The sequence below is a fragment of the Pseudomonas sp. 382 genome, assembly GCF_002759075.1.
Classification (GTDB): domain Bacteria; phylum Pseudomonadota; class Gammaproteobacteria; order Pseudomonadales; family Pseudomonadaceae; genus Aquipseudomonas; species Aquipseudomonas vlassakiae.
In genome coordinates this window covers 335,375-392,385 of record NZ_PEMX01000002.1, presented here as the reverse complement: position 1 = coordinate 392,385, position 57,011 = coordinate 335,375, and the positions used below count along the sequence as shown (strand labels likewise).

The following is a 57,011-nucleotide window of genomic DNA, read 5'->3' as shown; positions in this document are numbered from 1 at the left end:
CTACCGTACGGAAACCGTTGCTGCCATCCAAATAGGCAGTGATTGCTGTGAGCTTGAACTGCTCAGTGTACTTGGCCATGAATCCCCCAAGGGTTGGATTGGTGTCCAACTTCTTGGGGGCAGTCCAGGTACCGCACAGCTTTTAAATCCTGTGCATACCTGTGGGAGCGGGCTTGCCCGCGAAGCAGGCGACGCGGTTACTCGATGAACGAAACCACACCACCTTCCAGCGACTTCACCCGGGCCAGCGATTCGACGCGGTAGCCCTGGCTATCCAGCTCGGCGCGGCCGCCCTGGAACGACTTCTCGATGACGATGCCCAGGCCGGCAACGGTGGCTCCGGCCTGCTTGATGATCGAGATCAGCGCTTGCGATGCCTTGCCGTTGGCCAGGAAGTCGTCGATCACCAGCACGCGGTCGCTGCTGTTGAGGTGGCGCGGCGAGATGGCCACGGTGTTCTCGGTCTGCTTGGTGAAGGAATACACCGAGGCGGTCAGCAGGTTCTCGGTCAGGGTCAGCGACTGGTGCTTGCGCGCGAAGATCACCGGTACGCCCAGCTTCAGGCCGGTCATCACCGCCGGGGCAATGCCCGAGGCTTCGATGGTGACGATCTTGGTCACGCCGGCATCGGCGAACAGGCGGGCGAACTCGTCACCGATCAGCTGCATCAGCGCCGGATCGATCTGGTGGTTGAGAAACGCGTCGACTTTGAGAACCTGATCGGAAAGCACGATGCCTTCTTCGCGAATCTTCTGATGCAGTGCTTCCACTGTGTATTCCTCGATGTAACAAAGGTGGCCGCTGGAAGCGGCAGATTTAAAGGATAAGGGTTGATCAGCGTTTGAGCATTGCCCGGATGTCGGCAAGGGCATTGTTGCCGCGTGCGGCCTTGACCTCGACCGGTGCATCGTCCAGGCCTTCCCAGGCCAGGTCGTCGGGCGGTAGTTCGTCGAGGAACCGGCTGGGTGTGCAGTCGATGATTTCGCCGTACTGCTTGCGCTTTGCGGCGAAGGTGAAGGCCAGGGTCTGGCGCGCGCGGGTGATGCCCACGTAGGCCAGGCGGCGTTCCTCTTCGATGGTGTCGGCCTCGATGCTGGAGCGGTGGGGAAGGATCTCTTCCTCCATGCCCATGATGAACACGTAAGGGAACTCCAGACCCTTGGAAGCATGCAGGGTCATCATCTGTACACCTTCGGCGTTTTCTTCCTCTTCCTGCTGGCGCTCGAGCATGTCGCGCAGCACCAGCTTGCCGATGGCGTCCTCGATGGTCATGTCACCCTCTTCGTCCTTCTCGAGGGTGTTCTTCAGCGCTTCGACCAGGAACCAGACGTTGCTGATGCGGAACTCCGCTGCCTTGTCGCTGGCGGTCTGCTGGCGAATCCAGTTCTCGTAGTCGATGTCGCGGATCATCTCGTGCAGCGCGGCGATCGGGTCTTCCAGGGCGACCTTGTGGCGCACCCCGTCGAGCCAGTGCTTGAAGCGTTGCAGGCGCTCGGTGTAGCGCGCATCCAGGTGCTCACCCAGGCCCAGCTCCTCGCTGGCAGCGTACATCGAAATGCCGCGCTCGGTGGCGTAGTTGCCGAGCTTTTCCAGGGTGGTCGAGCCGATTTCCCGGCGCGGTACGTTGATCACCCGCAGGTAGGCGTTGTCGTCATCCGGGTTCACCAGCAGGCGCAGGTAGGCCATGAGGTCCTTGACCTCCTGGCGGCCGAAGAAGCTGTTGCCGCCCGACAGGCGATACGGCACCTGGTGGTGCTGCAACTTCAGTTCGATCAGTTTGGCCTGGTAGTTACCGCGGTAGAGGATCGCGAAGTCGCTGTACGGGCGGTTGGTGCGCAGGTGCAGGGTGAGGATCTCCATGGCCACGCGCTCGGCCTCGGCTTCCTCGTTCTTGCAGCGGATCACACGGATCTCGTCGCCTACGCCCATCTCGCTCCACAGCTGCTTTTCGAAAGCATGCGGGTTGTTGGCGATCAGCACGTTGGCACAGCGCAGGATGCGGCTGGTGGAGCGGTAGTTCTGTTCGAGCATGACGATCTTCAAGGAGGGGTAGTCCTCCTTGAGCAGCATCAGATTTTCTGGGCGGGCGCCACGCCAGGCATAGATCGACTGGTCATCATCGCCCACCACGGTGAACTGGTTGCGCATGCCGATCAGCATCTTCACCAGCAGGTACTGGCTGGCGTTGGTGTCCTGGTATTCGTCCACCAGCAGGTAGCGCACGCGGTTCTGCCAGCGTTCGAGCACGTCGGGGTGCTCCTGGAACAGCTTGACCGGCAGCAGGATCAGGTCGTCGAAGTCCACCGCGTTGAACGCCTTGAGCGTGCGCTGGTAGTGGGTGTAGACGATGGCGGCGGTCTGCTCGCGCGGGTTGCGCGCCTTCTCAAGGGCTTCGGCGGGCAGGATCAGGTCGTTTTTCCAGGCACCGATCATGTTCTTGATCTCGTCGATGCCGTCGTCGCCGGAGTATTCCTTCTGCATGATGTCCGACAGCAGCGCCTTGATGTCGGATTCATCGAAGATCGAGAAGCCCGGCTTGTAGCCCAGGCGCTCGTGCTCCTTGCGGATGATGTTCAGGCCCAGGTTGTGGAAGGTACACACCGTCAGGCCCCGGCCTTCCCCCGGACGCAGCAGGGTGGCGACCCGCTCCTTCATCTCGCGGGCGGCCTTGTTGGTGAAGGTCATCGCCACGATGTACTGGGCACGGATGCCGCAGTTCTGGATGAGATGGGCAATCTTGCGCGTGATCACGCTGGTCTTGCCCGAGCCAGCACCGGCGAGCACCAATAGAGGGCCGCCGACGTAGTCACGGGCTTCCTGTTGCCGGGGATTGAGTCGGGACATGCTAGAAACCGGGGGTCGCCAGAAAATAGCCGCGCATTCTAACAGGCATGGGCCACTTGTGGCGCGACCGTCTGACGTTTGAGTCAGACTTTTGTTCGAGGATAAACATTAGTGAAACTAATGCTATTCACCGGAAAAATCGTAATTGCCGGTTTGCCGACTTTCGCGCAGGATGCACGTCAAAATGCGACGGGAGGCACTGTGGGCAAAGGATATGTCTAAAAGTGAAAATCATTTTCATTTATGCAGTAGCATGTCCGATATCCAACGCTACACCTTTCGAGTCTTAAGGAGCCCGCTTGTCCACGCCTGTCGAACCTTTGCGTTTGCTGCTGTTGGCTGATGAGCCGGAATGGGCCGCCTTGTTACGCGAATGCCTGCTGCCGCTGGACGGAAGCGCAGTACTGCTGACTGCGCCGAACTGGGCGGCAGTCGATACCCTTTTCAGCGCAGACCGCCAGGCGGTGGTGCTGGCCACGCCGGCGTTGCAGCCCGCACCCGGGCGCTGCGAACTGCCGACCATCCTGTTGCTCGACCACGAACCAGACACATCGCCAACGGGTGTCAGCGACTGGCTGGTACGTGACCAGCTGAACGTCGATGCCCTGCGCCGCTCGCTGCGCCATGTGCGCGAGCGCGGTGTGCTGGTGGCGACGTTGCAGCGCCTGGCCGAGCAGGACCCGCTGACCGGCATCGCCAACCGCCAGGGTTTCCAGGCCCTGCTGACCACGCGCCTGGCGGAGAACGAAGGCCGCGGCGTGGCCCTCGGCCACCTGGACCTGGACAACTTCCGCCATGTCAACGACGCCCTTGGCCATCAGTGCGGCGACCGTCTGATACTGCAGGTGGTCGCGCGCCTCAAGCAGCAACTGGAGGCCGGCGACCAGCTGGCGCGCCTGGGCAGCGATGAATTTGCCCTGCTGATCGACACGCGCCGCGATGCCAACCGCGCCGAATGGATCGCCGAGCGTATCGTCGAGGCGCTGGCCGAACCCTACTGGATCGACGGCGAAAGCCTGCTGCTTGGCTGCAGCCTGGGCCTGGCCCACGCCCGCGCCCAGGGCGGCCCTGACCCGCTGATGTGGCATGCGCACATCGCCATGCGCCAGGCCAAAAGTAGCCAGGGCTGCACCTTCCACGTATTCAATGAACGCATCAACCGCAATGCGCGCAGCCTGGCCGACCTGGAAAGCGAGCTGCGCCGGGCGCTGCGTCGCGACGAACTGGAGCTGCACTACCAGCCGCGGCTGAACCTGGCCGATGGCCGCATCGTCGGCCTGGAGGCCCTGGTGCGCTGGCGCCATGCCGAGCGCGGCCTGCTGCCGCCGAGCGAGTTCGTGCCGCTGGCCGAGCAGAGCGGGTTGATCGTGCCGTTGGGCTACTGGGTGATTTCCCGTGCACTGCGCGATATGCAGGCGCTGCGCGAACAGGGGCTTGCGCCGCTGCACATGGCGGTGAACCTGAGCTTCCGCCAGTTCCAGGACAGCCAGTTGCTGGCCACCCTGAGCCGGTTGATCATCGAGCACAGTGTGGATGCGCGCTGGCTGGAGTTCGAACTGACCGAAACGGCAGTGATGCGCCGCAACGAGCTGGTGCGCCAGACCATGGATGCCCTGGGTCGCCTGGGTGTGCGCTTCTCGCTGGATGACTTTGGTACCGGCTTCTCGTCCTTCGTGCACCTGAACAGCCTGCCGATCACCTTGCTCAAGGTCGACCGCAGCTTCGTTGCCGAGATGGAGATGCGCGAAGAGAACCGCAAGCTGGTGCATGCCATGATCAACCTGGCGCACAACCTCAACCTGGAGGTGGTAGCCGAAGGTGTGGAAAGCCCGGAACAGATGGCCTTGCTGCGCGGGTTTGGCTGTGACCAGGTGCAAGGGTTTCTGGTCAGCAAGCCGCTGCCGGTAGGAGAACTGATCGATTATCTGCAGGAAAGTGCTCGGCCGCAGTTGGTGTGCCTATAAGACCGCAGGGGAGGGCTTTGCCCTCCTTTCGCGACACAAGGCCGCTCCTACAGGGAATCGCGTTCTTCTGTAGGAGCGGCCTCGTGTCGCGAAAGGGCTGCAAAGCAGCCCCGGCAGTCACGCAGATACTGCAGCTTTTTCAGGATGAGCTTTTTTCCCCAGCAACCGCTTCATCCGCCACTCAAAGCCAATGGTCAGCGCCACCGCCGCGCAGGCCAGCCCCAACGCCAGCCCCCACCATACCCCTACGGCCCCGCCGCCCAGGGTAAAGGTGAGCAGCCAGGCGCTCGGCGCCCCCACCAGCCAGTAGCAGCACAGCCCGATCAGGAAGGTGGTCTTGGCGTCCTTCAAGCCACGTATCGAGCCCATGGCTATGGTCTGCATACCATCGAACAGCTCAAACCATGCCGCCACCATCAGCAACTGCACCGCCAGCTGATAGATCGCGGCGAAGCCGGGGTCGCTGCGGTCGATGAACAGCCCCACCAATGCCTCCGGCATCAGCAGGAACAACGCTGCAAAGGCAAACATGATGGTTGCGCCGAAGCCGATCCCCACCCGCCCGGCGCTGCGTGCGGCCAACAGATTGCCGGCGCCGTAGTACAGGCCCACGCGCATGGTTACCGCATAGGACAGCCCGGTCGGCACCATGAACGCCGTGGAGACGATCTGCAGGGCAATCTGGTGTGCCGCCAGTTGCGTGCTGCCTAGCACGCCCATGCACAGTGCGGCGAAGGCGAACAGCCCGACTTCCACCATGTAGGTGCCGCCAATCGGCAGGCCCAGCCGCCACAGCTCGCGCAGGGCCGGCAGCGAAGGGCGCGACAGCCCTTTGCGCAGCGGATAGGCGGCATAGGCTGGGTGCCAGCGGATGTACAGCGCCAGCGCGATGGCCATGCCCATCGACACCACGGCCGTGACCAGGCCGATACCCATCAGGCCCAGCTTCGGCAGGCCGAACATGCCTTCGATCAGGGCGATGTTGAACAGGTAGTTGAGCACCGTGCCGACCAGGCTGATGACCATTACCGGGGTCGAGCGCCCAAGCGCGCTGGTGAAGCCGCGCAGGGCCATGAAGGTCAGGTAGCCGGGCAGGGCCAGTGGCAGCAGGGTGAGGAACTCGGCTGCCGAATTTACGTTCTCCGGCTGCTGGCCGAACAGCAGCAATACCGGTTTCAGGTTCCACAACACCAGCGCTGCCACCAGTGCCAGGCCCCAGGCGAGCCATAGGCCGTTCTGCGCCAGGCGCGTGGCGCCCTCGATGTCGTTGGCACCCTTGCGAATCGCCACCAGGGTGCCGACTGCGGCGATCACGCCCAGGCAGAAGATCGACACGAACGAATAGCTCGCCGCGCCCAGCCCGCCACCGGCCAGGGCCTGCGGGCTGATGCGAGCCATCATCAAGGTGTCGGTGAGCACCATCAGCATGTGCGCCAACTGCGAGGCGATCAGCGGCCCGGCCAGGCGCAGCAAAGCCTTGAGTTCTGTGGTGGGCGCGACGTACATGGGTGAGGTCCTTGTGCCTGATGCTGTGAGCGAGGGACGATTCTGAGGCTTCGGTCAACTTTGCACAAAAGGATAAATGCGATGGTTGGCATGAGTTGAACTCATGCATATATGATTCAGTGCATTCCATTCCCGCCCCCGTATGACAGGTGCCCCATGTCCCGCCAGCTGCCTCCCCTGTATGCACTGCGCGCATTCGAAGCGGCTGCGCGGCTGAGCTCGTTCACCCGTGCCGGTGAAGAGCTGTCGATTACCCAGAGCGCGGTGAGCCGGCATATTCGCACCCTCGAGGAGCATTTCGCCTGTCGGCTGTTCGTGCGCAATGGTCGCAGCCTGCAACTGACCGAGGCGGCCCGGGTGCTGCTGCCCGGCGTGCGTGAAGGCTTTGCTGCGCTGGAGCGGGCCTGCGATACCTTGCGTGGGGAAGACGACATCCTGCGCATGAAGGCGCCGTCGACCCTGACCATGCGCTGGCTGCTGGCGCGGCTGAGCCGCTTCCGGCACCTGCAACCTGGCAACGAGGTGCAACTGACCAGCGCCTGGATGGATGTCGACCATGTCGACTTCAACCAGGAACCGTTCGATTGCGCGGTGCTGCTCAGTGACGGGGTGTTCCCGGCGGACTGGGAAGTACGTCGGTTGTTTTCCGAGCTGTTGATCCCGGTAGGGGCACCGGACCTGTTGAAGGAAGGGCCGTGGGACGAGCGGCGGTTGGCGGGTATCGAGCTGCTGCACCCGACCCCCGACAAGCGTGACTGGCGCGAATGGCTGGAGCGCATGGGGCTCAGCGACAAGGTCTCACTCAAGGGCGGACAGGTGTTCGATACCCTGGAGCTGGGCATGATCGCGGCGGCGCGAGGTTACGGCATCTCGATGGGCGACTTGCTGATGGTCGCCGAGGATGTGGCCCAGGGACGCTTGAGTTTGCCTTGGCCGACGGCGGTGCCCAGCGGCATGGACTACTACTTGGTGTGGCCGCGGACCCGGCCAGGCGGGGAGCGGTTGCGGCGGTTGAGCGTGTTTTTGCAGGAAGAGGCGGCGGCAGTTGACTTGCCTGTGGTGGAAATCCTGCCAGCCCTTTGACTGCCTGTGCCGGCCTCTTCGCGGGCACGCCCGCTCCCACAAGTACAGCACATGCCTCAGGCCGGTGGTGATCCTGTGGGAGCGGGCGTGCCCGCGAAGAGGCCGGTACAGGCGAAAGAAAACGTTTGCGAATACCCCGGCCCGACACTCAAGTATTCCACAGCGACGCCGATCTATTGGCACCAGCGTCCCGGAAGAGGATGCGCTTCCCGTCGATAAGATGCGGGTGGCCAGCGTGATCAGGACGATCCCGGCCTCTTGCCAGGAGCTCTCTTAAAATGTCTCAACCGCGTGCCCGAATTGCCTCGCAGCTCGGTGTCGCCCTCGCCATCGTGCTGGCGTTGGTGATTTCCGGCAGTACCCTGTTCGCCCTGCGTGCGCTGGATGACGCCAACCTCGCCACCCGCCAGGCCCACCTGGCCAGCGAGGCGCGACTGCTGGCCGACCAGCTCGATACCTTCCACGGGTCGCTCAAGGACAACACCCAGCGCCTGAGTGGCCTGTTCGAGCGCCGTTTCGCCTCGGGCCTGTCGCTGCACCCTGGCGAAACCGTGCAGGTCGCCGGTCAAAGCACGCCCGCCCTGTACCTGGGTGACCAGCTGCTGAACAACGACTTCCAGGTGGTCGACGAATTCCAGCAGATGACTGCCGGCATCGCGACCCTGTTCGTGCGCAGCGGTGATGACTTCGTGCGCATCAGCACCAACCTGAAGAAACAGGACGGCACCCGCGCCATCGGTACCCAGCTCGACCGACAGCACCCCGCCTACAGCAAGCTGCTGGCCGGGCAGATGTACGTCGGCCGCGCCGTGCTGTTCGAGCGCAACTACATGACCCGCTACGTACCCGTCAGCGACAGCAGCGGCCGGGTGATTGCGGTGCTGTTCGTCGGCTTCGACTACACCGACGCACAGAACGCCCAGTTCGCCAACCTCAAGCGCTTCCGCATCGGGACAACCGGTTCGTTGGCCATTCGCGATGACCAGGGCCAATGGCTGGTGCCGCCGGCCAACGCCGACCAGGACCTGTTCAGTGCCAGCGCGCCGTTCGCCGAGGGCCCCTGGACCGTGGTGGCGAGCATGCCCAAGGCGGAAATCCGCGAGGTGACCTGGAGCGTTGGCCTGCGTCTTGCCATCGGCAGCCTGCTGGCGATGCTGCTGGCCGTGGCCGCCACCCTTTGGCTGCTGCGCCGCAAGCTGCGCCCGCTGGATGACCTGGTGCGTCAGGCCGAGGCACTGGGTGCCGGCGACCTGAATGCGCGCCTGAGTGTGACCAGCCATGACGAGATCGGCCAGCTGGCCCGCAGCTTCAACCAGATGGGCGAGGCGCTGGCGACCATGGTCGAGCACATTCGCAGTGCTTCCGAGCAGGTCAGTAGTCGTGCGCGTTCGCTGTCCGGGTTGTCTACCGGTGCCTGTGAAGGCATGGACCAGCAGTCCGGCGAGATCACCAGCATGGCCGGTGCGGTGGAGGAATTCAGCGCGACGTCGATGAACATCGCCGACAACATGGCGGGTACCGAGCGTATGGCCCGTGACAACGCCCAGCAGACCCGCATCGGCCGCAGTGCCATGGACGAAGCGTCGAGTTCGCTGCGCCAGATTGCCGAAGCGCTGGGTGGCACCGCCACTGTCATGGACAGCCTGGGCGCTCGTTCGCAGGAGATCGGCGGTATCATAAGCGTGATCACCGCGATTGCCGAACAGACCAATCTGCTGGCTTTGAACGCCGCCATCGAGGCTGCCCGTGCCGGTGAACAGGGCCGTGGATTTGCCGTGGTCGCGGATGAGGTGCGTGGGCTGGCCGCGCGCACGCGTCAGGCAACCGATGAGATTTCCGGGATGATCACCAGTATCCAGCAGCAGACCGGGCACGCCATCCATACCCTGGAGCAGGGTAACCTGCTGATGCAGGAAGGGCTGGCGCGCAACGACAAGGTCGCCGAAGCGCTGGCGCGGATTGATGAGCAGAGCCGCACCGCGGGTGAGCAGTTTGCCGTGATCAGCACGGCGACTCAGGAGCAGAGCAGCACGGCCACCGTGCTTAGCCGCAACCTGCAGAGCATTGCCCAGGCCAACAGCGAGCAGCGCGATGTGGCCAATGAGCTGGCCTTGACCGCGCGCGAGCTGGAAGGGTTGGCGGCGCAACTGCGTCAGGAAGTGGACCGCTTCCGCTGAACCGCAGGGGGCCGCTGTGCGGCCCTTTCGCGACACAAGGCCGCTCCTACAGGAACGCGCGTTGCTTTTGTAGGAGCGGCCTTGTGTCGCGAAAGGGGCGCAAAGCGCCCCCGGCAAGCCTGAGGCTTACAGTGAACCCAGGTTCAGCGCTTGGGCGCAGGCCTGCAGCGAGCGCCGCTCGCTCTGCGCATACAGCGCCAGTTCATCCTGCACCTGCAGCCCCAGCGCCGCTTCGAAAGCCTCGCGATTGGCATTGCTGCCATACTCGGCCTGGCCCTCATCCCCCAGGTTCGACTGGAAGATCCCCGCCGCACTCACCGGCAGGAAGTCCTCGTACACCAGTGCCTCGTAGTGCACATGGCCGGCCGCGATCAGACCTTCCAGGGTGGTCGGGCGATCCGCCTGCTCCCGCGCGGCCAGGCCCTGCTCGGTCGCGAAGTAGCGGAAATAAGCCAGCCCCTGCTCACGCATCTGCGCCAGGTCATCCGGGAATGCAGCGAAGCTTTCCTGCAACAGCGCCATGTAGCGCTCGGCATTGGCCTCGGCTGGCGCTCCTCCCAAGGCGGCGCGGGTGGCATCGAGCAGCGTGTCGTACAGCTGGCGGCCCTTCGGCGTCAGTGCCGCGCCGCGCTGTTCGATTTCGCCGAAACGTGCGGTGTGGCTACCCTGGTGGTCGCTGAATGCAACCTTCTCCTGCAGCGCCTTGAAGCTGGTCTGGCGCAGCAGGATCGGGTGGCGGCGAGTGGGTGGCCCTTCGACCACGGCTTTCGGCGGGATGCCCTTGGCCGGCATGCCGGCCTGGATCGCGTCGATGTCCAGGGTGCGTGGGGTCAGGTGGTTGATGTGCGGGCCTTTGAAGGCCACCACGTCGGCAATCAGGCGGTGCTGGTCATGCAACTGCTGATACTGCGCGGCCGTGACCGTGGCGTCCTGGTGCCAGCGGAAGGTGTGCAAGGCTTCACGAACGAACTCGCCGGCATCGGTCTCGTTCAGGCCGCCATCGCGCTCGCATCGGGCAATCAGTTCCAGTACCCGGGGGGTGAATATCTGACGCTTGGCCAGGATGCCCTGAGCCAGTTCGCGCAGCGGCAGGTTGTCGATCAGCTCCAGGCGCAGCAGCGAGGTGAACACGCGGAACGGGCTGACATGCAGCGACTGCTCATGCACAGCGCGGAACGCGGTGGAGTGCACCGGCACGCCAGCTGAGCTGAGGTCGTAATAGCCGACCGGCGCCATGCCCATCACTGCGAACAGCCGGGCGATGGTGGCCAGCTCTTCGGCGGTTCCGACGCGGATGGCGCCGTGGCGCTCATGGTCCAGGCGTTCGATTTCGCCGGTCCAGCGCAAGGCCTCGGCCAGCTTGGGCCGCTCGGCCAAGACCCGCTGGTTGATTTCGCTCACCAGCTCCAGCAGCGTGCCGTACAGCGGCACTTCCTGTTTGTACATGAGTGACATGGCGGCAGAGAACTGCGCGCGGATGCTGTCGGGGCTGACGAAATCGTGGGCGGGCATCGCTAGCTTCCTGGTTAGGTTCGGACGCTTACATGAAAGCTGGGAATGCACTTGGCTCACAAGCGAAAAAAAGTGAGTCAGTCATTCCATTTTTGATCGACCTCCATGGCCCTTTCGCGGCTAAAGCCGCTCCCACAGGTACTGCACAGGATTCAGACTTTGCGCAGTACCCTGTGGGAGCGGCTTTAGCCGCGAAGAGGCCCTCAAGCCTGAAGCTGCTCGCGAATCCATTCCACCAGAGCCCGTACCTTTGGCACCTCCGCCGCATGCTCGGCATACGCCAGGTAATGCTTGCCAGTACTGCGCATCGCATGATTCCACGCAATGACCAGGCTGCCCTCGGCCAGCTCTTTGGCCACCAGGTATTGCGGCACCAACGCTACCCCGCACCCGGCCTGCGCCGCACTCAGCGCCATATAGAACGTATCGAAGCGCGGCCCGTGGTAGGCGCTGACGCTGTGCAACCCCAGCTCCAGGAACCATTCATGCCAGGCCTCGGGCCGCGACGTACTCTGCAACAGCACCAGGTCGGCCAGTTCACCGGCATCGCTCAATGCACGGCCGCCCAGCAGCTCCGGCGCGCACACCGGCACCACCTGTTCACCGAACAGCTCCACGCAAGTGGCCCCCGGCCAAGTGCCCTGGCCATAGAAGAACACCACATCCGCCGAGCCCTGCAGCAAGGCAAACGGTTCCATCTCGTTGCGGATGTCGAGGTGGATGTTCGCGTGCCGTTTGCCGAAGCCTTTGAGGTGCGGGATCAGCCAGCGCACGCCAAAACTGGGTTGAGTGGCTACTTTCAATATCTCGGTCTGCTCGCCGTAGGTGAGCACGTAGCGGCTGGACATGTCGACCTGGGTAAGGATCTTGTTGACCTCGGCCAGGTACAGGCTGCCCGCAGGCGTGAGTTGCAGGCGCCTGCGGATACGCAGGAACAAGTGGTGGCGCAGCATCTCTTCGAGCTGCGCCACCTGCTTGCTGACCGCGCTCTGGGTCAGGTGCAGCTCTTCGGCGGCGCGGGTAAAGCTCAGGTGACGGGCTGCAGCTTCGAAGCACTGCAGGGCGGTCATGGAGGGCACCAGGCGTTTGGACATAGCGTTCTCTGCGGCTCAAATCATTACCTGACGGAATGATATGCGGAATAAAGGTCGTTTGTTGCACCGGTGTGATCGGATTAATACTGATCCACATCATTTTTCCACCCCATCACCCGATGTAGGAGAAGCACAAATGGTTGCTGGATTGCTCGAGCGCCTCGGCGTTGCCGCCGAGGCTTACACCCAGGGCGACTACCCTGTTCACACGCCGATCGACGGCAGCCAGATCGCCTCGGTGAAACTGCTTGGCAAGGCCGAGACCGTCGCCCGCATCGATCAGGCCCAGAGCGCCTTCGAAGCCTGGCGCAGCGTGCCGGCCCCTCGGCGTGGCGAGCTGGTGCGCCTGTTCGGTGAAGTGCTGCGTGAGCACAAGGCCGACCTCGGCGAGCTGGTCTCGATCGAAGCTGGCAAGATCACCCAGGAAGGCCTGGGCGAAGTACAGGAAATGATCGATATCTGCGACTTCGCCGTCGGCCTGTCGCGCCAGCTGTATGGCCTGACCATCGCTTCCGAGCGCCCAGGCCACCACATGCGTGAAACCTGGCACCCGCTGGGCGTGGTTGGCGTGATCAGCGCTTTCAACTTCCCGGTTGCGGTATGGGCCTGGAACACCGCGCTGGCCCTGGTGGCTGGTAACTCGGTGGTGTGGAAGCCGTCCGAGAAGACCCCGCTGACCGCCCTGGCTTGCCAGGCGCTGTTCGAAAAAGCCCTGAAAGCCTTTGGTGACGCCCCGGCTGGCCTGGCACAACTGGTGATTGGGGGCCGTGAAGCTGGCGAAGCCATGGTCGACGACCCACGCGTACCGCTGGTCAGCGCCACCGGCAGCACCCGCATGGGTCGTGAAGTGGGCCCACGTGTTGCCGCCCGCTTCGGTCGCAGCATCCTCGAGCTGGGTGGCAACAACGCCATGATCCTGGCCCCGAGCGCCGACCTCGACCTGGCCGTGCGCGGCATACTGTTCTCCGCTGTCGGCACCGCCGGCCAGCGCTGCACGACCCTGCGTCGCCTGATCGTGCACCGTTCGATCAAGGACGAAGTGGTAGCCCGCGTCAAAGCTGCCTACGGCAAAGTGCGCATCGGCGACCCACGCAAGGACAACCTGGTTGGCCCGCTGATCGACAAGCAGTCGTTCGACGCCATGCAGGGTGCACTGGCCAAGGCCCGTGACGAAGGTGGGCAGGTGTTTGGTGGCGAACGCCAGCTGGCCGAGCAGTACCCGAATGCCTACTACGTGTCGCCGGCCATTGCTGAAATGCCGGCCCAGAGCGACGTGGTGCGCCATGAAACCTTCGCGCCGATCCTCTATGTGCTGGCCTACGACGACTTCGAAGAGGCCCTGCGCCTGAACAACGAAGTGCCACAAGGCCTGTCGTCGTGCATTTTCACCACTGACATTCGCGAAGCCGAGCGCTTCCAGAGTGCTTCGGGCAGTGACTGCGGCATCGCCAACGTCAACATCGGCACCAGCGGCGCCGAGATCGGCGGCGCGTTCGGTGGCGAGAAGGAAACTGGCGGTGGTCGTGAGTCTGGTTCCGATGCGTGGAAAGGCTACATGCGCCGCCAGACCAACACCGTGAACTACTCGCGCGAGCTGCCGCTGGCACAGGGTATCGTGTTCGACTGATGGATTGATGCTGCATGGCCGGGGGCTTCGCCCCCGGTTCGCGGGCTCGCCCGCTCCCACAGGGACCTCACAGCTGTCGGAATCTGTGAGGTCCCTGTGGGAGCGGGCGAGCCCGCGAATGGGCTGCAAAGCAGCCCCAAACAAGAACAAATTGCTGGAGCCGGGCCATGTCCGAACTGCGTCAACAATGCTTGTGGGAACACGTCAGCCAACCGACCGTCGCCAGCCAGGCCCTGGCCGGCGAGCACAAGGCCGATGTCTGCGTGATCGGCGGCGGCATCACCGGCCTGTCGGCGGCCATCCACCTGCTCGAACAGGGCAAGTCGGTGATCCTGCTGGAGGCCTGGAAGATCGGCCACGGCGGCTCTGGCCGCAACGTCGGCCTGGTCAACGCCGGCACCTGGATCCGCCCGGACGACGTCGAGGCAACCCTCGGCCAGAAGCAGGGCAGTCGCCTGAACAAGGTGCTAGGTGAGGCTCCGGCTGAAGTGTTCGCCATGATCGAACGCCTCGGCATCGACTGCCAGGCCCGGCACAAAGGCACGCTGCACATGGCCCACAACGCTACCGGCATCGCTGACCTTGAGGCCCGCCACGAGCAATGGCGCCGCCGTGGTGCCGACGTCGAGCTGCTGACCGGCGCCCAGTGCCAGGAATACTGTGGTACCGACAAGATTTCCGCCGCGCTGCTCGACCATCGCGCCGGCACCATCAACCCGATGGGCTATACCCAGGGCCTGGCCGCCGCCGTGGCGCGACTGGGCGGCAAGCTGTTCCAGCAGTCCTCGGTCGAAGGCCTCGAGCGCGATGGCGATGCCTGGCGGGTGAAGACCGCACGCGGCTCGGTACGCGCCGATAAAGTGGTGATTTCCACGGGCGCCTACACCGAAGGCGACTGGAGCAACCTGCAGAAGCAGTTCTTCCGTGGCTACTACTACCAGGTGGCGTCCAAGCCGCTGCACGGTGCGGCAGCTGACAAGGTGCTGCCGCACGGCCAGGGCTCCTGGGACACCCGCACCGTGCTCAGCAGCATCCGCCGTGACGATCAGGGCCGCCTGTTACTGGGCAGCCTCGGCCGGGTCGACAACAAGCCGGCCTGGTTCGTGCGCAGCTGGGCCGACCGGATCCAGAGCCATTACTACCCGGAACTGGGCAAGGTCGAGTGGGAAATGCACTGGACCGGCTGCATCGACTTCACCCCGGATCACCTGATGCGGTTGTTCGAGCCGGCGCCGGGGCTGGTGGCGGTGACGGGCTATAACGGCCGCGGCAACACCACCGGGACCGTGATTGGCCGGGCGTTTGCCGAATTTCTGCTGAAGGGGGAGGCGGACAGCTTGCCGATTCCGTTCTCGCCAATGACCGGGGTGAGCGCGCCTTCGCTGCGCACCGCGTTCTATGAGTCCGGCTTCTCGCTGTACCACGCGGGGCAATGCCTGAGAGTGGTGTTGTAAGCACTGGCCTCTTCGCGGGCATGCCCGCTCCCACAGGTACTGCACAGGATTCAGACCTTGCGCGATCCCTGTGGGAGCGGGCGAGCCCGCGAAAGGGCCGGCACAGGCTTACTTGTGCAACCAGCTCAAGAAGCCACCCTTCTTGATCGAAACCGGCTTCTGCAGCAGCAGCGACTCCCGGCTCTGGCGCCGGAACCGTTGCAACTTGCTCAGCGCCATCTGTACTTCCCCGCGCTGCACCAGGCAGCTCTTCACCTGTTCCTTCTCGATGCGGTACAGCACGCAGCTGGTCAGGGTTCGGAACTCGGCAAACGATTTATCTTCATCGATGATTCCCTCGATCCCCAACACCTCACCTGGCCCCATGCGGCCGGCCTCCAGCAGCTTGTCACCATCGCGCACCGACGCTGAAACCACGCCGCTGCCAATTACCAGCAAATGATCGGACTGCTCGCCCACCTCCAGAATCACCTGGTCAGCCAGGTACTCCACAGCGGTCATGCGCTGGCTCAGGGCATCCCGCTCTTCGTCAGTCAGCGAGCGGAACACCCGCACCTCGTCCAGCACCTCGCGCTGGCGGCTGCGCGGAGGCATCGCCAGGTCGACGTTCCACATCACCCCGCTGGCTTCCAGATGGCGGTGCGCAAGGTCGAACAGCTGGTTACGGGCATCGGTCTTGCCGGCCATGTCGGCTATGAAACCACTGGCCTCGTACTCCACCGACTCCAAGGTCGAGGCCTTCACCGTGACCTTGGGCTTGGGTGAGGCGAGGATTGCGCTGGTGCCCTGCAGGGCTTTTTCCAGCGCATCGAAAACCCGCTTGGGGCGTACCTTGGCCGGCACCACCACACAGATCGACACCCCGTTCACATCGGCCGGGCGGCTATGGTTGAGCAGCCGCGCCTTGGCCGCCACCGAGTTGGGGATCACCGCCAGGCTGCCACTGCCGGTGAGCAAGCGCGTGGCGCGCCAGTCGATATCCAGCACCTTGCCCTCGGTGCCGTCGATGGAGATCGAATCGCCAATCTGATAGGGCCGCGTGGTGTTCAGCACGATGCCGCTGAACACGTCGGCCAGAGTGCTTTGCAGCGCCAGGCCGATGACGATGGCCATCACCCCGGAAGTGGCCAGCAGGCCCTTCACCGGTAGTTGCAGCACATAGCCCGCCGCCGCGACCACGGCCGCGAGGAAGATCAGCGCCCCCAGCACATCCTGCAGCAGGCGCCCGCCGTGGCTGCCACGGGCGACCAGCAGCAAGCCGAACACTACCGTCACCGTGCGTGCGCCAAACAGCCACCAGCCGATGGCCAGTACCGTGGCGATGAGGTTGCGCGAGACGTCGTCGGGCCACGGCGGCGGTTGCAGCGGGCTCATGCCAGCGGCCACCAGCACCGCGCTGAACAGCAGGAAGATCACTAGACGCGTACCGATGCGCCAGGCCCGGCGCTGGATCGGGATCAACTGCCAGAGCACGAGGTCGAGCAGAATCAGGGCGGTGCCGAGCAACAACGGGGACGACTGGATGAACGCCAGCATGGAGGTCTCGGAGGGTGAGAAAAGGGCTGTGCGTAGTAATAGAGCAGCTTGGTCGGGCAAGCAATGAGGCCAGCAAAGCCACTGCCACTTGATCGTTCTTTAAATGGAACGCTAAAGCCAAAAAACACTATCTACCGCGTCAAAGGTGTTGGTTTTAATCTTCTCCCATCAACGCGAAACACCCAACTTACTGAACATCAAAACCCTTAGGAGCTACCACCATGACCAACTTCAAATACAACCGCCTGAACAAAGACGACGCCGCCGTTCTGCTGGTCGACCACCAGGCTGGCCTGCTGTCCCTGGTCCGCGACATTGAACCGGACGCGTTCAAGAACAACGTCCTGGCCCTGGCCGACCTGGCCAAGTTCTTCAACCTGCCGACCATCCTCACCACCAGCTTCGAGCAAGGCCCCAACGGCCCGCTGGTGCCGGAGCTGAAAGCACTGTTCCCGGACGCGCCGTACATCGCCCGCCCAGGCCAGATCAACGCCTGGGACAATGAAGACTTCGTCAAGGCGGTGAAGGCCACTGGCAAGAAACAGCTGATCATTGCCGGCGTGGTGACTGAAGTCTGTGTAGCCTTCCCGGCGCTGGCTGCGCTGGAAGAAGAGTTCGACGTGTTCGTCGTCACCGACGCTTCCGGCACCTTCAACGCCATGACCCGCGATGCCGCCCATGACCGCATGAGCCGGGCCGGTGCGCAACTGATGACCTGGTTCGGCGTGGCCTGTGAGCTGCACCGCGACTGGCGCAACGACATCGAAGGCCTGGCCGCGCTGTGCTCCAACCACATCCCGGACTACCGCAACCTGATGACCAGCTACAACGCCTTCAACGCCAGCAAGTAAGCCGCTTTCCCGGGCACCGCCAGGCGGTGCCCGGCAAGGGCAGCACACCCATCCAATCCTCCGCCCGTCCGCCGTTGCAAAGTGGATGCGGGCAAGCTCATCCCAAGGAACGCCGATGAACACCGCACTCCAAGACAACCGCAACGTGGTGACCCTGGTCATCCAGCACAAGGCCCGTGCCGAGTCGCTGGCGGCCTACGAAGCGTGGCTCAAGCGCACCGTCAGTGCCGCCCGCAGGCAGCCGGGGCACCTGGACGTCAACGTAATCCGCCCTGACGAAGGCGGGCTGCACTTCACTACCGTGGTGCGCTTCGCCGACGCAGGTCTGCTGCAGGCCTGGGTCAACTCGGCCGAACGTCAGGCGCTGGTCAACGAAGTGTTGCCGTTGCTCGACGGCGGTGACCAAACCCAGGTGCACGACGATCCAGAGTTCTGGTTCACCCCGCCGAGCGTCAACGCGGCGCAACCGCCGCGCTGGAAGCAGGCGCTGCTGACTTACCTGGTGATCTGCCCGATGACCATGGTCGTTCCGCAGCTGCTGGCGCCGTTTTTCGCGCGTTTCCCGCAGCTCGGCGGCCCGATCAGCGGCAACCTGATCGGCAACCTGTTCGTCATCCTGCCCGTGGTGTTCTACATCATGCCTTGGGTAACCCGCCGCTGCGCCACCTGGCTGCGCGGTTGAGCCAACGCCTTCATCGACGCTTTCAACTGCAGACTTTCAAGGAGATACCGACATGACCACTCTCGTTACCCGCGACGGCACTTCGATCTATTACAAGGACTGGGGCAGCGGCAAACCGGTGCTGTTCAGCCACGGCTGGCCACTGGACGCCGACATGTGGGACTCGCAGATGGAGTTCCTGGCCAGCCGCGGTTACCGCGCGATCGCTTTCGACCGCCGTGGCTTCGGCCGTTCGAGCCAGCCGTGGACCGGCTACGACTACGACACCTTCGCCGACGACATCGCCCAGCTGATCGAACACCTCGACCTGCGTGAAGTGACCCTGGTGGGCTTCTCGATGGGTGGCGGTGATGTCAGCCGCTACATTGCCCGCCACGGCAGCGAGCGGGTAGCGGGCCTGGTGTTGTTGGGTGCGGTGACGCCGGTGTTCGGCAAGCGTGATGACAACCCGGAAGGCGTCGACCTGTCGGTATTCGAAGGTATCGTTGCTGGCCTGCGTGCTGACCGTGCGCAGTTCATTGCCGATTTTGCCACGCCGTTCTACGGCCTGAACCATGGCCAGCAGGTGTCCCAGGGCGTGCAGACTCAGACGCTGAACATTGCGCTGATGGCTTCGATCAAGGGCACCCTGGATTGCGTGACCGCATTTTCGCAGACCGACTTCCGCCCGGACATGGCCAAGATCGATGTGCCAACCCTGGTGATCCATGGCGATGACGACCAGATCGTGCCGTTCGAAGCCACCGGCAAGCGGGCCGCGGAGCTGATTCGCGGGGCTGAGCTGAAGGTGTATGCCGGTGCGCCGCACGGGTTCGCGGTGACCCATGCCCAGCAACTGAACGAGGACTTGCTGGCGTTCCTGCAGAAGTAATTGTGCAAGGCATTCGCGGGTGAACCCGCTCCCACGGGGAAAGCAGTAACCGGGGGAGCGGGTTCACCCGCGAAGAGGCCGGCCATGGCTGCATAAAACCTGAACAGGGCTAACCTTCTAGCTCACCGCACATCCATCCAAGCCCTGACCCTGTATCAGCCGGCATGCTCTGCAGTTGCGCCTGCCGCCGCCGCACCCAGACGGAGAAGCCCATGTCCCAGGACCGCAACGACAAGACCCGTCGCCAGTTCCTCACCACCAGCACCGTGCTAGGTGCCGCCGGCGCCCTCTGGTCCGCATTGCCCTTTACCGGCCAAGCCGGTTCCGCCCACGCATCCACCCAAGGAGGTTCCATGACCGCCGACCTGATTCTGTTCAACGGCAAACTGCACACCGTTGATCGCGAAAAGCCCACCGCCACTGCCGTTGCCATCAAGGATGGCCGCTTCATCGCCGTGGGCAACGACGCCGAGGCCATGGCCCACAAGGGCAGCGCCACGCAGATCATCGACCTCAAGCAGCGCACGGTCATCCCCGGCCTTAACGACTCGCACCTGCACCTGATCCGGGGTGGCCTGAACTACAACCTGGAACTGCGCTGGGAAGGCGTGCCGTCGGTGGCCGATGCCTTGCGCATGCTCAAGGACCAGGCCGCGCGTACACCGACGCCGCAATGGGTGCGCGTGGTCGGTGGCTGGAACGAATTCCAGTTCGCCGAAAAACGCATGCCGACGCTGGAGGAAATCAACCAGGCCGCCCCGGACACCCCGGTATTCCTGCTGCACCTGTACGATCGTGCGCTGCTCAACCGCGCCGCGCTCAAGGCTGTCGGTTACGACAAGACCACGCCAAACCCCCCGGGTGGCGAGATCCAGCGCGACAAGTTCGGCAACCCGACCGGCATGCTCATCGCCCGCCCCAACGCGATGATCCTCTACGCTACCCTGGCCAAGGGGCCGAAGCTGCCACTGGAGTACCAGATCAACTCCACCCGCCAGTTCATGCGCGAGCTGAACCGCCTGGGGCTGACCAGTGCGATCGACGCCGGTGGCGGTTATCAGAACTTCCCCGACGACTATTCGGTGATCCAGGAGCTGGCCGACAACAATCAGCTGACCGTTCGCATCGCCTACAACCTGTTCACCCAGAAGCCCAAGGAAGAGCTGGACGACTTCCGCAAATGGACCTCCAGCGTCAAGCTGCACAGCGGCACCGACTTCCTGCGCCACAACGGCGCTGGCGAGATGCTGGTGTTCTCCGCCGCCGACTTCGAGGACTTCCTCGAGCCGCGCCCGGACCTGCCGCAGACCATGGAAGAAGAGCTGGAACCGGTGGTGCGCCACTTGGTCGAGCAGCGCTGGCCGTTCCGCCTGCACGCGACCTACAACGAATCGATCACGCGCATGCTCGACGTGTTCGAGAAGGTCAATCGTGACATCCCGTTCAACGGCCTGCCGTGGTTCTTCGACCACGCCGAAACCATCACTGCGCAAAACATCGAGCGCGTGCGTGCGCTGGGCGGCGGCATCGCCATCCAGGACCGCATGGCCTTCCAGGGCGAGTACTTCGTCGACCGTTACGGCGCCAAGGCTGCCGAGCAGACCCCGCCGATCAAACGCATGCTCGAGATGGGCGTGCCGGTGGGTGCCGGTACCGACGCCACCCGCGTGTCCAGCTACAACCCGTGGACTTCGCTGTATTGGCTGGTCAGTGGCAAAACGGTTGGCGGTATGGAGTTGTACAAGGAAGGCCTGGACCGCGAAACCGCACTGCAGCTGTTCACCCAGGGCAGTGCCTGGTTCTCCAGCGAGCAGGGCAAGAAGGGCCAGATCAAGGTGGGCCAGCTGGCCGACCTGGCGGCACTGTCGCTGGACTTCTTCAGTGTCGATGAGGAAGCGATCAAGGGCATCGAGTCGGTGCTGACCGTGGTTGATGGCAAGGTGGTGTACGGCGCGGCCGAATTCGACAAGCTCGGCCCGCCGCAAGTGCCGGTGCTGCCAGAATGGTCGCCGGTGACCAAAGTCCCAGGGCACTGGCGTGCAGGCACGCCGTCGCTGGCGGCAGCCGTGCATCAGTGCTCGGGGCCGTGTGGGGTGCATGCGCACAGCCATGACAAGGCGCGTAAGTCGAGTGTGCCAGTAAATGACTTCCAGGGCTTCTGGGGTGCGCTGGGTTGCTCGTGCTTTGCGTTCTAGGCTGATGTGATGTCGAAAGGAAGGGGCCGTCAAGGCCCCTTTTTTTTGCATCTGCCCAGCCTCAGCAATCAGCGCCGTCTGCTGACCGTCAAGGTCAGAAACTGCCTTTGAGCGGATACTCGATGATCAGGTAGATACGGTCGATGTCATCGCCGGCCTGGGCCTGGTTGGCTCTGTGGCTGACGTGTGAAAACGACAGGCTGAGGTCTTTGGCTGCGCCCGACTGCACCACGTATTTCAGGTCGATGTCGCGTTCCCAGTGCTTGCCGCCCTGGCCGTACTGGTCCACGTAGGCGCCACCTGCAGGTGCATGGCTGCCATCGATGCCGCGGCCACTGACGTAGCGGCCCATCAGGCTCAGGCCGGGCATGCCGAGGGTGGCGAAATTGAGGTCGTAGCGCAGTTGCCACGAGCGTTCGCCGGGGCCATTGAAGTCGGCATACTTGATCGAGTTGGCCAGGTAGATGGAATCGCCGCCGACGAAGTCGAACGGGGTCTTTCCCTCGACCTTCTGGTAAGCCACGCTCAGCGCCTGAGCGCCGAAGCTGTATTTAGCCAGCACACTGTACGCGAGGGTGTCGATTGCTCCTGCGCTGGCGTTACCGGTATCGCGGGTCTTGTAGATGTTGCCGTCCAGGCGCCAATTGCCTTCGGCCAGGTTCAGGTTGAGGTAGGCCTGGCGCCAGGTGTCTTCCAGCTCGCCGGCGTACAACGCGCCACCGAACGGGCCGTGCGGCGCGAAGGCGGCACCGGCCAGGCTGATGGCCCGATTATCCGTCGTCGCGCCATAGCCAGTGAAATCATCATGCGTCGCGCTATTGTCCTGGTTGTTGAAGGCAGTGAAACGACCTGCCTGCAAACGCCAACCGGGCAGATCTGTGTTCTCCAGCAACCAGCCGGTAGCGTATTCAGGGTGCAGACGTTTGTCGCCTGTGTCGAACACAGGCGTCTCCACCATCATCTCGCCGTAGTGCAGCCGGGTGTTGCCCAGGCGTAGCTTGAGCGCGGCGCCAGCACTGGCGTAGTCGGACTCGGCGCGACCATCGCTGTCCCGGGGCAGCAGGCCGGTGCCGGCGTGGCCGCGGCCGCCGTCGAGCTTGAGGCCGAGGAAACCGTGGGCATCGAGGCCGACGCCGAGCGTGCCCTCGGTGAAACCTGAGCGAACCTCGCCGATGAAACCCTGGGCCCATTCCTGGCGGTAGTTCTGGCCGCTGGCGGAGGGCGAGCGAAAGTCGCTGTGCAGGAAGTAGTTGCGGCTGAGCAGCGACCAGCCGGGTTCATCTGCCTGGGCAATGGCGGGGCAGAGGGCGAGGGTGACGAACAGGGCGCGGCCTGGCCCGTGGTTGGCGCGGATCATGGGGGCTCCGAGGGGGATGATCCGGGACTGTGGCGCAATAGCAGGCCAAGGGTCTTGCACGCGTGTGCTGGCGTTGGGGCTACCTGTTGCAGCCCCTATGCGAAGCGAGCTATTGGCGGAAGGCCTGCGCAATCGCCTCGATCACCACCCGCACCCTTGCCGTATGACGCACATCCTGATGGGTCACCAGCCAGATGTCGTAAGGCCTGCCGTGAGTCCAGACCTGCTGCAAGCCCGCCCGTTGCCCCATCGGCACGGGGAGTTCACCCAGGCCTGTTCCGCAGGTCAGCGCGTGGCACACCATCAGTCCTGAGGTACAGGTCATGGCGATGCGCCCTTGGTCAATCGGCTCACCGGCCAGTGTCACCTCCTTGCCACTGTCCAGATACGGCTGATACACCACCAGTTCATGCCCGGCGAACGCACTGCCCGGTGTAGGCTCGCCACGCCGCTGCAGATACTCATGCGAAGCGAATAATCCGGTGCGCCAGCGTGCCAGGCGTCGCACGACCAGCTCGGGGTTGTCCGGCTTGAGTGTGCGCACGGCGATATCCGCCTCGCGCTGGCTGAGGTTGAGCATCTGCGTGGATGCGTGCAGTTGCACCTCGATCCCTGGGTGTTCCAAGCGCAACTGCGCCGCCGCCGGGATGATGAATTCCGATGCAAAAGCATCCGTACTGGTGATGCGCACCACGCCGCTGAGGCGTTCATCCAGGCCAAGTATCTGCCGCTGCAGGCCGGCGGCGGCGGCCTCCATCTCCAGCGCAGCTCGCATTGCGACCTCGCCGGCGCTGGTCAGCGAATAACCGCTGGAGGTGCGCAGGAACAGCGTGGCATCCAGCGCGCCTTCCAGCGAAGCGAGTCGGCGGCCGACGGTAGCCTGGTCTACGCCCAGGCTGCGAGCGGCTCCACGCAAGGTTTGCTCGCGGCACAACGCCAGAAACACGCGGGTGTCGTCCCAGTTCATCGAAGCCTTTCCAGGTGATGCAAAAATGCAGCGCAGAGATGAAAACTCGCTGCGTTATTTCTTCGTTCGGCGAATTTATGCTTTTCCCATCACCATCAGCAAGCGCCGAGCAGGGCGCAAGGGAAGATCATGAACGCTTCGATTCAACGTGCGCCCTGGTTGCCGATCTGGGCCGGGCTGTGCGCCAGCCTGGTTGGGATCGGCCTGGCACGATTTGCTTATACGCCACTGATCCCGGCGCTGATCAATGCACACTGGTTTGCCAATGCCGCAGTGGTCTATCTCGGTGCAGCCAATCTGGCCGGCTATCTGGTCGGCGCGCTGATTGGCCGGCCGCTGGCCAAGCGTTGGTCGGGCGCAACGGTGCTGCGCGGCATGATGGTGCTGGTAAGCCTGACCTTCCTCGCCTGTGCCTGGCCGTTGTCAGTGGGCTGGTTCTTTGCCTGGCGTATGCTGTCGGGCGTGGCCGGCGGGGTGATCATGGTGCTGGTGGCAAGCGTCATTTTGCCCCATGTCAGCGCCACGCGGCGGGGCCTGGCCAGCGGCGCCATCTTCCTGGGCCTGGGCCTGGGCGTTGCAGCTTCGGCAAGCCTGGTGCCTTGGCTGCTGGAGAAAGGTCTGCAACAGACCTGGCTGGGCCTGGCCGCGTTGGCGCTAATGCTGACCTTCAGCAGCTGGGCCGGCTGGCCCGCCGAGCATGGGCCTCAGCCAGCGGCACCTGCATTGCCACAATCGGTAGTTTCACCTGCGATTCTCGTACTGTTCGGGCAGTACGCCCTGATGGCCACGGCGTTGGTGGCGCCGATGATGTTCCTGGTCGATTACGTGAGCCGGGGCCTGGGCGCAGGCTCTGATGCGGGCGCTGCCATGTGGGGGCTCTATGGCCTGGGCGCGATTGTCGGTCCGGTGTTGTATGGTTTATTGGCCGACCACCTGGGGGCACGCGCCGGCATTCGTCTGGTGCTGCTGGCGCAGCTGGCCGCGCTCGGTGCCTTGCTGGGTAGTCACGATCTGCGTGTGTTGGGGGCTGCGGCGCTGCTGATCGGCTCGTTCCCGCCGGGCATCGTGCCGCTGGCGCTGGCGCGAGTGCATCAGCTGGTCGAAGGCCACGCCCGGCAGAGCGCGACCTGGAGCCGGGCGACAGTTTCGTTCGCCAGTTTCCAGGCCATTGCCGGTTACGGTTATTCGGCGCTGTTCGCCGCCACGGATGGCCACTATGGCGCGCTGTTTGGTGTGGCAGCCGGGGCGGTGGTGCTGGCGCTGCTGGTCGACGTACTGCTAAAGGAACGTCAGGCCATGTCGCTGATCGCAAACTCCTCGGCCAGGTGATCGATCAGCGCCCGCACCGATGGCAGCAACCCACGCCGCGACGGGAAGATCGCATGCACGATGCCGCAGCGTGGGTGCCAGTCCGGGATCAGTTCCACCAGTCTTCCTGCCGCCAGGTCCTCGCGCACCGCGACTCGCGGCAAGTGCGCAATGCCCACCCCGGCCACTACGAAGTGGCGCAGGGCGAACAGGTCATCGGTCACCATGCGCGGGGTATGCGGGATGACGATGCTGCGGCTGCTGTCTTCACCCTGGAACAGCTCCCACTGATACTCCCGCTGGGCGCTGCCCCAATGCAGGCTCGGCAGGGTACTGAGCAGCTGCGGGTCGAAGTCCTTGGGCAACTGCTCCAGGTACTGCGGCTGGCCGACCAGGCACTGGGTACTGTTGCTCAGCACCTTCATCACCATGTCGGTGTTCTCCAGCGGCGGGAAGCGCACCCGCAGGGCAATGTCAAAGCCCTCGTGCAGCAGGTCGACGCGGCGGTTGGTGCTCTCGATGAACAGCTCGACCTGCGGGTACTTGAGCATGTAGCGGGTCAGCATCGGCCCGACCCAGGAGTTGAGCAGGGTGGTCGGGCAACTGATGCGCACCAGCCCGCGTGGTTCGCTGCGGTTGCGCTCGATGATCTCTGCTGCACCTTCGGCTTCCACGCGCATTGCCAGGCAGCGGTTGTAGTAGGCCTGGCCGATCTCGGTCAGCGAGCAATGGCGGCTGGTGCGGTGCAGCAGGCGCACGCCGAGGCGGTCTTCGAGGTCGGCGATGCGCCGGCTGAGCTTCGACTTGGGCATGTCCAGCGCCCGCCCGGCCGGGGCGAAGCCACCGTGCTCCACGACTTGGGTGAAGTAGTAGAGGGAATTGAGGTCTTCCAATCATCGTTCTCCAGATGGAACGCTAAGGGCAATTTTCGCAGTCTACCGCTGTAAAGGTGATGATTTTAATCTGTGCCCATCAACGCGAAACACCTCAGATTGCTGAAAAATTCATAAACCTTAGGAGCACAGACCATGAGCAAATTCACCTACAACCGCCTGAACAAAGACGACGCCGCCGTCCTGCTGGTCGATCATCAGGCGGGCCTGCTGTCCCTGGTCCGCGACATCGAGCCGGACAAATTCAAGAACAACGTGCTGGCCCTGGCTGACCTGGCCAAGTTCTTCAACCTGCCGACCATCCTCACCACCAGCTTCGAGCAAGGCCCCAACGGCCCGCTCGTGCCAGAACTGAAAGCGTTGTTCCCGGATGCCCCATACATCGCCCGCCCTGGCCAGATCAATGCCTGGGACAACGAAGACTTCGTCAAGGCGGTGAAGGCGACTGGCAAGAAGCAACTGATCATTGCCGGCGTGGTGACCGAAGTGTGCGTAGCGTTCCCGGCGCTGGCGGCACTGGAGGAAGAGTTCGAAGTATTCGTGGTGACCGATGCTTCCGGCACCTTTAACGAAATGACCCGTGATGCTGCCCATGACCGCATGAGCCGGGCCGGTGCACAGCTGATGACCTGGTTCGGCGTGGCTTGTGAGCTGCACCGCGACTGGCGCAACGACATCGAAGGGCTGGCGGCGCTGTGCTCCAACCACATTCCGGATTACCGCAATCTCATGACCAGCTATACCGCGTTGACTGCTGGTAAGTAGTAGAGAGAATTTCTGTTTCAAGAGGCCGACCCCGACTGCGGGGTCGGCCTTTTTCGTTTGGCTGTGTGATGGCTGCGATGTACCCGTCTTGAGGTCGTGTCAGGGCTGACAGGTGCATGCCATTAGTTCTTCAGCGCCTTTGAGATCGAGCGCCGCCCGCGCGGCGCATCGCGGGCAAGCCCGCTCCCACATCTGTTTCAGGCCAGTTACTCCTGTGCCGCCAACAGGGGCCGCCTTGGTGCATGACTGGAGACCGATGATAAGAAGTTGTGTCTGCCTTGGTGCATGACTGGAGACAGGTGGAGCTGAATAAGCGCCCGCCGAGATGTATCGCCATGCCAACAAGGCGGTCCCTGTTGGCTTCACAGGAGATATTGGCCGGAAACAGATGTGGGAGCGGGCTTGCCCGCGATGCGCCGCGCGGGCGGCGCTCGATCTCATAGGCGCCATAACCATCCAGGCATGCACCTGTCAGCCCTGACACTGTTCAGAGGCAGGCACCTGTCCTACCTCCTGAATCCAAACACAGAAAAAGAGGGACTAAGCCCTCTTCTCATATCACAGCGCCAACCCTCAATCCGCATCCGAATCAAACAACCGCGCCAATTCCACCCGCGCCTCCTTGGCCGTCTGCATCACCTTGGCCCGGTCATCGCGCACAAGCCCCTGGGCCTCCAGCACTTCCTCGTCATGCTGGGCAAACCGCTCGATCCGGTCTGCCGCCTGCTCGTCGCTCAAGCCCAGCCCGACCAGCGCCCGACGGGTCATCTCCAGGCTTGAATAGAACGTCTCGCGAATCGGCTCGGCCCCGACATCCGCCAGCTTGTGCACATGCTGGCGGTTACGCGCCCGGGCCAGCACTTTCAGGTGCGGATATTGGCGCTTCACCCGGTCTGCGGTGTGGATGGCGGCCTCAGGGTCATCAATGGTGATGATGAAGTACTCCGCCTCACCGACCTTGGCCGCATGCAGCACCTCGGGGCGAAGGGGGTCGCCATAGAACACCGGCACTTGCTCGAACATGCGCGTCATCTCGATGGCGTCCACCGAGGTTTCCAGGGCAATGAACGGGATCTTCTGCGCCCGCAGGATGCGCGCGACGATCTGGCCCATGCGGCCCATGCCGACGATCACCACCCGCGGTGTGCCAGCGTCGATGGCCTTGTACTGCTCGGGCACTTCACGCGCCGGTTGCGGGCGCTTGAGGGCGCGGGCGCAGCCGAGCATCAGCAGTGGGGTGATGGCCATCGACAGGGTGATGGTCATCAGCAGCAGGTCGTAGGTCTGGGTATCGAACAGGCCCTGGTCCTTGCCCAGCTTGAACACCACGAAAGCGAATTCGCCACCGGCAGCCAGCACCATGCCCAGGCGCAGCGCGCTGGCGCTGTTCAAGCCACCGGCCAGGCGGCCGACGGCGATTAGCAGCACCAGCTTCACCGCCACCAGCAGCAGAGTCAGGCCCAGCAGCACCAGCGGCATTTCCAGCAGCAGACTCAGATTGGCGCCCATGCCGACGCTGATGAAGAACAGCCCCAGCAGCAGGCCCTTGAACGGCTCGATCTGCGATTCCAGTTCGTGGCGGTACTCCGAGTCGGCCAGCAGCAGGCCGGCGAGAAAGGCGCCCAGGGCCATGGAAATGCCGGCTTCCTCCATCAGCCAGGCGGTGCCGATCACCACCAGCAGCGCGGTGGCGGTGGACACTTCCGGCAGGCCGGTGCGGGCCACGGTGCGGAACACCGGGCGCAGCAAGTAGCGGCCGCCGATGATGACCACGGCGATACTGGCGAAGACCTTCAGGCCATGTTGCAGGCTGTCGCCGTGGCTGGTGTCCGGGCCGCTGGCCGCCAGCAACGGGACCAGTGCGATCAGCGGGATCGCGGCGATGTCCTGGAACAGCAGTATGGCGAACGCCAGGCGGCCATGGGGCGCATTGAGCTGCTTGGTTTCGGCCAGACTTTGCAAGCCGAGTGCGGTGGACGACAGCGCCAGGCCCAGGCCGAGCACGACCGCCGCCGGCAGCGACTGGCCGAAACCGAACAGGGCAATGGCGCCGATCACCGCGCCGGTCAGCAGCACCTGTGCGGTGCCGACGCCGAATACCGACTTGCGCATCAGCCACAGGCGCTTGGGCGACAGCTCAAGGCCGATGATGAAAAGCAGCAGGACCACGCCCAGTTCGGAAATGTGCGCGACGCTTTCGGTATCGCGGATCAGGCCCAGGGCCTGAGGCCCGATGGCCACGCCAGCGAGCAGGTAACCGATCACGGCCCCCAGTTGCAGGCGCTTGGCCAGTGGGACGGCGACGACTGCGGCGAGCAGGAAGATCACCGCGGTTTGTAGAAGGCTGCCTTCGTGTGGCATTGGCTCGTACTCCATGAGCTGCCGGGGCAGCGTTTGAACAGTTTGACGGACAATTCTGGAGGCTGGGGAAAGGCAAGACAATAAGCCTGGACGGAGAAACATTGTCCCTGAAAAAGAGACAGTAGCTGCTCCTACAAGCAGCCAAACTGCGCCCGATACTGCGCCGGGGTCATGCCGATCCGCTCGCAGAACACCTTGCGCATATGCCGGTCACTGCCAAACCCGCATCGGGTCGCCACCACCTTCAACGGCAGATCGCCGCATTCGAGCAGCTTGCGCGCCTGGTCGATCCGCGCATTCTGCAGGTACTGCAGCGGCGTGATCCCGATCTCGCGTTGAAAGGTCCGGGCAAAGTTGCGCCCGCTCATGGCCACCAGGTCGGCCATCTTCTGCACGGTGAACGCCTGGTCGATGTGGTCGACGATATAGGCCTGCACCCGGGCAATCGGCGAATCATCCCGCGGTACGGCGGCCAGCAGCGGCCCGTAAGGCGTCTGCCCGCCCTGGCGATGGCGGGCAACCAGCAGCACCTTGGCGACCTCCAGGGCCAGCGCCTTGCCGTGGTCCTCGGCCACCACCGCCAGCGCCAGGTCGATCCCTGCAGTGATCCCTCCCGAAGTGATCAGGCAGCGGTCGATCACGTAGATCTGGTCAGACTCGACCTTGGCCTCGGGAAACGCCTGGGCCAGGCGCTCCACGTAGTTCCAGTGGGTAGTGCAGCGATAGCCGTCGAGCAACCCGGAACGCCCGAGCACGAACGCCCCGGTGCAGATCGCGCCGAAGCGCCGTGCCCTGTCAACGGCGGCAGGCAGCCAACGCTCGATCGCCGGCAGCGCGACGTGGTAGGCCCCCGGCCCACCCGGTACCAGCAGCAGGTCGATGCGGGCTGGCAATTGCTCCAGGCGCAGGTCGGCCATCACCTTCAGGCCGCAAGAACCGCGGATGGTCCCCTGGCCTTCGGCCACGGTCACCAACCGATAATGCTGGTCTTCAGGCAGGAACCGGTTGGCAATGGCAAAGGCATCCATCGGCCCGGTCACATCCAGCATCAGCACATCATCGAACAGCACCATGGCCACGGTGCGTTGGGTGTGGTTTTCCTGCATACCTCTTTCGCCTTGAATGCTGACCGCTTGTGGCGGCATGAAGCTGAGTAAGAAACGCATCTTAAGGTATCGGCCAAAAGGCCAGGGCCAGCAGCGCACAATTAACAACAATTCAGGTTTGGCTCAGGACTTTGTCATGCCCCGGCGGCGAGACTTTCTTCATTGAACAGGAGAGTCGCCATGCACCCTGGGACGCCCCAAGCGCTTCTGCACACTCCCGGCGCGCTGACACCCGCGCGGCTGCGTCAGGCCAAGGAATTGATGTTGCACAGCTCGCTGTCGATCATCGAAATCGCCGCTGTATGCAACCTCACCCGCAGCCATTTTTCCCGTGCCTTCAAGGTCAATACCGGCCTCTCGCCCCAGGCCTGGCGCCTGTTGGCGCGCATGGAAAAGGCCAAGCGCCTGCTTGTCACCGAGGCGCCGATCACCCACGTGAGCCTGGAGTGCGGCTTCTGCGACCAGGCCCACTTCACCCGTGCCTTCAGCCGCCTGGTCGGCCAACCGCCCAAGGCCTGGCGCCTGGCACAGGCATTTTCTTAAGCCGGCGCTATCCGCCGGTATAAGCCCTTGGGACAAGCCACCCGGTAAGTCCCGCTCCGTTTTCCCAACCCAAGGAGTCACCCCATGAGCCAACCTGATTACAAGCGCCTGAACAAGGACGATGCCGTGGTCCTGCTGGTCGACCACCAGACTGGCCTGATTTCGCTGGTGCAGGACTTTTCGCCCAACGAGTTCAAGAACAACGTGCTGGCCCTTGGCGACCTGGCCAAGTTCTTCGGTCTGCCGACCATTCTCACCACTAGCTTCGAGCAAGGCCCCAATGGCCCGTTGGTGCCGGAGTTGAAAGAGATGTTCCCGGACGCGCCGTACATCGCTCGCCCAGGCCAGATCAATGCCTGGGACAACCAAGACTTCGTCAAGGCGATCAAGGCCACTGGCCGCAAGCAGCTGATCATCGCGGGTGTGGTGACCGATGTGTGCGTGGCGTTCCCGACGTTGTCGGCGCTGGCCGAGGGCTTTGAAGTGTTCGTGGTGACCGATGCTTCGGGCACCTTCAACGAGACCGTGCAGCAGGCGGCGTGGGTGCGCATGACCCAGGCGGGCGCACAGATGATGAACTGGTTCTCGGTGGCCTGTGAGCTGCACCGCGACTGGCGCAACGACATCGAAGGGCTGGGCAACCTGTTGTCGCAGCGGATCCCCAACTACCGCAACCTGATGAACAGCTATGCGGCGTTGAGCTCGCGTTGAGCTGAACCTGTACCTGCCCTTTCGCGGGCACGCCCGCGAAAGGGCAGGTACAGGTCAAGAAGAACTCACAGGCAGCGTGAAGCGGATCCGGCACCCGCCGAACTCTGAGACCAACGCCTGCAACTGCCCGCCATGGGCCTGCACCACCGAACTGCAGATCGCCAACCCCATCCCCAGCCCTGCTTGCTTGGTGGTATGGAATGGGTCAAACACCCGTGCCCGCTCCTCTGCAGCAATGCCAGGCCCGTTGTCATCGACGCAGATCTCGATCCCATCGCCGGTAACGACAGACGCAATCCGCAGCACACCATCACTGCGATAGCCCGCCAGCGCCTCCAGCGCGTTGGTGATCAGGTTGAACACCAACTGCTGCAACTGCACCGGGTCGGCCATCACGCTCACCCCAGCCTGTAGTTGTGTCTGCACGTCGACCGTGTACTTGGCAGCGTCGGCCGAGGTCAGGCGCAGCACCTCGCGGATCAGCTCGTCGACCTTGACCACCTTGAGCTGCATCGGTGCCTGCTTGGCCAGCGAGCGCAGTGCGCGGACGATGTTGGCGGCGCGCTCGCTGTCGTTACGGATATCTTCCAGGCCAGCCATCGCCTCTTCCAGGTTGGGTTCGGCGCGCTTGAGCCAACGCAGGCTGGCAGCAGCGTTGGAGGCTATCCCCAGCAGCGGTTGGCTGATCTCGTGGGCAATGGACGCCGAAAGCTCGTTCATCACCTGCAGATGGGCGCTGCGCGCAAGTTCGGCGCGTGATCGGCGCAGTTCTTCTTCCATTTGCGCACGGACCTGGTTGTCCTCGGCCAGGCGGGTATACAACTTGGCGGTCTGCAGCGACACCGCCGCCTGCGAGGCGAGGATCTCCAGCATGGCCAGGCGCTGGCTGCCGAACAGGTTAGGCACCAGGCGGTTCTCCAGGTACACCAGGCCGATCAGGACCCCCTGGATCACCAGCGGCAGGCACAACACCGAGCGGGCGTTGCGCGTGTGCAGCTCCTGGCGGAAGGCCTCGGGGCAATCGCTCTGGGCGTCGTTGAGTACCAGCGGCTTCTTGGTGCGCATGGTGGCGTTGATGATCGACCGTGGCGCCTGGGTCATGAACTTCTGGCAATTGTCCATATTCACGTGCAAGCCGGCATCGTCGATATAGGCGAGGGCGGCCATCTGGAACTCAGCGCCACTGACGATCAGCAGTGCACCGTGATCGGCGCCGGAATGCTGGGTGAGGTGACCCATCAGCGTTTCGATCAGGCCTTCGAGCAGCACTTCTTCAGACAATGCCCGTGCCGCCTCGATGCCGGCCTCCAGGTCCAGCTTGGCCTGCTGGGTGGCGCGGTGGGTCTCCTGAACGGGCTGGGTGCGCAGGAACGGGTGAAGGGCCTCCAGCTGGTGCACCTTGCCGGTCGCGCCCCAGATATGGAAGCAATCGCGGGCGATGCGCAGGTGCAGGTTGGCGCCGGAGATCAATCCGCTGGGGATGCAGACCTCGGCCAGCTGTTCATGGGCCAGCGCCTGTTCGTGGATGAAACCGGCAGCGGTCGCGGCGATTTGCGCCTGGTCGAAGCAGCGGATGGCCGTCAGGCCGTCGCCTTCGAGCTTGGCGATCACCCCTTCGATCAGCAGCAGCTTGTTGCGAAAGGTCACAGGGTTGAAACAGGCCCAGCGGCTGAAGCGCTCGCGCAGGGATTGCAGTACGGCCAGCTTGTCGGCAAGGCGGCCGGGGGCTTCCGGGCTGCCCAAGGCCAGGCCGCGGAACAGGTGATAGTCTGCCAGGTTGATGTGCGCAGGTGCCGCCCAGGCGCTGTCGCCCGCTGCGCTCAGGCTGCGCATGGCTTGCGCGATATCACCCAGGTAGAACGCTGACATACCGTTGAACAGGTGCTGGAAGAACAGCGTGGTGGGTGACTGGACATGCAGGGGCGAGGCCGTGCCTGGCATTCCGCTCAGGCTGGCGACGAACCCCTGTTGGGCGTGCAGGATCTGTTCGATATCGCTGTAGCCGAAACTGCGCACAGTGGCCAGACCCTGTACCACTTCCTCGGCGACCTGTGGCAGGTAGCGGCCCATGAACAGTGAGTCGGAAACCAGATGGTTGCAGGCATGGCAGGTCATCGCCAGGTCGCCGCTCAAGCGGGTCGAATCAATTGCCTCCAGCGCCGTGCGGCGGGCGAACTCCATGGGTGAGGTCCAGGCGCTGACCCGGTCCAAGGCCAGCAGTGCGCTGGTGAGATCAGCTTCGAAACCGTGTCGCTCGATCAGCTTCAGCGCTGCCAGGCAGCAGGCGTGGCCGTCGTGGTAGTTGCCGAAGCGATCGGCGATCATCACCCCGTACCAGGCCAGACCGTAGGTGCTGCCCGGGGCGACCCCCTGCAGCAACGACAGCTCCATGAGCTTGGTCAGGTGCAGGAAGCGGATATCGTCCTGCACGAAAAACGACGACGACAGGGTGGCCAGCAGGCCGATGGCAACGGCCACTTCCTCCGAGTCGGTGCGCGGTAGCGAGGCCAGGCAATGACGCCCTTTCTGTTCGATCAGGGCCTCTACCTGCGCATGGCTGGCCTCCACCTGCTGTGGGGCGACACCGCGAGCCAGGCTGATGCCCAAAAGCTCGAGGCCGGCGACGGCGGTGGTGATGGCGGCCTGGTAGTCGCCGCGCAAGGTGTGCAGGCGTGCCTGCAGCTTGCATACCCGCGCCCGGTCCAGCGGCGAGCATGCGCGCTGAAGGCATTCGATGAGTCGCCCCTGGGCAGCGGCCATGCGCGACAGTTGCAAGTCACACTCCGCCGCCATGCAGGCGATAGCAAAGGCATGGGTGGCGTGGCTTTGCGGCGTTGCGCCGTGGATCAGCAACTGCTCGCACACCTGCAGATGAGCTGCCGATTGTTCACACGCACCGCTGTCGCGCGAACGCAGCGCCGCTTCACGCAAAAGCTGCAGGAACACATCGCGCTCATCCGCTGCAAACCCGCGGGGGCTGGCGCGTTGCAGCTGACTGGCGATCTCGAAAACCACCTCCTGCAAGTCGTTGTGCCAAACCTGGAGCATGGCTTGGGCTATGCGTGCATGCAGTTGAGCCCGATCACACGTGGGTGTGAGTTGATAGGCGGCCTCCATCACCCGGTCATGGGCGAAGCTCAGGCCTTTCTGGCCCGGCAGCAGGAAGCCCATGTCAATCAAGGCTTTCAGCGGTTTATCCGGCGGCGGTACAAGCAGCAGGTGCAGCAGGCGCTCATTGCAGCGGCTGCCTGCCGCGCTGGCGACCCGCAGCACATCGCGCTGGGGGGCCGGCAGGCGTGCCAGGCGGTGGATCATCAGGTCGGCGACGTTGTCGGCGTAACGTTGCCGGGCCACGGCCTGCAGGCACCATGACCAGCGCATGGCCTGGGTGTCGAAAGTGAACAACCGGTCCTCGACCATGGCCTTGAGGATCTGGTTGATAAAGAACGGGTTGCCGGCGGTCTTGTCGTGCACCAGTCCGGCAACCTGCAACGCCTCGTCTGGGCTGACGTGGTAGCGCTCACTGATCAGTTCGGTGACTGCACCGACGTCCAGTGGGCGCAGGTTCAGTGTCGTGGAGCGCAGCGCTACGGGAACTGCCAGCGGCACGCCAGCAGTGGGCGTATCGTTGCGCCGGGTGACGATCAGCAGCAGGTTGTCCGGCGCCTGGGCAAGCAACTGTGCCAGTAGCTGCCGTGTGCCATCGTCAGCCCCTTGCAAGCCATCGAAACACAGCACCAGCGGGTGGCCTGGGTAGCTGAATACCTGCAGGAACTCGACGATCGCCCGCTGTTCTTTGTGCAGTGCCAGGCGCGTGGGCTTTTCTGGCAACTCGGGCAGTGGACCCAGAATCAATTGCAGGTCCGGTGCCAGTTTGCCGAGCAGCCGACCGTGGCCTTCGATGCGCTGCAGGATCTCGCGGCGCAGGGTGTCGAGGTCCTGGCTGTTCTTGGCCAACAGCTGGGTGGTCAGTGAGCCGAGGATCTCCACCCAGGGGGCATAGGGCACGGCCTGGTCCGGACTGTTGCACTTGCCGACAGCCCAGTAGCCTTCGGCATGCGCTTTGAGTGTGGCCTCGACCAGGCTGGATTTGCCCAGACCCGCAGCGCCGTTGATGAACAGCACCTGGGGCTTGCTGTCGCGACGCTGAGTATCGAGCATCAGGGCGATCAGCTTCTGTTCGGCAGTGCGGCCATACAAGCGCTCGCGACTGGGCGAAACCGGGTCGGCGCAGCCGGGCTCGAAGGGGGCGATGGTTTTGCTTGCGGTCCACTGCCGTTGGCAATGGGCCAGGTCTACGGCCAGAGCCCGGGCGCTCTGGTAGCGGGCGTCAGGCTCCTTTGCCAGGGCCTTGGCCAGGATCCGGCTCAGTGGCAGCGGTACCTGGCTGTCGACCTCACAAGCCGAGCGTGGCTGAACGCCGGCGTGCAGCTGGCGCCAGTGCTGGGCATCCCGCCCGGCCAGCGGCAGCTCGCCCAGCAGCAGCTGGTAGAGAATCGCACCCAGGGCGTAGATGTCGCTGCGCCGGTCGCTGCTGCTGCCGTGGGGGCAGATCTGCTCCGGCGCCAGGTAGGCCCAGTTGCCGAGCGCGTTGCCCTGTTCGCTGATCAGCTCTGGTGTGTCGGCACGAAAACAGCCCAGCCGCACCCGCTGGTTCGCCTGCAGGCAAACATGTTCGGGCTGCAACGCACCGTGCAGCACATTGCGCTCGTGGGCCTGAGCCAGGGCGTCGGCGGCATTTACCGCGATATCGAAGAACAGGGGCAGGTCAACCGGGCCTTCACTGATCAGGTCGGCGATGGAGCGGCCGGTCGGGTACACCAGCAACGGGCCTTCGGCGCAGCGGACGAACGCTGAGGGGATGACCGCCCACTGCGGGTCCAGCTGCAGGCGGTAGTCACGCTCCAGGCGCTGGCAGGCTGCGGGAGCTTCGAGCGGGGCGCGCACGGCAATCCAGGCCTGGCGAGAGACGGGGTCATGCAAGCGGAAATAGCTGAGCTCACCGTCCTGGCCCAGCTGCGTGATGTTGCAGCGATTCAGCCAGCCGTCGTCGATCGACTGGTCGAAATCGATAGGCCTGTTGGCGAGGCGTTCATCAAGCATAAAGCACCCCCTGCTAGCGACATCCTGGCGCACGAGTATACGCAGCCGCCCGCTCAACAATGGGCGCTGCGGGCGGCTTGGCAGGAACGGGCACGCTGTTGTCCGTTATCAATACCTGGCGGCTGGAGGGCGCTTGTATAGTGAAAAGGCCACCTATCCCTCGGGATAATTGTCTGAATGCGTGTGCTCGCCTAGGCTGCCCGAGGCTGCGCAGACGCCCATGCCCGCGAGAGGAAACCATGATCCGAATAGGCAACGCCCAGGTGTCGCTCGAGCGACGAGAAGCCTTTCTCGATGGCAAGCCGATCCTGTTGGGCGGGCGGGCATTCGAGGTGCTGGCCACGCTGATCAAGGCCAAAGGCCGGGTGGTTGGCAAGGATGAGCTGTTCAGCCAGGTGTGGGCCGGCACGGTGGTCGAAGACAACAACCTGCAGGTGCAGGTGTCGCTGTTGCGCAAGGCCTTCGGTGACCGCGGGCTGATTCAGACCGTGCCGCGGCGGGGATACCGCCTGGCCGCCCAGGTGAGCTTCGATGTCCCTTGCCTGGCGCTGGGCCAGTCACCGTTGTGCGCCAAGGCCGAAACCAGCGAACTGTGCTACGACGTTGCCAATGTGCCTGTGCTGGTTGTGGATGACGACCCTTCTGTGCGCAAGGCGCTCGGTCGCCTGCTGGGTTCGCGGGATATTCCACACCAGTTGTTCGCCAGTGCCGAAGCGTTGTTCGACGCTCGCCTGGAAAGCCCCTGCGCCTGCCTGCTGCTGGATATGCATCTGGCCGAAACCACCGGCCTTGAGGTTCAGGCTACGTTGCGCCGGCTGGCGCTACCCTGGCCAATCATGTTCATGACCGGCTTCGGCACCATCCCCATGACGGTCCAGGCCATGCGCGCCGGGGCCGTCGAGTTCCTGACCAAGCCCTTCGACGAAGACCAGTTGCTGGTGCTGCTTGATTCGGTACGCGCACGCGCGGTGATCGAGGGGCGCAAATGGCAGCATGCGCGACAGGTCGAGGAAAAGTACCAGCACCTCACCCAGCGCGAACGCCAGGTGTTCTCGCTGGTGGTCGGCGGCTTGTCGCACAAGCAGATCGCCAGGGAAATCGGCACCAGTGAAGTGACCACCAAGGTGCACAAGAAGAACATCATGAACAAGATGCAATCCCGCTCGCTACTGGAGCTGGTAGCCATGCACAACGTCATCGACGCCCGGCCCGGCGCATGAACAGAGCGGTGTGCATCGTTGATGATGATGCTTCGGTGCGCAAAAGCCTGGGTAACCTGCTGCGCTCAGCGGGGTTCGAGTGCCTGGCGTTCGCGACGGGGGAGGTGTTCCTGGCCTCGAACCAGGTGCGCGAGGCAGGCTGCGTGCTGCTCGACCTGAAAATGCAGGGGATGAACGGGCTGTACGTGCAGCAGGAACTGGTGCGGCGGGGTTGGCTTTTGCCAGTCATCTGCATGTCGGCGCACTGGGACGAGCGGGCGCTGCAGGCGGCGCTGCGCAATGGCGCACGGGGTTGTCTGGGCAAGCCGTTTTCCGAAGAGGTGCTGCTCAAGCTGGTCGAAGAGGCGTTGGCAGGTGAATGAGCACACCTGAACAATCAATCGCCGAGCAGGCGGGCGATGCTCGCTGGCTTGATAGAAGCCCGAGACCTTTGCCATGCCACGCCTCAAGCCCTTCCTCGAGCCGCAATCGGCGGCCCTGACTGCCAGCGGCCTGCTGTTCATGCGGGTGATGGCTGCTGTGCTGCTGTTTTCCATCCACGGGTTGCCCAAGCTACTGGACTGGAGCGGGGAATTGCAGCGCATCGAAGATCCATTTGGCCTGGGTGCGCCGCTGACCCTCGGCCTGGCGGTGCTTGCCGAGGTGGTTTGCCCGGTGTTGCTGGTGCTGGGCGTGGTGGCGCGGCTGGCCTGCCTGCCGGTGCTGGCAGTGTTGCTGGTGGCGCTGGTGGTGGTGCATCCAGAGTGGTCACTGGAGCAAGGGCAGTTTGCCTGGTTGCTGGTGGCCCTGTATGGCGGGCTGGCATTGACCGGGCCTGGGTTGTACTCGGTGTCTGGATTGATCGGTCGAAACAGATTGTCCTGACCTTGTGGCGGCAAGGCAGCCCCAAAGCGCTAGCTGCTCCCCGGCCGGTACTGCAACGCCTCGGCCAGATGCCCCCGGCGGATCGCCTGGCTACCTTCCAGATCCGCCAATGTACGTGCAACCTTCAACAGCCGGTGCGCCGCCCGCAAAGAAAGCGTTAGCCGCTCGCAGGCACTTTCCAGCCAAGCCTGGTCTGCCGCTGCCAGCTGACAATGGCTGCGCAACCCGTCGAGGTCCAGAAACGCATTGGCACAGCCTTGCCGTCGCTGCTGCACTTCGCGGGCCTGGGCTACCTTGGCGGCCACGTCGGCACTGGTTTCCCCGCTTGGCTGGTGGCTGAGCGTGGTGGTCTCGCGGGCCACGGTCAGGTGCAAGTCGATGCGGTCCAGCAACGGCCCCGACAGCTTGTTGCGATACCGTGCAATCTGCTCGGTACTGCAGCGGCAGCGGCCAGTCGGGTCACCCAGGTAGCCGCAAGGGCAGGGGTTCATGGCCGCCACCAGCTGGAAGCGCGCCGGAAAACGCACCTTGTCGCGCGCCCGGGCAATCACGATCTCGCCCGATTCCAGCGGTTCGCGCAGCACTTCCAGCACACGCCTTTCAAACTCTGGCAGTTCGTCGAGAAACAGCACGCCATGGTGCGCCAAGGTGATTTCGCCTGGCTGCGGCCGGCTGCCGCCGCCTACCAGCGCCGGCCCCGAGGCCGAATGGTGCGGGTGGCGAAACGGCCGCTGCGGCCAGCTGCTCAGCGGCGTATGGCCACTGACCGACTGGATCGCCGCGACTTCCAGCGCCTCATGCTCATCCAGCGGCGGCAGCAGGCCGGGCAGGCGGCTGGCGAGCAATGTCTTGCCCGTACCGGGTGGCCCGGTGAACAACAGGTTATGGGCGCCGGCCGCGGCCAGCAGCAATGCCCGCTTGGCCGCGACCTGGCCCTGTACCTCGCTGAGGTCCGGATAAGGCTGTTGCTTCAGGACCAGGCCATTGGCGGCAAACGGGGCTAGTGGCACCTGCCCGTTGAGGTGCGCCACCAACTCGAGCAGGTGCCCCACTGCATACACCGCAAGCCCGCCGGCCAGGCTGGCTTCCTCGGCATTTTCCCGGGGCACCACCAGCGCCCGGCCGGCCTCGCGCGCCGCCAGTGCTGCTGGCAACACGCCCTGCACCGGGCGCAATTTTCCCGACAGGGCCAGCTCGCCCAGGCATTCCATTTCCGCCAGGGCCGGCAACGGCACCTGGCCATCGGCGGCGAGGATGCCCAGGGCGATAGCCACGTCATAACGCCCGCCGTCCTTGGGCAGGTCGGCCGGGGCGAGGTTCTGGGTGATGCGCCGCTGCGGGTAATTCAGCCCGGAATTGACGATAGCGCTGCGCACACGGTCCTTGCTCTCCTTGACCGTGGTTTCCGGCAGGCCGACCAGGGTGAGATGGGGCAGGCCGTTGGCTAGATGCGTTTCGACGCTGACCGCCGGGGCCTGTACGCCGACCTGGGCGCGGCTATGGACGAGGGCGAGGGACATGGACGCTCCGTTGTCGCTTGATATAAAACCGCTTCCTGCGGGTTGTCACAGCCTAGTGAGTATCTGCAAGGCGAGCGCAAGAGAAATGCGACTTAACGTTGCACGACAGGTTTTTCCCCTGCTTTTCACGTCCTGACAAATACTGGATCCAATACTTTGCGAAGATCCCGGCTATGGCTTAGTGTTCAAGAGCGACTGTTGTTGCCAGTGGATGGCAACGCGACCCTTAAATGGACTTAAGGTACTGCCCGTGCAAACCCTCAATCTCACCCGCCAGCAGCTCCGAGAATGGGTGCAGGCCAATGAATACGCTGAGCTTAACCGCCTTTTCGATGCGCTCGAGACGCAATGGCTGCAGGCGCCACCTGGTGAATGCCCGGTTTACCTCGAAGCTGTGCAAGGCCACCTGCTGGATTGGGACAGACAGGGCAGCAAGGCCCTGACGCAAACCCTCAAGGCGTGGATCGACGCCTGCCCCAAGGCATATCACCCGCATGTGGTGATGGGTTTTCACTGCTTCAGCCGTGCCTGCCAGATCCGTGGGCCAGCTAGCTGCCATGAAGTGTCGGAAGAACGCTGGCTGGCTGCTGAACAGGCCTGCGAAAAGGCCGCGGCGCATTTCCTGCGGGCCATGGCGCTTAGCGCACAGCCTGTGGCGGCAGTGATCGGCATGCTGCACATCAGTTCGCGCTTGGGTGAGCCAGGCTGGCTGGTCGAACTGTTCGATGGCCAGGTGGCGCGTTATCGGCCCAGCGCGCATGCCGATGTGGAGGTGCAGGAGGCCGCAGCGCCATTGTTGGTCAAATTCGGCCTGACGCCTTTGCAGGTGCTGCCGCAGGCATTGCCTGGCAGGTTGGGCGCGCGCTTGCACGAGCGGGGCGAGAGCGCCCGGGATTACTGGCTGCGCCATGCGCTGGCCTGGTTCACCGGCTGCTTCGAGGCGATCGAGGCCTATGCCACCTACCTGACCCCACGCTGGGGAGGCAGCGATGAGGCGATCGATGCACTGGCCAATGGGCCGCTGTGCCGCGCTTGGCCTGAAGCACAGCGCAATGCGATTCGTTGGCTGGTGCTGCAAGAAACATTCTGGCTGCCGCATGCCAGGCAACTGCCGCAGATCGCGGCTTGGCAAACAACCTTTGGCCAATGGGGACAGCGCGAACTCCGGCCCAAGGAGCGTGCCACGCTGCTGGCCTGGCGTGGGGCTCTGAGGCGCTGTTCGGTGCGTGACTACGCCGGGGCGATGCGCGACTTTGTCGATAGCGTCGCGCTCTACCCTGACCACGGCTTCGTCGCGACCATTGGCGAGCCTTTCCACAGTCTGGTGTGCCTGGTGCTGTTCCACGAGGCGGAGGACGATTCGCAGGTGCTGCGCACCGTCATCGAGCGGCTGTGCGATGACCGCCGACAGGCAGCGGCCTGTGCGCTGCGGGCGGTAGGGCACCAGTTTGGACTGTGGGGCTTTGGGCAATCCGCCGAGCAGGCACGCACGTGGTTGCTCATGGCGGTCAGGCGCCAGTGCGGGGGCGACGGGCAGGGCTTCGATGTGCTCGATGTGCCGCGCCTGCTCTGGGCTGCCAGCCTGCATGAGGCCGCGTATTTCCTGTATGAAACCTGTGCGGAGCTGAAACTGCCAAATGCTGCCATCGCGCTGTACGATCTGCACCGTGGCTGGTTGGACAACACGCCAGCGCATTACCTCAATGGCAAGGCTGCTGAGCACTGGCTGCTGTGCGCGGCGGAGTCTGGGCACCTGCAGGCCAAGTTTGACCTGGCCTGCCAACGCATGAGCGCGCTCAAAGGGCTGGAGGACCGCAAAGCAATGCTGGCGGTCAAGCGGCTGCTGCTCGACGCCATGGCCGAGCCGAACATCCATGCCAGGGCACAGTTGCAGTTAGCCATCTTGTTGCGCCAGTACGGTGATGCGCGAGAGCGTGTCGAGGCGGTGAGCTATTTGCTCCAGTTGGCCGAGCACCCTGATGCCTGGACCGCCGCGCGCGCCTGCGCGGAGCTTGGGCTGGCCTGGATGCAGGGCTGCGGCACGCGCAAGCAGAGTCGCTTCGCGGCAATCGAATGGGTTGATCGTGCCGTTGCGCTGCAGTCGAGCGATCCGCTCATCGAGAAAATACAGGCCGAGATCCGCAATTCGCACAGCCGGGTGAAGACGCTGTTCACGGTGTGCGGTGCGGCGTTGTTCCGTGGCGACTTGCGTGCCAGCGAGCTACCGCCCAAGGCCAGCGGCCAGCACCGGGCTTCGGCCTGATTGAAACGGGTGCTGCAATGCAGCCCCCGTGTTTTACCGGACGTCTTGCTTGGCGATTGTCATTCCTGCGCAGCGCTTGGCAGCCGGGCTTCCAGTTCAGCCACTTGCTTTTCCAGGGCTTCGAGTCGGGCGCGGGTGCGGGCCAGGACGACCATCTGACTGTCGAATTCCTCGCGGCTGACCAGGTCCAGCTTGCTGAAGGCCCCTTGCATCAATACTTTGAACTGGCTTTCCAGTTCGGCGCGGGGCTGGGCGGTATCGCTGCTGAACAGGCGCGAGGCCTGGTCGCTCAGGGCGTCGAGAAGGGCTTTGGGCGCGAGCATGTTCGGCTGTCCACTGAAACTGAGAAATGGCCCGCAGTGTAGCACGGGCCAACCCGCTTCCTGGACTGCGGGCCACTGCACGCTTTTTGAGCAGTTGGCCAAGTCCGCCTGCACCGAAGTTGTGCATGATTGCCATGCTGGCGACTGGCCAATCCCGACTGATTCACATAACCCGCTGTTTTCCGCCGGTTTAACGGAACTGGCAAGGTTTCTGCAAAGACCTGTACGAGCCATGCACTGATGCAGTTCCTTGTGACCAGGCAGTGCGCACGCGGAGCCGGATGCCGACGACGCGTTACAAAGCCAACCGCTGCGCTTAGACTTGAGACGGGTTTGTTTTCCTGGGGCAAGTCCACCAAATCGGGAGAGAGTTTCATGAAGCTAGTCACAGCCATCATCAAGCCGTTCAAGCTGGACGACGTGCGCGAGTCGCTGTCGGAAATCGGCGTGCAGGGCATTACCGTCACCGAAGTCAAAGGTTTCGGCCGGCAGAAGGGCCACACCGAGCTGTATCGCGGCGCGGAATATGTGGTCGACTTCCTGCCCAAAGTGAAGATCGACGTCGCCATCGACGACAAGGACCTTGATCGAGTGATCGAAGCCATCACCAAGGCGGCCAACACCGGCAAGATCGGTGACGGCAAGATCTTCGTGGTGAATCTGGAGCAGGCGATCCGCATCCGTACCGGCGAAACCGATACCGACGCGATCTAAGCGCCGAAAAAGCCTCACCAAACCCAACGCCCCAGGAGAAAACAACATGACTCTGCGTAAGATCGCAGGGCTAGGAGCCCTATTGTCCCTCGTAATGCCCGGGCTCGCCCTGGCAGAGGAAGCAGCTGCCCCAGCGCTGAACTCCGGCGACACCGCCTGGATGCTCACCTCGACAGCGCTGGTGCTGTTCATGACCATTCCAGGTCTGGCCCTTTTCTACGGCGGCATGGTGCGTTCCAAGAACGTGCTGTCGGTGATGATGCAGTGCTTTGCCATCACTGGCCTGATCAGCATCCTCTGGGTCATTTATGGCTACAGCATGGCCTTCGATACCACCGGTATGGAAAAAGGCGTGCTCAACTTCAATTCGTTCGTCGGCGGCTTCTCCAAGGCGTTCCTGAGCGGCGTCACGCCGGCCAACCTGACTTCGGCCACTGCACTGTTCCCTGAGGCAGTGTTCATCACCTTCCAGATGACCTTCGCCATCATCACCCCGGCACTGATCGTCGGTGCCTTTGCCGAGCGCATGAAGTTTTCGGCGATGCTGGTGTTCATGGGTATCTGGTTCACCCTGGTCTACGCCCCGATCGCGCACATGGTCTGGAGTGGTGACGGCGCGCTGCTGTGGGACTGGGGCGTGCTCGACTTCGCTGGCGGCACCGTGGTGCACATCAACGCCGGTATCGCTGGCCTGGTCTGCTGCCTGGTGATGGGCAAGCGCAAAGGCTACCCGACCACCCCGATGGCTCCGCACAACCTGGGCTACACCTTGATGGGCGCGGCCATGCTGTGGATCGGCTGGTTTGGCTTCAACGCCGGTTCCGCCGCCGCCGCCAACGGCACTGCCGGCATGGCCATGCTGGTGACCCAGATTGCCACCGCTGCCGCTGCGCTGGGCTGGATGTTCGCCGAGTGGATCTTCCACGGCAAACCCAGTGCCCTGGGCATCGCCTCGGGTGTGGTCGCCGGCCTGGTCGCCATCACGCCAGCCGCTGGGACCGTGGGCCCTATGGGCGCTCTGGTGATAGGTCTGATCTCCGGTGTGATCTGCTACTTCTGCGCCACCACCCTCAAGCGCAAGCTGGGTTATGACGACTCCCTGGACGCCTTCGGCGTGCACGGCGTCGGCGGCATCATCGGTGCCATCCTGACCGGCGTGTTCGCAGCACCGGCCCTGGGCGGCTTCGGTGCAGTCACCGATATCGGTGCCCAGGTCTGGGTTCAGGCCAAGGGCGTGATCTTCACCGTGGTTTATACCGCCATCGTCACCTACGTGATCCTCAAGGTGCTGGATGTGGTCATGGGCCTGCGGGTCAACGAAGAAGAAGAGTCGGTCGGCCTCGACCTGGCTCAGCACAACGAACGCGGCTACAACCTGTAACCGCGACGCTGGTAAAACTTGCCCGGTTCGCCGGGCATTTTTTTGTCTGTTTTTTGCGATTTCGCGCAGTGCAAACGGTTTATCACTCACGTTCGCGACGCAGGCCAAAAACTTACAAGTCTTCGGGCATTTATGGTGCTTTGCTTTTTCCACGAGCGCGCTAGAATGCGCGCCAAAGAGTGTTGGGTGAGTAGCCCCCACGCTTCTCCAGCCTTTGCTAGGCTTGCCAATAGCGTGTGGCCAGCAGGGTTCAAGGATTTGTCAGGTCTTGCCAGGAGTAGGGCCTGCTGGGTGCCGCCTCCCATCAGGAGCGCCGACCCAAGGGCAGTGGCCTAACCCACGGCCAGTTGAATTTTCACTGGTGGCTGCCGGTCTACGGCTGCACCGGTCTATAACTAACCTGCTTTTCGCAAGTCATGAGGTAGAACATGAGCGACGACGATCTGGAAAATGATGACCTCGAAGTAGGCGACGAAGACGAGGCTGATGAAGGCCTCGAAGCGGCGGCTGACGATGGCGTGGAAGATGCTGGCGATGACGACAGCAGCCCGGCACCGACTGCCAAGGGCAAATCCAAGGCCGCTGTCTCGGTAGACGAGATGCCGAGCATGGAAGCCAAGCAGAAGGAGCGTGATGCCCTGGCCAAGGCGATGGAAGAATTTCTTTCGCGCGGTGGCAAGGTGCAGGAAGTCGAGGCCAACGTGGTCGCCGACCCGCCCAAGAAGCCGGACAACAAGTACGGCAGCCGCCCTATCTGAGTGGCTGAGTGCAAAAAAGCCCGCCGTCGCTGCGGGCTTTTTTGTGCATGTCTTTCAGGGTTACGCGGTCTGTGTGGGAGCGGCCTTGCCGGGGCGCCGGACCGGTCGGAAAGGGCCGCAGAGCGGCCCCTGGGCATCAGCGTTAATGCAACAATTGCTGGGGCCGCTTCGCGGCCCTTTCCGACCGGTCCGGCGCCCCGGCAAGGCCGCTCCCACAATGTCAGCGCCAGCTGGCCAGAATGTCAGGCAGCTGGGACAAACGCTGGATCTCTGCATCCGGCGCCCGGTCGCCAGCCCAGGCCTTGCCCTGCGGGTTGAACCATACGGCGCGCAAACCGGCGCGTTGGGCCCCGGCAATGTCATCGCCCGGGTGGTCGCCGATGTGCACTGCCGCACTGGCCTCGACCTCGCCGAGCTTGAGGGCCTCCATGAACGGTGCCGGGTCCGGCTTGCCGATGCCCAGGTCCTCCGCACAAAGGGCAAAGCGGAAGTAATCCGCCAGCCCCAGTCGGCGTATATCGGCGTTGCCGTTGGTGACCACGCCCAATGTGTAGTGATGGCGCAGGATCTCCAGTACCGGCTGTACCTCGGGGAACACTTCGATCTGGTGGCGCGCATGCAGGAAAACTTCAAAGCCCTCGTTCGCCAGCTCCTGCGCCTGCTTCTCGCTGTAGCCGACTTCCTCCAGGGCGTGGAACAACACACGTCGGCGCAGGGCGCTGATGCGGTGCTTGAGGCCCGGCTCGGCTTGCACCAGGCGTTCGCGAATGGCGAACAGGTGTTCCACCGGCACGCCGCCGAGGACTGGCGCGTTGGCTTCGAGCCAGTCGCGCAGCACGACCTCGGCACTGGCAATCACGGGCGCGGTGTCCCACAGCGTGTCGTCGAGGTCGAAGGTGATCAGCTTGATGCTCATGAGTCTGTGCCTTTGCTGCGTTTGGCCCGAGGGTGGGCACTGTCGTACACCGCGGCCAGGTGCTGGAAGTCCAGGTGGGTGTAGATCTGCGTGGTGCTGATGTCGGCGTGGCCGAGCATTTCCTGCACCGCACGCAGGTCCTGGGACGATTCCAGCACGTGGCTGGCGAAGGAGTGGCGAAGCATGTGCGGGTGCAGGTGCTGGCCAAGCTCGCGCTCGCCGGCAGCCTTGACCCGCAGTTGGATGGCGCGTGGGCTCATGCGATTGCCCTGGCGGGTGATGAATACGGCGCTGTCACGCGGCGCGCCGATGCCACGCAGCTTGAACCAGGCCTGCAACGCCTCACGGGCCTTGCGCCCGACCGGTAATACGCGGGTCTTGCTGCCCTTCCCGAGTACTTGCACCAGGCCGGCAGCCAGGTCGAGCTGCTCGAGGTCGAGGTTGTTCAGTTCGGACAGGCGCAGGCCGGAGGAATAGAACAATTCGAGGATGGCCTGGTCACGGCGGGCGATAAAGTCGTCATCGACGCCGCCATCGAGCAGCTGCAGGGCTCGGTCGGTGTCCAGCACCTTGGGCAGCCGGCGTTCGCCCTTGGGCGCGCTCAGGCCGTTGGCCGGGTCGTGCTGGCACAGGCCTTCGCGATTGAGGTAGCGGTACAGGCCGCGCACCGCCGACAGCAATCGCGCCAGGCTGCGCGAGGACTGGCCGTGATGGTGCAAACGGGCGATAAGCTGGCGCAGCTGCTGAATCTGCAGGGCGCCCCAGCCGGCGATGCCTTGGCTATTGCAATATTCGATGACCTTGTCGAGGTCGCGGCGATAAGCCAGCAGGGTGTGTTCGGACACCTGGCGCTCGTTGCGCAGGTGTGCGCAATAAGCCTCCAGCTGGCGTTCCATCAGCGCACCGGACGCAGGGTCTGGGTCACGCGCGGCACCACGCGGCCAAGCACTTCGGCGATGTAGCCGAGGAACAAGGTGCCGACGCTGCTCTTGTAGTGCTGCGGGTCGCGGCTGCCGATCGCCAGCACGCCATGCAGCCCTTGATATTCGAGGGCGGCAACCGCACTGGAGCCGACCTCCTGCTGCTGCTCCTTGCCGAACAGGAAGGCCAGCTCGTGCTCGCGCAGATTGCCGCTGACCGTCTTGCCACCGCCCAGCAGGCCACCGATGGCTTGCTGAGCTTCGGCATTGCTGACCCAACGGCCTACGGGCGCTGCGTTGTCGCCGAACAGGATCAGGCTGACGAAAGGCACCTGGAATTCCTGGCGCAGGCTGTCTTCGACGGCCATCACCACTTCTTCCAGGCTGCCGGCATCGAGCAGGTCGAGGATCAGCCGACGGGTCTTGTCGAACAAACGGTCGTTGTCCCGGGCCACATCCATCAGTTGCGACAGGCGATGGCGCATCTCGATGTTGCGGTCGCGCAGCAGCTTGAGCTGGCGTTCCACCAGCGACACGCTGTCACCGCGCTGGTGGGGGATGCGTTGGTCGATCAACAGCTCGTCGTGCTCGGCGAAGAAGGTGGGGTGGGCGCGCAGGTAGGCGACCACCGCATCGGCATCGAGCTCATCGGGCTGCTGGGGTACTGGCTGATCGGTCATGGCGGTTACTCGCTTAGAGACGAACCTGTCCTTCGAAGACGCGTACGGCTGGGCCTGTCATCAACACGGGCTTGCCAGGGCCGGCCCATTCGATGTGCAGGCGGCCACCTGGCAGGTCGAGGGACACCGGAGAGTCCATCCAGCCCTGGCTGATGGCGGCGACGGCTGCGGCGCAGGCGCCGGTGCCACAGGCCTGGGTCTCGCCGGCACCACGCTCCCACACCCTCAGGTTGGCGCGATGGCGGTCGATGACCTGGAGGAAGCCGGCATTCACCCGCTGCGGGAAGCGCGGGTGGTTTTCGATTTTCGGGCCAAGCTCATGGACCGGCGCGGTGTGCACATCATCGACGCGCAGCACGGCATGCGGGTTGCCCATGGACACGGCGGCAATCGAATACACCTGGCCGTCTACCTCCAGCGGGTAGTTCACTGCCTGTTCATCGGCAATGAAGGGGATTTCTGCCGGGACGAAGCGCGGCGGGCCCATGTCGACACACACCTGGCCGTCGTTCTGCACGTCCAGCTCGATGATGCCGCCCTTGGTTTCCACGCGGATGCGCTTTTTCGCGGTCAGGCGCTTGTCCAGCACGAAGCGGGCAAAGCAGCGCGCGCCGTTGCCGCACTGCTCGACCTCGGAGCCGTCGGCGTTGAAGATCCGGTAGCGGAAGTCCACTTCCGGGTTGCTCGGCGCCTCGACGATCAGCAGCTGGTCGAAGCCGATACCGGTGTGGCGGTCACCCCATTGCTTGGCGTGCTTGGGCTGGATGTGCGCGTGCTGGCTGACCAGGTCGAGGACCATGAAGTCGTTGCCCAGCCCATGCATCTTGGTAAAGCGCAGCAGCATGGGCTCACTCCGGCAGCAGGCTTTCGCCAGCGTACAGTTCGGCGATGGTCTCGCGGCGGCGGACTTCGAAAGCCTGGTCGCCGTCGACCAGGATTTCCGCACAACGGCCACGGGTGTTGTAGTTCGAGCTCATGACGAAACCATAGGCGCCCGCCGACTGTACAGCCAGCAGGTCACCTTCGGCCAGGTTCAGCACGCGGTCCTTGGCGAGGAAGTCGCCGGTTTCGCAGATCGGGCCTACCAGGTCATAGGCACGGCCTTCGCCCGCCCGCGGCGTGACCGCGCTGACCCCCATCCAGGCCTGGTACAGGGCCGGGCGGATCAGGTCGTTCATCGCTGCATCGATGATGGCGAAGTCCTTGTGTTCGGTGTGCTTGAGGTATTCCACGCGGGTCAGCAGGGCACCGGCGTTGGCCACGATATAGCGGCCTGGCTCGAACACCAGGGCCAGGTCACGGCTGCCGACGCGCTCACGGATGGCCTTGATGTAGTCGGCCACCAGCGGCGGCTCTTCGTCGCGATAGCGCACGCCAACGCCGCCACCCAGGTCCAGGTGGCGCAGGTGGATGCCGCACTCGGCCAGGCGGTCGACCAGGGCCAGCAGGCGGTCGAGGGCATCGAGGAACGGGTCGACGGTGGTCAACTGCGAACCGATGTGGCAGTCGACACCGACTACGTCCAGGTTCGGCAGCTGCGCGGCGCGCACGTAGATGGCTTCGGCGTCGGCGATGGCGATGCCGAACTTGTTCTCTTTGAGGCCGGTGGAGATGTACGGGTGAGTGCCGGCATCGACGTCCGGGTTCACGCGCAGCGAGATCGGCGCAACCTTGCCCATCTCGGCGGCTACCACTTGCAGGCGTTCGAGTTCGTCGGTGGACTCGACGTTGAAGCAGTGCACGCCGACTTCCAGGGCGCGGCGCATGTCTTCACGGGTCTTGCCGACGCCGGAGAAGACCACGCGATCGGCGCGCCCGCCAGCGGCCAGCACGCGCTCCAGCTCACCGCCGGAGACGATGTCGAAGCCTGCGCCCAGGCGCGCCAGGACGTTCAGTACGCCAAGGTTGGAGTTGGCCTTGACGGCGAAGCAGACCAGGTGATCGGTGCCTTGCAGGGCATCGGTGTAGCTGCGGTACTGGGCTTCGATGTGAGCGCGCGAGTACACGTAGGTCGGGGTGCCGAAGCGTTCGGCGATGGCCGACAGGGCGACGCCCTCCGCGAACAGTTCACCGTCGCGGTAGTTGAAAGCGTTCATCTGAATTCCTTACTGCTCTGGCGTCTGCTCGGGCTGGATTGGCTGCTCTTCCTGCGGCTGGACCGCTGGAGCGTGCTGGTGCTGGTGCGACTTTTTCGGGCCTTTGCCGTCCTTGCCGTCTTCTGGCAGGTACAGGGGGCCCTTCTGACCGCAGGCCGAAACGAGGCAGGCAACCGCGACCAGCGCCGCGAGCGAGGAAATCAGGCGCTTCATGGGTGAAATCCTTTGAAATATGCAGTATTGCGCCCGAGTATACCGAGCGACCGGCGGATTGCCTATGCAAGAGCCGGTCCGTCGGGCGGGCTATGCTTAGGGGCCCTCGCCACGGTAATCGGGCCGGTGGCGAGCGGGGCTAAACCTTTGCATTCATGGCCCGGCGCCCGTATCTTGCCGGCTTGCCCGTAAAGCAGCCAATTCGAGGTTCCTGCAATGAGTTTGAGCGAAGCGCGTTTCCATGATCTGGTCGACGCGACCCAACAGGCCCTGGAAGACTTGTTCGACGAGAGCGGCCTGGACCTGGACATGGAAAATTCTGGCGGCGTGCTGACCGTCAAGTTCGAAGGCGGCGCCCAGCTGATCTTCAGTCGCCAGGAGCCGTTGCGCCAGCTGTGGCTGGCCGACCGTTCCGGCGGCTTCCACTTCGACTACGACGAGGAAAGCGGCAAGTGGGTGTGCGAGAAGAGCGAAGAACTGCTGAACGAAATGCTCGAGCGTATCGTCTGGGAGCGGGCCGGCGAGAAGCTGGACTTCGACGAGATCTGACATGACCAGCCAGGCGCGGCCACCCAAGCCGCTGTACAGCAACGTCAGCCCGGCGGTGCCGTCGCCCTGCATCAGCGTCTGCCGGCTGGATGAGCAGCGGGTATGCACCGGCTGCCACCGGCATGTCGAGCACATTCGCGAATGGCGCTCGGCCGACGACGAACGGCGCCGGCAGATCTGCCGCGAAGCCGAGGCGCTGCGCGCACGGGCTTGAGTATTTGCCCGGCTGTGGTAGTGTCGGGTGGTGCGTCGGTGACGCAAAAGCATCCACAAACCCCGCCCTTGGGCGGGGTTTTGCTTTATCTGCCCGCAGCAAACCGCCTGTTCAAAGGAGTCTGACTGGATCATGAGCACCAAGCCTTCCCTCATCCTCACCCGATTGGACGTACAACGTCTCGAGCGCCTGATCGACAGCCTCGACGAGAATACGCCGGGTGTGCTCGCCTTGCAGGAGGAGCTGGACCGTGCCGCTCAGGTGGTCGGCCATGAGGAAGTGCCCGCCGGAGTGGTGACCATGAACTCGCGGGTGCATTGCCGTGAAGAGGCCAGTGGCAAGGACTACCACCTGACCCTGGTGTACCCGAAAGATGCCGGTGGAGAAGGCACGGTTTCGATCCTCGCGCCAATCGGTTGTGCGCTGCTGGGCTTGTCGGTGGGCGAGCAGATCGACTGGCCGGCTCCCGGAGGCAAGACGCTCAAGCTGAAGTTGCTGGAAGTTGAATACCAGCCAGAAGCGGCTGGCGATTTCGACCTCTGAAATCCCCGGGGCCGCTTTGCGGCCCTTTCGCGACACAAGGCCGCTCCTACAGGAATACCCGATCTCCTGTAGGAGCGGCCTTGTGTCGCGAAAGGGCTGCGAAGCAGCCCCGGCATCCTCAAGGCTCCACCTTAGCCTGCAACTTCGCCAATCCATCATTCAGCGCCTGTTCCAGCTCGCGCTTGTAGCGCAGGTACAGGCTGGTCGACCCCTGCTCATCCTCGAGCAGCTCGGACAAGTCCAGGTCGGTGATATAGCAGCGGTAATGCCCGGCGCTACGCCGCTGGCCAAGGATCTGCCGGGCGACCACCTCATACAGTTGGTCGCCATGCTCCAGCTCGGAAAACTCCTGCTGGTCGCAATACAGCGTCACATGCACCCCATTCCCCGTGCCGGCCTGCAAAATGGCCTGAACCTCATAATATGGCTGGTCGACGCCAGCGCTGGGCGCCGGGCGCGGCTCGATGGTGCGCGCGTTGCCCGGGCCGGAAGGCAGCAGCTGGGCATAGTGGATAGCCAGTGAAGCCTGTTGCAGATGGTCGAGTGGAAGGCGGGCATCGTGGCGCACCACCACCGAACGCAGAAAGCGTTGCAACGGCAGCAGCAGGTGACTTTCGTCAAACATTGGCAGGCGCTGTTGCCACAGGGCGTTGTACTCGTCCAGCACGTACAGGTCGGCCCAGCCGTCGAGCAGGCGGTAGAACACCTGGATGCAATTACGCCGGCCTTGTTCCAGCACCAGGGGCAAGTCGTAGTCTTGCAGTGCATTGCCATCCAGGTGCAACGGGCTGTAGTGGCTGCGCACTTCACCCAGGTGATCGAGCACGGCGCCATGTTCGGACAGGGTCGCCAGGCTAACCTGGCCTGGCAACAGTTCCAGCACGTGAGTGTACTGTGCCACTTGCAGCAGGTAGCGGTGATTCAGCCCCTGGTCGAGCAGCAGTTGCGCAGTGTCGAAGATTTCCTCGACCCGCTGGCTGATGGCCTGGGCGCGGTTGTGGCAAAAGCAGCGCACCCGCACCTGCGGGCGGTGGCTGCGCTGGCCGAGGCTGTTGAGGAAGTCACGCAGGCAGCGCAGCAGCGCGTGCTCGCCGTCGTAGCGCTGCACCAGCACTTCGTTCCAGCTGTTGAGGGTGACCTGATCAAGCGTCAGCACCAGGTTCTCGCGCACACCGGCATAGCTCAACGAATCGGTGCGCTCGGTGGTCATCAGGATGTTCAGGTCCCGGTGATGACGCAGTGGATCGACGCCGACATTGACCAGCAGCAGGATCTCGTCAGCCACGCTCGGTTGCAGCAGGCGCGCTTCGCTGACGCTGGCCAGTGGCAGCGGGATGCTCTGCTGCAGGCTGCCCAGCAGGTTGAACAGCTCGAATTCGCTGAGGTCGCTGTCGCCGGGGTGCAGCGCCAGGCGCGTGGTGTGGTCGATGACGCCATTGCGGTGGGCCCAGGTCAGCAGCTCGAGCAGTTCACGGCAGCGCTTGATCGGGCTGAAATGCTCCCATTCGTATACGCCCAGGTTGCCGTTGTAGAGGCCCCAGTGATGACTGCCAGGCTCCTTGCGGTTCGGGGACTGGACCAGCGTCAAGGTATCTTCGGCAATGTCCGGGGCAATGCCCGGGTTGATCACTTCGATCTTGCCGGCGCGGCGTTCGAAGGCGGCGTACAGGCGCCGGCCCAGGGCATTCAGGTCACGCTGGTCGGCGCGGCTGGTGGCACCCTGGTTTTGCGCGAACTGGCCGAGAAAGCGATAGCTATGGTTGAGCTCCGCCACCAGCTCACGGCGTTCGAGGGCGACCTGGCGCACCTTCCATTGGCTGCGGCTGTCGAGCATGACCAGCTGGCGTTCGTCCCAGCCCCACTCATCGGTAAGGCGCTGCAACAGTTGGCGCTGCCAGCCGTTGTTACGGCTGCGGTCCAGGCCACTCAGCTTCTTGTTGACCTTGAGGTAAAGGCTGCGCCTGACCAGCTCGAGCCGAGCGGTTTCACCGCGTTGCTGCAGATAGCGCTCGATGCGCCGGTACACCATCACATAGGGGTCGAGTTCGTCGAGGTTCAGATGGTTGGCGAACACCGCCTGTTTATAGTCCAGGCACAGGCAGCGCACGGTCGGGTGCTCGCTGGCATAGACTTCGGTCAGCAGCAGCTTGAGCAGTGACTTGTAGGGCGAATCGATGCCCTTGAACAACTGCCAAAGCCCGGCGCCGAGGTACTCGCCTGGTGGAATATGGGCAAGGTTGCCGAGGTCCAGGGCGTCCTGGTTGCGGATGAAACGCTTGGACAGCAGGGTCTCGGTGTAGGCCTGATAGTTGTGCTCTTCATAGACCGGCACCAGCCACCACAGCGGCGTTCGCCCGGCCAGCCAGATGGCGGTGCGATAGAACTCGTCGAGCAGCAGGAAATGTTGCGTGGTGCCGCAGTCGTCGGAGCTGAGCTGGCTGTCGCGCAGGCCCTGGGCAAAACTTTGCGGGTCGATCAGGAAGAAGTGCGCCTCGGCACCCTGGCTGGCCGCCCAGGCCTCCAGCAGCTGGCACTTGCGGCGCAACTCTTCGCGCTCGGCCTCGCTCAGGCCAGGGGCATGGCATACCCAGAGGTCCATGTCGCTCTGTTCGGCCTGGGCCAGCGTACCGAGACTGCCCATCAGGAACAGGCCGTGGATCGGGCGTGGCGGGTTGCCATGACGGGTTTTGTAGGCGAACGAGCGAGCCAGGCGCTGGGCATCGGCGACCTGCCCGGCATCTGGCTCGAACCCCGCCACCCCGGCCGGTGTGGCGCCGGATACGTAACCGGGCAACAGCGGGTGGTTGACGTGGAACAGCAGCGGCAGCAGGGTCAGGACCAGCTGCTGGCGGCTCGACAGGCCCTCCATTGCGCGTTCTAGCCGGCACTGGTTGATGTGCAGAAAGCGCGCACGCAATGTCGCCAGCACCTTGCGGTCGATGCCTTCGTCCAGGTCTGGGCGGATTTCGTGGGGGTGGTTCATTGCACACTCAGGGCGGGCCAGGAAAGCTGTGGCGAGTTTAGCCTGAGTGGGGCAGTCGGATAAGCGTCAATTGGGTTTTTGACGTCATTTTAATAGCGCCTGTTCTGGCCTCTTCGCGGGCAAGCCCGCTCCCACGGGTACTGCGCCGTACTTGAGAGCGGTGCATAACCTGTGGGAGCGGGCGTGCCCGCGAAGAGGCCGGTACAGAATCAAGCGGGCTGTGTGGATTTGAGGATGCTAAGCAACTGTTGGACGCTTTCAGCCGCATCAATCCCGAGGCTGGTGAGGTAGCCACCATCGGGCTGGTTGGTGAGTCCTTTTTCATGAAGGCGCTTGGCCGCAGCGATCTGGGCGGGCGCCGCGTCGCTGTGAACTTTGATGCCTTCCTGGTGGTTGTCCAGGTTGAACAGGGCGAGCACTTCCAGTTCGGCGATCAGTTCGGGGGTAAAAGACATGGCGACTCCTGACTTTCAGACAAGGATGGCGGCACCGCCAGCGGTGCCTGATCCTGGAGTGTAGTCGGGTTATTCGTCGTCGCTTTGACCCATCTCAGGCGGCAGCTCGGGCAGGGCACGCAGGGCGGTCTCATACCACTCGCCGTTGAATGCGCGGTCTTCCTGAAGCATGTTGTCGATCTCGAAGGCCAGCACGTGGGCCATGAGGTTGAGGATGTCTTCGCGCTCATAGCCGACCAGGGTCAGCTTGTTGAAGGTGGCCTTGGCCGCTGGCGGCTCGCCGCTTTCGATCTGGTTTTCGATGGCTTCGGTCAGCGTCGCTTCGGCGAAGGCTTCGTCGTCATTGTCGATTTCGTCGTGTTCGCTCATGGCGCTACTCCTGTGGTGGGATGCACAGTTTGCCATGCCCGCGCCGGCAATGCCCGGTCATCGACCGGGTGCATGACGCTGGTCAGGCGTCGGCGTAGCGTCTATAACAGCCGAGCCATCCCCACACGGCCTGGAGGCTGTAACCCCATGCTCAAGCTTCACGGATTCTCGGTCAGCAACTACTACAACATGGTCAAGCTGGCCCTGCTGGAGAAAGGCCTGCCTTTCGAGGAAGTCACCTTCTACGGCGGGCAGGCGCCGCAGGCACTGGAAGTCAGCCCGCGGGGCAAGGTGCCGGTGCTGGAAACCGAACACGGCTTCCTCAGCGAAACCAGCGTAATACTCGACTATATCGAGCAGACCCAAGGTGGCAAGGCGCTGCTGCCCAGCGACCCGTTCGGCCAGGCCAAGGTGCGCGAACTGCTGAAGGAAATCGAACTGTACATCGAGCTGCCGGCGCGTACCTGCTACGGCGAGTCGTTCTTCGGCATGCCGGTGGAGCCGCTGGTCAAGGAGCGCGCGCGTACCGACTTGCTGGCGGGGTTCGCCACGCTCAAGCGCAATGGCCGTTTCGCGCCTTATGTGGCGGGGGAGCAACTGACCCTGGCCGACCTGATGTTCTGCTTCTCGGTAGACCTGGCGTGCGCAGTAGGCAAGAAAGTGCTGGGTATCGACTTCCTGGCGGACTTCCCGCAGGCCAAGGCGTTGTTGCAACTGCTGGGCGAGAACCCGCACATGGCGCGGATCGTGGCGGACAAGGAGGCCTCGATGCCGGCCTTCCTGGAGATGGTACGCAGCGGCAAGCGCTGAATGACCGGGGGCTGCTTTGCAGCCCATTCGCGGGCGCGCTCGCTCCCACATGGATTGTGCATTGCCTGAGTCTTGCACCATACCTGTGGGAGCGGGCATGCCCGCGAACGAGGGCGAAGCCCTCGCAATGGGCTTTAGCGCGAAGCCAGCAGGGCCTTGCCGCGAACGACGGCAGCACGCACCTGGGCTGGCGCGGTACCACCGATGTGGTTACGGGCATTCACCGACCCCTCCAGGGTCAGCACGGCAAACACGTCCTGCTCGATCTGGTCGCTGAACTGGCGCAGTTCGTCCAGGCTCATTTCGGCCAGGTCCTTGCCCGTGTCGACGCCATACTTCACAGCGTGACCGACGATCTCGTGGCAATCACGGAACGGCAGGCCGCGGCGAACCAGATAGTCGGCCAGGTCGGTCGCGGTGGAGAAACCGCGCAGAGCCGCTTCGCGCATGATGGCGTGCTTGGGCTTGATCGCCGGGATCATGTCGGCGAAGGCGCGCAGCGAGTCGCGCAGAGTGTCGGCGGCGTCGAACAGCGGCTCCTTGTCTTCCTGGTTGTCCTTGTTGTAGGCCAGCGGCTGGCCTTTCATCAGGGTCAGCAGGCCGGTCAGGGCGCCGAAGACGCGGCCGCTCTTGCCACGCACCAGCTCCGGAACGTCCGGGTTCTTCTTCTGCGGCATGATCGAGCTGCCGGTGCAGAAGCGATCAGGCAG

The 57,011-nt window shown here is 63.7% G+C and carries 48 protein-coding genes and 1 pseudogene (1 of these 49 cut by a window edge); 25 read left to right on the top strand and 24 right to left on the bottom strand.

Features of this window, described 5'->3' with window-relative positions; translation table 11 throughout:
- Positions 1-197: 197 nt before the first annotated feature.
- Together CQW31_RS04850 and rep are read right to left on the bottom strand one after the other, a co-directional pair.
- On the bottom strand, positions 198-770 hold the full coding sequence (locus CQW31_RS04850) for a xanthine phosphoribosyltransferase (RefSeq protein WP_003253535.1): 573 nt from the start codon (positions 768-770) through the stop codon (positions 198-200).
- Positions 771-834: 64 nt separating this feature from the next.
- The gene (rep, locus tag CQW31_RS04845) at positions 835-2,844 is read right to left on the bottom strand and encodes a DNA helicase Rep (RefSeq protein WP_054886748.1); all 2,010 of its coding nucleotides are present in this window, start codon (positions 2,842-2,844) and stop codon (positions 835-837) included.
- A 299-nt stretch (positions 2,845-3,143) separates the two neighbouring features.
- On the opposite strand from rep, the gene CQW31_RS04840 reads away from it, so the two are divergent.
- Positions 3,144-4,808, top strand: coding sequence for a bifunctional diguanylate cyclase/phosphodiesterase (locus CQW31_RS04840; RefSeq protein WP_054886747.1), 1,665 nt, complete (start codon positions 3,144-3,146; stop codon positions 4,806-4,808).
- A 117-nt stretch (positions 4,809-4,925) separates the two neighbouring features.
- Here the strand turns inward: CQW31_RS04840 and CQW31_RS04830 are convergent, their stop codons facing one another.
- Positions 4,926-6,314 carry a NorM family multidrug efflux MATE transporter gene (locus CQW31_RS04830; RefSeq protein WP_054886746.1) on the bottom strand — a complete coding sequence of 463 codons (1,389 nt, stop codon included), beginning with the start codon at positions 6,312-6,314 and terminating at the stop codon, positions 4,926-4,928.
- 156 nt (positions 6,315-6,470) lie between these two features.
- Here CQW31_RS04830 and CQW31_RS04825 point away from each other — a divergent pair, with 156 nt between their 5' ends.
- The 3 genes and pseudogenes from CQW31_RS04825 (at position 6,471) to CQW31_RS32025 (ending at position 9,574) form a co-directional block, all read left to right on the top strand.
- Positions 6,471-7,397 (top strand): LysR substrate-binding domain-containing protein, encoded by a 927-nt coding sequence (locus CQW31_RS04825; protein WP_099813912.1) that lies wholly within the window; start codon positions 6,471-6,473, stop codon positions 7,395-7,397.
- Between the two features lie 278 nt (positions 7,398-7,675).
- Positions 7,676-8,716 (top strand): annotated as a pseudogene (locus tag CQW31_RS32030) (Cache 3/Cache 2 fusion domain-containing protein); the annotation flags it as partial.
- Positions 8,714-9,574, top strand: coding sequence for a methyl-accepting chemotaxis protein (locus CQW31_RS32025; protein ID WP_371858362.1), 861 nt, complete (start codon positions 8,714-8,716; stop codon positions 9,572-9,574). The pseudogene CQW31_RS32030 and the gene CQW31_RS32025, both read left to right, overlap by 3 nt.
- 126 nt (positions 9,575-9,700) lie before the next feature.
- Here CQW31_RS32025 and CQW31_RS04815 read toward each other — a convergent pair whose 3' ends face one another.
- Both CQW31_RS04815 and CQW31_RS04810 read right to left on the bottom strand, forming a co-directional pair.
- Complete coding sequence (locus CQW31_RS04815; protein ID WP_054887127.1) at positions 9,701-11,086, bottom strand: VOC family protein; 1,386 nt, start codon at positions 11,084-11,086, stop codon at positions 9,701-9,703.
- Between the two features lie 203 nt (positions 11,087-11,289).
- On the bottom strand, positions 11,290-12,180 hold the full coding sequence (locus CQW31_RS04810) for a LysR family transcriptional regulator (protein ID WP_099813910.1): 891 nt from the start codon (positions 12,178-12,180) through the stop codon (positions 11,290-11,292).
- Between the two features lie 136 nt (positions 12,181-12,316).
- Here CQW31_RS04810 and CQW31_RS04805 point away from each other — a divergent pair, with 136 nt between their 5' ends.
- Entirely contained in the window at positions 12,317-13,807 is a 1,491-nt protein-coding gene (locus CQW31_RS04805; RefSeq protein WP_099813909.1) for an aldehyde dehydrogenase family protein, read from the top strand.
- A 167-nt stretch (positions 13,808-13,974) separates the two neighbouring features.
- Positions 13,975-15,261 carry an FAD-binding oxidoreductase gene (locus CQW31_RS04800; protein WP_099813908.1) on the top strand — a complete coding sequence of 429 codons (1,287 nt, stop codon included), beginning with the start codon at positions 13,975-13,977 and terminating at the stop codon, positions 15,259-15,261.
- Positions 15,262-15,369: 108 nt separating this feature from the next.
- On the opposite strand, the gene CQW31_RS04795 is transcribed toward CQW31_RS04800, so the two are convergent.
- Positions 15,370-16,797, bottom strand: coding sequence for a mechanosensitive ion channel family protein (locus CQW31_RS04795; RefSeq protein ID WP_099813907.1), 1,428 nt, complete (start codon positions 16,795-16,797; stop codon positions 15,370-15,372).
- A gap of 221 nt (positions 16,798-17,018) precedes the next feature.
- Between CQW31_RS04795 and ycaC (CQW31_RS04790) the strand changes: the two genes are divergently transcribed.
- The 4 genes from ycaC (CQW31_RS04790) (at position 17,019) to CQW31_RS04775 (ending at position 21,396) form a co-directional block, all read left to right on the top strand.
- On the top strand, positions 17,019-17,648 hold the full coding sequence (gene ycaC, locus CQW31_RS04790; RefSeq protein WP_054887122.1) for an isochorismate family cysteine hydrolase YcaC: 630 nt from the start codon (positions 17,019-17,021) through the stop codon (positions 17,646-17,648).
- A 115-nt stretch (positions 17,649-17,763) separates the two neighbouring features.
- Complete coding sequence (locus CQW31_RS04785) at positions 17,764-18,330, top strand: antibiotic biosynthesis monooxygenase (protein WP_099813906.1); 567 nt, start codon at positions 17,764-17,766, stop codon at positions 18,328-18,330.
- Positions 18,331-18,382: 52 nt separating this feature from the next.
- Positions 18,383-19,201 (top strand): alpha/beta fold hydrolase, encoded by an 819-nt coding sequence (locus CQW31_RS04780; RefSeq protein ID WP_054887120.1) that lies wholly within the window; start codon positions 18,383-18,385, stop codon positions 19,199-19,201.
- Positions 19,202-19,413: 212 nt separating this feature from the next.
- Positions 19,414-21,396: an amidohydrolase gene (locus CQW31_RS04775; RefSeq protein WP_099813905.1), complete on the top strand. Its 1,983-nt coding sequence runs from the start codon at positions 19,414-19,416 to the stop codon at positions 21,394-21,396.
- 94 nt (positions 21,397-21,490) lie between these two features.
- On the opposite strand, the gene CQW31_RS04770 is transcribed toward CQW31_RS04775, so the two are convergent.
- Together CQW31_RS04770 and CQW31_RS04765 are read right to left on the bottom strand one after the other, a co-directional pair.
- Entirely contained in the window at positions 21,491-22,753 is a 1,263-nt protein-coding gene (locus CQW31_RS04770) for an OprD family porin (protein WP_099813904.1), read from the bottom strand.
- Positions 22,754-22,862: 109 nt separating this feature from the next.
- The gene (locus CQW31_RS04765) at positions 22,863-23,720 is read right to left on the bottom strand and encodes a LysR family transcriptional regulator (protein ID WP_054887117.1); all 858 of its coding nucleotides are present in this window, start codon (positions 23,718-23,720) and stop codon (positions 22,863-22,865) included.
- Between the two features lie 129 nt (positions 23,721-23,849).
- Here CQW31_RS04765 and CQW31_RS04760 point away from each other — a divergent pair, with 129 nt between their 5' ends.
- Positions 23,850-25,049: a YbfB/YjiJ family MFS transporter gene (locus CQW31_RS04760; protein ID WP_099813903.1), complete on the top strand. Its 1,200-nt coding sequence runs from the start codon at positions 23,850-23,852 to the stop codon at positions 25,047-25,049.
- On the opposite strand, the gene CQW31_RS04755 is transcribed toward CQW31_RS04760, so the two are convergent.
- Positions 25,010-25,921 (bottom strand): LysR substrate-binding domain-containing protein, encoded by a 912-nt coding sequence (locus CQW31_RS04755; RefSeq protein WP_054887115.1) that lies wholly within the window; start codon positions 25,919-25,921, stop codon positions 25,010-25,012. The genes CQW31_RS04760 and CQW31_RS04755 overlap by 40 nt on opposite strands.
- 135 nt (positions 25,922-26,056) lie before the next feature.
- On the opposite strand from CQW31_RS04755, the gene ycaC (CQW31_RS04750) reads away from it, so the two are divergent.
- Positions 26,057-26,686 carry an isochorismate family cysteine hydrolase YcaC gene (gene ycaC, locus CQW31_RS04750; RefSeq protein ID WP_099813902.1) on the top strand — a complete coding sequence of 210 codons (630 nt, stop codon included), beginning with the start codon at positions 26,057-26,059 and terminating at the stop codon, positions 26,684-26,686.
- A 573-nt stretch (positions 26,687-27,259) separates the two neighbouring features.
- On the opposite strand, the gene CQW31_RS04735 is transcribed toward ycaC (CQW31_RS04750), so the two are convergent.
- Positions 27,260-29,047 carry a monovalent cation:proton antiporter-2 (CPA2) family protein gene (locus CQW31_RS04735; protein ID WP_099813901.1) on the bottom strand — a complete coding sequence of 596 codons (1,788 nt, stop codon included), beginning with the start codon at positions 29,045-29,047 and terminating at the stop codon, positions 27,260-27,262.
- A 131-nt stretch (positions 29,048-29,178) separates the two neighbouring features.
- On the bottom strand, positions 29,179-30,153 hold the full coding sequence (locus CQW31_RS04730; protein ID WP_249342214.1) for a GlxA family transcriptional regulator: 975 nt from the start codon (positions 30,151-30,153) through the stop codon (positions 29,179-29,181).
- Between the two features lie 180 nt (positions 30,154-30,333).
- Here CQW31_RS04730 and CQW31_RS04725 point away from each other — a divergent pair, with 180 nt between their 5' ends.
- A complete protein-coding gene (locus CQW31_RS04725; protein ID WP_054886475.1) occupies positions 30,334-30,696 on the top strand; it encodes an AraC family transcriptional regulator in 363 nt (120 codons plus the stop codon).
- Between the two features lie 84 nt (positions 30,697-30,780).
- A complete protein-coding gene (ycaC, locus tag CQW31_RS04720; RefSeq protein ID WP_054886474.1) occupies positions 30,781-31,407 on the top strand; it encodes an isochorismate family cysteine hydrolase YcaC in 627 nt (208 codons plus the stop codon).
- Between the two features lie 54 nt (positions 31,408-31,461).
- Here ycaC (CQW31_RS04720) and CQW31_RS04715 read toward each other — a convergent pair whose 3' ends face one another.
- Positions 31,462-36,510: an ATP-binding sensor histidine kinase gene (locus tag CQW31_RS04715; RefSeq protein ID WP_099813899.1), complete on the bottom strand. Its 5,049-nt coding sequence runs from the start codon at positions 36,508-36,510 to the stop codon at positions 31,462-31,464.
- Positions 36,511-36,749: 239 nt separating this feature from the next.
- Here CQW31_RS04715 and CQW31_RS04710 point away from each other — a divergent pair, with 239 nt between their 5' ends.
- The 3 genes from CQW31_RS04710 (at position 36,750) to CQW31_RS04700 (ending at position 38,594) form a co-directional block, all read left to right on the top strand.
- Positions 36,750-37,730 carry a response regulator gene (locus CQW31_RS04710; protein ID WP_099813898.1) on the top strand — a complete coding sequence of 327 codons (981 nt, stop codon included), beginning with the start codon at positions 36,750-36,752 and terminating at the stop codon, positions 37,728-37,730.
- On the top strand, positions 37,727-38,092 hold the full coding sequence (locus tag CQW31_RS04705) for a response regulator transcription factor (RefSeq protein WP_178075552.1): 366 nt from the start codon (positions 37,727-37,729) through the stop codon (positions 38,090-38,092). The genes CQW31_RS04710 and CQW31_RS04705 overlap by 4 nt, the downstream gene beginning before the upstream one ends.
- Positions 38,093-38,165: 73 nt before the next feature.
- The gene (locus tag CQW31_RS04700; protein ID WP_099813896.1) at positions 38,166-38,594 is read left to right on the top strand and encodes a DoxX family protein; all 429 of its coding nucleotides are present in this window, start codon (positions 38,166-38,168) and stop codon (positions 38,592-38,594) included.
- Positions 38,595-38,623: 29 nt separating this feature from the next.
- Here the strand turns inward: CQW31_RS04700 and CQW31_RS04695 are convergent, their stop codons facing one another.
- On the bottom strand, positions 38,624-40,114 hold the full coding sequence (locus CQW31_RS04695) for a YifB family Mg chelatase-like AAA ATPase (RefSeq protein ID WP_099813895.1): 1,491 nt from the start codon (positions 40,112-40,114) through the stop codon (positions 38,624-38,626).
- 250 nt (positions 40,115-40,364) lie between these two features.
- Here CQW31_RS04695 and CQW31_RS04690 point away from each other — a divergent pair, with 250 nt between their 5' ends.
- Positions 40,365-42,377, top strand: coding sequence for a DUF4034 domain-containing protein (locus CQW31_RS04690; protein WP_099813894.1), 2,013 nt, complete (start codon positions 40,365-40,367; stop codon positions 42,375-42,377).
- 59 nt (positions 42,378-42,436) lie between these two features.
- On the opposite strand, the gene CQW31_RS04685 is transcribed toward CQW31_RS04690, so the two are convergent.
- On the bottom strand, positions 42,437-42,700 hold the full coding sequence (locus CQW31_RS04685) for an accessory factor UbiK family protein (protein ID WP_054886467.1): 264 nt from the start codon (positions 42,698-42,700) through the stop codon (positions 42,437-42,439).
- 375 nt (positions 42,701-43,075) lie between these two features.
- Between CQW31_RS04685 and glnK the strand changes: the two genes are divergently transcribed.
- From glnK to sutA, 3 genes are all read left to right on the top strand, one after another.
- A complete protein-coding gene (glnK, locus tag CQW31_RS04680; RefSeq protein WP_002555808.1) occupies positions 43,076-43,414 on the top strand; it encodes a P-II family nitrogen regulator in 339 nt (112 codons plus the stop codon).
- Positions 43,415-43,460: 46 nt separating this feature from the next.
- Positions 43,461-44,795: an ammonium transporter gene (locus tag CQW31_RS04675; RefSeq protein ID WP_054886466.1), complete on the top strand. Its 1,335-nt coding sequence runs from the start codon at positions 43,461-43,463 to the stop codon at positions 44,793-44,795.
- A 428-nt stretch (positions 44,796-45,223) separates the two neighbouring features.
- Complete coding sequence (gene sutA, locus CQW31_RS04670; protein WP_054886465.1) at positions 45,224-45,553, top strand: transcriptional regulator SutA; 330 nt, start codon at positions 45,224-45,226, stop codon at positions 45,551-45,553.
- 220 nt (positions 45,554-45,773) lie between these two features.
- Here sutA and CQW31_RS04665 read toward each other — a convergent pair whose 3' ends face one another.
- The 6 genes from CQW31_RS04665 to CQW31_RS04640 are packed head-to-tail and all read right to left on the bottom strand — an operon-like array spanning position 45,774 to position 50,378.
- Complete coding sequence (locus CQW31_RS04665) at positions 45,774-46,469, bottom strand: HAD family hydrolase (RefSeq protein WP_054886464.1); 696 nt, start codon at positions 46,467-46,469, stop codon at positions 45,774-45,776.
- Complete coding sequence (xerC, locus tag CQW31_RS04660) at positions 46,466-47,365, bottom strand: tyrosine recombinase XerC (protein ID WP_099813893.1); 900 nt, start codon at positions 47,363-47,365, stop codon at positions 46,466-46,468. Before xerC ends, CQW31_RS04665 begins: the two co-directional genes overlap by 4 nt.
- The gene (locus CQW31_RS04655; RefSeq protein WP_054886462.1) at positions 47,365-48,069 is read right to left on the bottom strand and encodes a DUF484 family protein; all 705 of its coding nucleotides are present in this window, start codon (positions 48,067-48,069) and stop codon (positions 47,365-47,367) included. Before CQW31_RS04655 ends, xerC begins: the two co-directional genes overlap by 1 nt.
- A gap of 13 nt (positions 48,070-48,082) precedes the next feature.
- Positions 48,083-48,913: a diaminopimelate epimerase gene (gene dapF, locus CQW31_RS04650; protein WP_054886461.1), complete on the bottom strand. Its 831-nt coding sequence runs from the start codon at positions 48,911-48,913 to the stop codon at positions 48,083-48,085.
- Between the two features lie 4 nt (positions 48,914-48,917).
- A complete protein-coding gene (lysA, locus tag CQW31_RS04645; protein WP_054886460.1) occupies positions 48,918-50,165 on the bottom strand; it encodes a diaminopimelate decarboxylase in 1,248 nt (415 codons plus the stop codon).
- A gap of 9 nt (positions 50,166-50,174) precedes the next feature.
- A complete protein-coding gene (locus tag CQW31_RS04640; RefSeq protein WP_054886459.1) occupies positions 50,175-50,378 on the bottom strand; it encodes a lipoprotein in 204 nt (67 codons plus the stop codon).
- A gap of 216 nt (positions 50,379-50,594) precedes the next feature.
- Between CQW31_RS04640 and cyaY the strand changes: the two genes are divergently transcribed.
- The 3 genes from cyaY to rnk all read left to right on the top strand — a co-directional run bounded on the left by cyaY (position 50,595) and on the right by rnk (position 51,684).
- Positions 50,595-50,927, top strand: a complete 333-nt coding sequence (gene cyaY / locus CQW31_RS04635) for an iron donor protein CyaY (protein ID WP_054886458.1) — start codon at positions 50,595-50,597, stop codon at positions 50,925-50,927.
- Position 50,928: 1 nt separating this feature from the next.
- The gene (locus CQW31_RS04630; protein WP_054886457.1) at positions 50,929-51,141 is read left to right on the top strand and encodes a DUF1289 domain-containing protein; all 213 of its coding nucleotides are present in this window, start codon (positions 50,929-50,931) and stop codon (positions 51,139-51,141) included.
- A 132-nt stretch (positions 51,142-51,273) separates the two neighbouring features.
- Positions 51,274-51,684, top strand: a complete 411-nt coding sequence (rnk, locus tag CQW31_RS04625) for a nucleoside diphosphate kinase regulator (RefSeq protein WP_099813892.1) — start codon at positions 51,274-51,276, stop codon at positions 51,682-51,684.
- 118 nt (positions 51,685-51,802) lie between these two features.
- Here the strand turns inward: rnk and CQW31_RS04620 are convergent, their stop codons facing one another.
- From CQW31_RS04620 to CQW31_RS04610, 3 genes are all read right to left on the bottom strand, one after another.
- Positions 51,803-54,667, bottom strand: coding sequence for a class I adenylate cyclase (locus CQW31_RS04620; protein ID WP_099813891.1), 2,865 nt, complete (start codon positions 54,665-54,667; stop codon positions 51,803-51,805).
- 209 nt (positions 54,668-54,876) lie between these two features.
- Positions 54,877-55,122 (bottom strand): TIGR02647 family protein, encoded by a 246-nt coding sequence (locus CQW31_RS04615; RefSeq protein WP_099813890.1) that lies wholly within the window; start codon positions 55,120-55,122, stop codon positions 54,877-54,879.
- A 69-nt stretch (positions 55,123-55,191) separates the two neighbouring features.
- Positions 55,192-55,491 (bottom strand): hypothetical protein, encoded by a 300-nt coding sequence (locus CQW31_RS04610; protein ID WP_099813889.1) that lies wholly within the window; start codon positions 55,489-55,491, stop codon positions 55,192-55,194.
- Between the two features lie 147 nt (positions 55,492-55,638).
- Between CQW31_RS04610 and CQW31_RS04605 the strand changes: the two genes are divergently transcribed.
- A complete protein-coding gene (locus CQW31_RS04605; RefSeq protein ID WP_099813888.1) occupies positions 55,639-56,301 on the top strand; it encodes a glutathione S-transferase in 663 nt (220 codons plus the stop codon).
- A 134-nt stretch (positions 56,302-56,435) separates the two neighbouring features.
- On the opposite strand, the gene argH is transcribed toward CQW31_RS04605, so the two are convergent.
- Positions 56,436-57,011 carry the final stretch of an argininosuccinate lyase gene (gene argH, locus CQW31_RS04600; protein WP_099813887.1) on the bottom strand. Its footprint extends 819 nt past the window's final position, so 576 of the gene's 1,395 nt are visible here — the last part of the coding sequence; its start codon lies off the right edge, out of view; it ends in the stop codon at positions 56,436-56,438.

Bases quoted from the DNA above. Each gene is read 5' to 3' on its own strand.
- rep (WP_054886748.1), bottom strand. From the start codon at position 2,844: ATGTCCCGACTCAATCCCCGGCAACAGGAAGCCCGTGACTACGTCGGC.
- CQW31_RS04830 (WP_054886746.1), bottom strand. From the start codon at position 6,314: ATGTACGTCGCGCCCACCACAGAACTCAAGGCTTTGCTGCGCCTGGCC.
- CQW31_RS04825 (WP_099813912.1), top strand. From the start codon at position 6,471: ATGTCCCGCCAGCTGCCTCCCCTGTATGCACTGCGCGCATTCGAAGCG.
- CQW31_RS32025 (WP_371858362.1), top strand. From the start codon at position 8,714: ATGGGCGAGGCGCTGGCGACCATGGTCGAGCACATTCGCAGTGCTTCC.
- CQW31_RS04815 (WP_054887127.1), bottom strand. From the start codon at position 11,086: ATGCCCGCCCACGATTTCGTCAGCCCCGACAGCATCCGCGCGCAGTTC.
- CQW31_RS04810 (WP_099813910.1), bottom strand. From the start codon at position 12,180: ATGTCCAAACGCCTGGTGCCCTCCATGACCGCCCTGCAGTGCTTCGAA.
- CQW31_RS04805 (WP_099813909.1), top strand. From the start codon at position 12,317: ATGGTTGCTGGATTGCTCGAGCGCCTCGGCGTTGCCGCCGAGGCTTAC.
- CQW31_RS04800 (WP_099813908.1), top strand. From the start codon at position 13,975: ATGTCCGAACTGCGTCAACAATGCTTGTGGGAACACGTCAGCCAACCG.
- CQW31_RS04795 (WP_099813907.1), bottom strand. From the start codon at position 16,797: ATGCTGGCGTTCATCCAGTCGTCCCCGTTGTTGCTCGGCACCGCCCTG.
- ycaC (WP_054887122.1), top strand. From the start codon at position 17,019: ATGACCAACTTCAAATACAACCGCCTGAACAAAGACGACGCCGCCGTT.
- CQW31_RS04785 (WP_099813906.1), top strand. From the start codon at position 17,764: ATGAACACCGCACTCCAAGACAACCGCAACGTGGTGACCCTGGTCATC.
- CQW31_RS04780 (WP_054887120.1), top strand. From the start codon at position 18,383: ATGACCACTCTCGTTACCCGCGACGGCACTTCGATCTATTACAAGGAC.
- CQW31_RS04775 (WP_099813905.1), top strand. From the start codon at position 19,414: ATGTCCCAGGACCGCAACGACAAGACCCGTCGCCAGTTCCTCACCACC.
- CQW31_RS04770 (WP_099813904.1), bottom strand. From the start codon at position 22,753: ATGATCCGCGCCAACCACGGGCCAGGCCGCGCCCTGTTCGTCACCCTC.
- CQW31_RS04765 (WP_054887117.1), bottom strand. From the start codon at position 23,720: ATGAACTGGGACGACACCCGCGTGTTTCTGGCGTTGTGCCGCGAGCAA.
- CQW31_RS04760 (WP_099813903.1), top strand. From the start codon at position 23,850: ATGAACGCTTCGATTCAACGTGCGCCCTGGTTGCCGATCTGGGCCGGG.
- ycaC (WP_099813902.1), top strand. From the start codon at position 26,057: ATGAGCAAATTCACCTACAACCGCCTGAACAAAGACGACGCCGCCGTC.
- CQW31_RS04735 (WP_099813901.1), bottom strand. From the start codon at position 29,047: ATGCCACACGAAGGCAGCCTTCTACAAACCGCGGTGATCTTCCTGCTC.
- CQW31_RS04730 (WP_249342214.1), bottom strand. From the start codon at position 30,153: ATGCAGGAAAACCACACCCAACGCACCGTGGCCATGGTGCTGTTCGAT.
- CQW31_RS04725 (WP_054886475.1), top strand. From the start codon at position 30,334: ATGCACCCTGGGACGCCCCAAGCGCTTCTGCACACTCCCGGCGCGCTG.
- ycaC (WP_054886474.1), top strand. From the start codon at position 30,781: ATGAGCCAACCTGATTACAAGCGCCTGAACAAGGACGATGCCGTGGTC.
- CQW31_RS04715 (WP_099813899.1), bottom strand. From the start codon at position 36,510: ATGCTTGATGAACGCCTCGCCAACAGGCCTATCGATTTCGACCAGTCG.
- CQW31_RS04710 (WP_099813898.1), top strand. From the start codon at position 36,750: ATGATCCGAATAGGCAACGCCCAGGTGTCGCTCGAGCGACGAGAAGCC.
- CQW31_RS04705 (WP_178075552.1), top strand. From the start codon at position 37,727: ATGAACAGAGCGGTGTGCATCGTTGATGATGATGCTTCGGTGCGCAAA.
- CQW31_RS04700 (WP_099813896.1), top strand. From the start codon at position 38,166: ATGCCACGCCTCAAGCCCTTCCTCGAGCCGCAATCGGCGGCCCTGACT.
- CQW31_RS04695 (WP_099813895.1), bottom strand. From the start codon at position 40,114: ATGTCCCTCGCCCTCGTCCATAGCCGCGCCCAGGTCGGCGTACAGGCC.
- CQW31_RS04685 (WP_054886467.1), bottom strand. From the start codon at position 42,700: ATGCTCGCGCCCAAAGCCCTTCTCGACGCCCTGAGCGACCAGGCCTCG.
- glnK (WP_002555808.1), top strand. From the start codon at position 43,076: ATGAAGCTAGTCACAGCCATCATCAAGCCGTTCAAGCTGGACGACGTG.
- CQW31_RS04675 (WP_054886466.1), top strand. From the start codon at position 43,461: ATGACTCTGCGTAAGATCGCAGGGCTAGGAGCCCTATTGTCCCTCGTA.
- sutA (WP_054886465.1), top strand. From the start codon at position 45,224: ATGAGCGACGACGATCTGGAAAATGATGACCTCGAAGTAGGCGACGAA.
- CQW31_RS04665 (WP_054886464.1), bottom strand. From the start codon at position 46,469: ATGAGCATCAAGCTGATCACCTTCGACCTCGACGACACGCTGTGGGAC.
- xerC (WP_099813893.1), bottom strand. From the start codon at position 47,365: ATGGAACGCCAGCTGGAGGCTTATTGCGCACACCTGCGCAACGAGCGC.
- CQW31_RS04655 (WP_054886462.1), bottom strand. From the start codon at position 48,069: ATGACCGATCAGCCAGTACCCCAGCAGCCCGATGAGCTCGATGCCGAT.
- dapF (WP_054886461.1), bottom strand. From the start codon at position 48,913: ATGCTGCTGCGCTTTACCAAGATGCATGGGCTGGGCAACGACTTCATG.
- lysA (WP_054886460.1), bottom strand. From the start codon at position 50,165: ATGAACGCTTTCAACTACCGCGACGGTGAACTGTTCGCGGAGGGCGTC.
- CQW31_RS04640 (WP_054886459.1), bottom strand. From the start codon at position 50,378: ATGAAGCGCCTGATTTCCTCGCTCGCGGCGCTGGTCGCGGTTGCCTGC.
- cyaY (WP_054886458.1), top strand. From the start codon at position 50,595: ATGAGTTTGAGCGAAGCGCGTTTCCATGATCTGGTCGACGCGACCCAA.
- CQW31_RS04630 (WP_054886457.1), top strand. From the start codon at position 50,929: ATGACCAGCCAGGCGCGGCCACCCAAGCCGCTGTACAGCAACGTCAGC.
- rnk (WP_099813892.1), top strand. From the start codon at position 51,274: ATGAGCACCAAGCCTTCCCTCATCCTCACCCGATTGGACGTACAACGT.
- CQW31_RS04620 (WP_099813891.1), bottom strand. From the start codon at position 54,667: ATGAACCACCCCCACGAAATCCGCCCAGACCTGGACGAAGGCATCGAC.
- CQW31_RS04615 (WP_099813890.1), bottom strand. From the start codon at position 55,122: ATGTCTTTTACCCCCGAACTGATCGCCGAACTGGAAGTGCTCGCCCTG.
- CQW31_RS04610 (WP_099813889.1), bottom strand. From the start codon at position 55,491: ATGAGCGAACACGACGAAATCGACAATGACGACGAAGCCTTCGCCGAA.
- CQW31_RS04605 (WP_099813888.1), top strand. From the start codon at position 55,639: ATGCTCAAGCTTCACGGATTCTCGGTCAGCAACTACTACAACATGGTC.